Annotated in this window: 48 protein-coding genes and 2 pseudogenes (1 of these 50 running past the window's edge); 32 read left to right on the top strand and 18 right to left on the bottom strand. The window is 59.2% G+C overall.

Annotated elements, in window-relative coordinates:
• The 15 genes from paaH to M5G20_RS04480 form a co-directional block, all read left to right on the top strand.
• Window positions 1–158: the end of a 3-hydroxyacyl-CoA dehydrogenase PaaH gene (gene paaH / locus M5G20_RS04550; RefSeq protein ID WP_273918118.1), read on the top strand. 1,360 nt of this gene lie to the left of the window's left edge; 158 of the gene's 1,518 nt are visible here — the last part of the coding sequence; its start codon lies beyond the left edge, outside the window; the stop codon is at window positions 156–158.
• Window positions 151–600, top strand: coding sequence for a hydroxyphenylacetyl-CoA thioesterase PaaI (gene paaI / locus M5G20_RS04545; RefSeq protein WP_212626960.1), 450 nt, complete (start codon window positions 151–153; stop codon window positions 598–600). The genes paaH and paaI overlap by 8 nt, the downstream gene beginning before the upstream one ends.
• Complete coding sequence (pcaF, locus tag M5G20_RS04540) at window positions 593–1,804, top strand: 3-oxoadipyl-CoA thiolase (RefSeq protein WP_273918117.1); 1,212 nt, start codon at window positions 593–595, stop codon at window positions 1,802–1,804. Before paaI ends, pcaF begins: the two co-directional genes overlap by 8 nt.
• Window positions 1,805–1,903: 99 nt before the next feature.
• The gene (gene paaK / locus M5G20_RS04535; protein WP_273918116.1) at window positions 1,904–3,229 is read left to right on the top strand and encodes a phenylacetate--CoA ligase PaaK; all 1,326 of its coding nucleotides are present in this window, start codon (window positions 1,904–1,906) and stop codon (window positions 3,227–3,229) included.
• A 799-nt stretch (window positions 3,230–4,028) separates the two neighbouring features.
• Window positions 4,029–4,325 (top strand): hypothetical protein, encoded by a 297-nt coding sequence (locus M5G20_RS04530; protein WP_273918115.1) that lies wholly within the window; start codon window positions 4,029–4,031, stop codon window positions 4,323–4,325.
• A gap of 3 nt (window positions 4,326–4,328) precedes the next feature.
• Window positions 4,329–5,318: a 1,2-phenylacetyl-CoA epoxidase subunit PaaA gene (gene paaA / locus M5G20_RS04525; RefSeq protein WP_075948236.1), complete on the top strand. Its 990-nt coding sequence runs from the start codon at window positions 4,329–4,331 to the stop codon at window positions 5,316–5,318.
• Window positions 5,319–5,346: 28 nt separating this feature from the next.
• A complete protein-coding gene (paaB, locus tag M5G20_RS04520; protein ID WP_007943393.1) occupies window positions 5,347–5,628 on the top strand; it encodes a 1,2-phenylacetyl-CoA epoxidase subunit PaaB in 282 nt (93 codons plus the stop codon).
• An 8-nt stretch (window positions 5,629–5,636) separates the two neighbouring features.
• Window positions 5,637–6,398, top strand: a complete 762-nt coding sequence (gene paaC, locus M5G20_RS04515) for a 1,2-phenylacetyl-CoA epoxidase subunit PaaC (protein ID WP_273918114.1) — start codon at window positions 5,637–5,639, stop codon at window positions 6,396–6,398.
• On the top strand, window positions 6,385–6,918 hold the full coding sequence (gene paaD, locus M5G20_RS04510; RefSeq protein WP_273918113.1) for a 1,2-phenylacetyl-CoA epoxidase subunit PaaD: 534 nt from the start codon (window positions 6,385–6,387) through the stop codon (window positions 6,916–6,918). Before paaC ends, paaD begins: the two co-directional genes overlap by 14 nt.
• 34 nt (window positions 6,919–6,952) lie before the next feature.
• A complete protein-coding gene (paaE, locus tag M5G20_RS04505) occupies window positions 6,953–8,029 on the top strand; it encodes a 1,2-phenylacetyl-CoA epoxidase subunit PaaE (RefSeq protein WP_273918112.1) in 1,077 nt (358 codons plus the stop codon).
• Between the two features lie 172 nt (window positions 8,030–8,201).
• Window positions 8,202–8,510: a DUF485 domain-containing protein gene (locus M5G20_RS04500; protein ID WP_075948232.1), complete on the top strand. Its 309-nt coding sequence runs from the start codon at window positions 8,202–8,204 to the stop codon at window positions 8,508–8,510.
• A complete protein-coding gene (locus tag M5G20_RS04495) occupies window positions 8,507–10,153 on the top strand; it encodes a cation acetate symporter (RefSeq protein WP_150735399.1) in 1,647 nt (548 codons plus the stop codon). Before M5G20_RS04500 ends, M5G20_RS04495 begins: the two co-directional genes overlap by 4 nt.
• A 34-nt stretch (window positions 10,154–10,187) precedes the next feature.
• Window positions 10,188–11,441, top strand: coding sequence for an OprD family porin (locus M5G20_RS04490; RefSeq protein ID WP_273918111.1), 1,254 nt, complete (start codon window positions 10,188–10,190; stop codon window positions 11,439–11,441).
• Between the two features lie 58 nt (window positions 11,442–11,499).
• On the top strand, window positions 11,500–13,569 hold the full coding sequence (paaZ, locus tag M5G20_RS04485) for a phenylacetic acid degradation bifunctional protein PaaZ (RefSeq protein ID WP_273918110.1): 2,070 nt from the start codon (window positions 11,500–11,502) through the stop codon (window positions 13,567–13,569).
• 330 nt (window positions 13,570–13,899) lie between these two features.
• Entirely contained in the window at window positions 13,900–14,208 is a 309-nt protein-coding gene (locus M5G20_RS04480) for an addiction module antidote protein (protein WP_273918109.1), read from the top strand.
• Between the two features lie 53 nt (window positions 14,209–14,261).
• On the opposite strand, the gene M5G20_RS04475 is transcribed toward M5G20_RS04480, so the two are convergent.
• Genes M5G20_RS04475 through M5G20_RS04465 form a run of 3 tightly spaced genes read right to left on the bottom strand, consistent with a single transcriptional unit; the run spans window position 14,262 to window position 17,731 of the window.
• On the bottom strand, window positions 14,262–15,170 hold the full coding sequence (locus M5G20_RS04475) for a helix-turn-helix domain-containing protein (protein WP_212626951.1): 909 nt from the start codon (window positions 15,168–15,170) through the stop codon (window positions 14,262–14,264).
• Window positions 15,167–16,585, bottom strand: a complete 1,419-nt coding sequence (locus tag M5G20_RS04470) for an aminotransferase (protein WP_273918108.1) — start codon at window positions 16,583–16,585, stop codon at window positions 15,167–15,169. The genes M5G20_RS04475 and M5G20_RS04470 overlap by 4 nt, the downstream gene beginning before the upstream one ends.
• A gap of 39 nt (window positions 16,586–16,624) precedes the next feature.
• Window positions 16,625–17,731, bottom strand: coding sequence for a polyamine ABC transporter substrate-binding protein (locus tag M5G20_RS04465; protein ID WP_273918107.1), 1,107 nt, complete (start codon window positions 17,729–17,731; stop codon window positions 16,625–16,627).
• 217 nt (window positions 17,732–17,948) lie between these two features.
• Between M5G20_RS04465 and M5G20_RS04460 the strand changes: the two genes are divergently transcribed.
• On the top strand, window positions 17,949–18,731 hold the full coding sequence (locus tag M5G20_RS04460) for an enoyl-CoA hydratase-related protein (protein WP_150735392.1): 783 nt from the start codon (window positions 17,949–17,951) through the stop codon (window positions 18,729–18,731).
• Entirely contained in the window at window positions 18,728–19,909 is a 1,182-nt protein-coding gene (locus tag M5G20_RS04455; protein WP_273918106.1) for an acetyl-CoA C-acyltransferase family protein, read from the top strand. The genes M5G20_RS04460 and M5G20_RS04455 overlap by 4 nt, the downstream gene beginning before the upstream one ends.
• A 121-nt stretch (window positions 19,910–20,030) precedes the next feature.
• On the opposite strand, the gene M5G20_RS04450 is transcribed toward M5G20_RS04455, so the two are convergent.
• Window positions 20,031–20,903, bottom strand: coding sequence for a queuosine precursor transporter (locus M5G20_RS04450; protein WP_273918105.1), 873 nt, complete (start codon window positions 20,901–20,903; stop codon window positions 20,031–20,033).
• Complete coding sequence (locus M5G20_RS04445; protein ID WP_273918104.1) at window positions 20,896–21,492, bottom strand: helix-turn-helix domain-containing protein; 597 nt, start codon at window positions 21,490–21,492, stop codon at window positions 20,896–20,898. Before M5G20_RS04445 ends, M5G20_RS04450 begins: the two co-directional genes overlap by 8 nt.
• Window positions 21,493–21,876: 384 nt before the next feature.
• Between M5G20_RS04445 and M5G20_RS04440 the strand changes: the two genes are divergently transcribed.
• Window positions 21,877–22,239, top strand: a complete 363-nt coding sequence (locus tag M5G20_RS04440) for a DUF6124 family protein (protein ID WP_273918103.1) — start codon at window positions 21,877–21,879, stop codon at window positions 22,237–22,239.
• 37 nt (window positions 22,240–22,276) lie between these two features.
• On the top strand, window positions 22,277–22,531 hold the full coding sequence (locus M5G20_RS04435; RefSeq protein WP_273918102.1) for a hypothetical protein: 255 nt from the start codon (window positions 22,277–22,279) through the stop codon (window positions 22,529–22,531).
• Window positions 22,532–22,697: 166 nt separating this feature from the next.
• Here the strand turns inward: M5G20_RS04435 and M5G20_RS04430 are convergent, their stop codons facing one another.
• On the bottom strand, window positions 22,698–23,549 hold the full coding sequence (locus M5G20_RS04430) for a hypothetical protein (RefSeq protein ID WP_273918101.1): 852 nt from the start codon (window positions 23,547–23,549) through the stop codon (window positions 22,698–22,700).
• Window positions 23,550–23,602: 53 nt separating this feature from the next.
• Window positions 23,603–24,316: a hypothetical protein gene (locus M5G20_RS04425; protein WP_273918100.1), complete on the bottom strand. Its 714-nt coding sequence runs from the start codon at window positions 24,314–24,316 to the stop codon at window positions 23,603–23,605.
• 276 nt (window positions 24,317–24,592) lie between these two features.
• On the opposite strand from M5G20_RS04425, the gene M5G20_RS04420 reads away from it, so the two are divergent.
• Together M5G20_RS04420 and M5G20_RS04415 are read left to right on the top strand one after the other, a co-directional pair.
• Window positions 24,593–25,714, top strand: a complete 1,122-nt coding sequence (locus M5G20_RS04420; RefSeq protein ID WP_273918099.1) for an HlyD family secretion protein — start codon at window positions 24,593–24,595, stop codon at window positions 25,712–25,714.
• On the top strand, window positions 25,711–27,303 hold the full coding sequence (locus M5G20_RS04415; protein ID WP_273918098.1) for a DHA2 family efflux MFS transporter permease subunit: 1,593 nt from the start codon (window positions 25,711–25,713) through the stop codon (window positions 27,301–27,303). The genes M5G20_RS04420 and M5G20_RS04415 overlap by 4 nt, the downstream gene beginning before the upstream one ends.
• 24 nt (window positions 27,304–27,327) lie before the next feature.
• Here M5G20_RS04415 and M5G20_RS04410 read toward each other — a convergent pair whose 3' ends face one another.
• Complete coding sequence (locus M5G20_RS04410) at window positions 27,328–27,768, bottom strand: carboxymuconolactone decarboxylase family protein (RefSeq protein WP_273918097.1); 441 nt, start codon at window positions 27,766–27,768, stop codon at window positions 27,328–27,330.
• A 212-nt stretch (window positions 27,769–27,980) separates the two neighbouring features.
• Here M5G20_RS04410 and M5G20_RS04405 point away from each other — a divergent pair.
• Together M5G20_RS04405 and M5G20_RS04400 are read left to right on the top strand one after the other, a co-directional pair.
• Window positions 27,981–28,190: pseudogene (locus tag M5G20_RS04405) on the top strand (sigma factor); the annotation flags it as partial.
• A 17-nt stretch (window positions 28,191–28,207) separates the two neighbouring features.
• Complete coding sequence (locus M5G20_RS04400; RefSeq protein WP_273918096.1) at window positions 28,208–28,660, top strand: FecR family protein; 453 nt, start codon at window positions 28,208–28,210, stop codon at window positions 28,658–28,660.
• A 63-nt stretch (window positions 28,661–28,723) separates the two neighbouring features.
• Here the strand turns inward: M5G20_RS04400 and M5G20_RS04395 are convergent, their stop codons facing one another.
• The 4 genes and pseudogenes from M5G20_RS04395 to M5G20_RS04380 form a co-directional block, all read right to left on the bottom strand.
• Entirely contained in the window at window positions 28,724–31,333 is a 2,610-nt protein-coding gene (locus M5G20_RS04395; protein WP_273918095.1) for a putative mucin/carbohydrate-binding domain-containing protein, read from the bottom strand.
• 199 nt (window positions 31,334–31,532) lie between these two features.
• Window positions 31,533–32,975: a mechanosensitive ion channel family protein gene (locus M5G20_RS04390; RefSeq protein WP_273918094.1), complete on the bottom strand. Its 1,443-nt coding sequence runs from the start codon at window positions 32,973–32,975 to the stop codon at window positions 31,533–31,535.
• Window positions 32,976–33,166: 191 nt separating this feature from the next.
• Window positions 33,167–33,574, bottom strand: a pseudogene (locus tag M5G20_RS04385) (isochorismatase family protein); the annotation flags it as partial.
• 79 nt (window positions 33,575–33,653) lie between these two features.
• Window positions 33,654–34,520 (bottom strand): pirin family protein, encoded by an 867-nt coding sequence (locus tag M5G20_RS04380; protein WP_150735379.1) that lies wholly within the window; start codon window positions 34,518–34,520, stop codon window positions 33,654–33,656.
• A 104-nt stretch (window positions 34,521–34,624) separates the two neighbouring features.
• On the opposite strand from M5G20_RS04380, the gene M5G20_RS04375 reads away from it, so the two are divergent.
• Window positions 34,625–35,533 (top strand): LysR substrate-binding domain-containing protein, encoded by a 909-nt coding sequence (locus M5G20_RS04375; protein WP_273918093.1) that lies wholly within the window; start codon window positions 34,625–34,627, stop codon window positions 35,531–35,533.
• A 44-nt stretch (window positions 35,534–35,577) separates the two neighbouring features.
• Here M5G20_RS04375 and M5G20_RS04370 read toward each other — a convergent pair whose 3' ends face one another.
• The 5 genes from M5G20_RS04370 to M5G20_RS04350 all read right to left on the bottom strand — a co-directional run bounded on the left by M5G20_RS04370 (window position 35,578) and on the right by M5G20_RS04350 (window position 42,209).
• Window positions 35,578–38,823, bottom strand: coding sequence for a transporter substrate-binding domain-containing protein (locus tag M5G20_RS04370; RefSeq protein ID WP_273918092.1), 3,246 nt, complete (start codon window positions 38,821–38,823; stop codon window positions 35,578–35,580).
• Complete coding sequence (locus M5G20_RS04365) at window positions 38,824–39,450, bottom strand: response regulator transcription factor (protein ID WP_273918091.1); 627 nt, start codon at window positions 39,448–39,450, stop codon at window positions 38,824–38,826.
• Between the two features lie 110 nt (window positions 39,451–39,560).
• The gene (locus M5G20_RS04360) at window positions 39,561–39,974 is read right to left on the bottom strand and encodes a response regulator (RefSeq protein WP_273918090.1); all 414 of its coding nucleotides are present in this window, start codon (window positions 39,972–39,974) and stop codon (window positions 39,561–39,563) included.
• 265 nt (window positions 39,975–40,239) lie between these two features.
• A complete protein-coding gene (locus M5G20_RS04355; protein WP_273918089.1) occupies window positions 40,240–41,577 on the bottom strand; it encodes a lysine N(6)-hydroxylase/L-ornithine N(5)-oxygenase family protein in 1,338 nt (445 codons plus the stop codon).
• A gap of 149 nt (window positions 41,578–41,726) precedes the next feature.
• The gene (locus M5G20_RS04350; protein ID WP_273918088.1) at window positions 41,727–42,209 is read right to left on the bottom strand and encodes a sigma-70 family RNA polymerase sigma factor; all 483 of its coding nucleotides are present in this window, start codon (window positions 42,207–42,209) and stop codon (window positions 41,727–41,729) included.
• A 300-nt stretch (window positions 42,210–42,509) separates the two neighbouring features.
• Between M5G20_RS04350 and M5G20_RS04345 the strand changes: the two genes are divergently transcribed.
• Genes M5G20_RS04345 through M5G20_RS04335 form a run of 3 tightly spaced genes read left to right on the top strand, consistent with a single transcriptional unit; the run spans window position 42,510 to window position 47,058 of the window.
• A complete protein-coding gene (locus M5G20_RS04345; protein ID WP_273918087.1) occupies window positions 42,510–43,682 on the top strand; it encodes an efflux RND transporter periplasmic adaptor subunit in 1,173 nt (390 codons plus the stop codon).
• Window positions 43,683–45,656 carry a MacB family efflux pump subunit gene (locus M5G20_RS04340; protein ID WP_273918086.1) on the top strand — a complete coding sequence of 658 codons (1,974 nt, stop codon included), beginning with the start codon at window positions 43,683–43,685 and terminating at the stop codon, window positions 45,654–45,656. It begins immediately after the preceding gene.
• A gap of 7 nt (window positions 45,657–45,663) precedes the next feature.
• Window positions 45,664–47,058 carry an efflux transporter outer membrane subunit gene (locus M5G20_RS04335; RefSeq protein WP_273918085.1) on the top strand — a complete coding sequence of 465 codons (1,395 nt, stop codon included), beginning with the start codon at window positions 45,664–45,666 and terminating at the stop codon, window positions 47,056–47,058.
• 130 nt (window positions 47,059–47,188) lie between these two features.
• Here M5G20_RS04335 and pvdP read toward each other — a convergent pair whose 3' ends face one another.
• Window positions 47,189–48,808, bottom strand: coding sequence for a pyoverdine maturation tyrosinase PvdP (gene pvdP / locus M5G20_RS04330; RefSeq protein WP_273918084.1), 1,620 nt, complete (start codon window positions 48,806–48,808; stop codon window positions 47,189–47,191).
• Window positions 48,809–49,048: 240 nt separating this feature from the next.
• Between pvdP and pvdM the strand changes: the two genes are divergently transcribed.
• The 5 genes from pvdM (at window position 49,049) to M5G20_RS04305 (ending at window position 57,217) form a co-directional block, all read left to right on the top strand.
• On the top strand, window positions 49,049–50,398 hold the full coding sequence (gene pvdM, locus M5G20_RS04325) for a pyoverdine-tailoring dipeptidase-like protein PvdM (RefSeq protein ID WP_273918083.1): 1,350 nt from the start codon (window positions 49,049–49,051) through the stop codon (window positions 50,396–50,398).
• A gap of 29 nt (window positions 50,399–50,427) precedes the next feature.
• Window positions 50,428–51,708: a pyoverdine-tailoring periplasmic protein PvdN gene (gene pvdN, locus M5G20_RS04320; protein ID WP_273918082.1), complete on the top strand. Its 1,281-nt coding sequence runs from the start codon at window positions 50,428–50,430 to the stop codon at window positions 51,706–51,708.
• Window positions 51,709–51,856: 148 nt separating this feature from the next.
• Window positions 51,857–52,735 (top strand): dihydropyoverdine dehydrogenase, encoded by an 879-nt coding sequence (gene pvdO / locus M5G20_RS04315; protein ID WP_273918081.1) that lies wholly within the window; start codon window positions 51,857–51,859, stop codon window positions 52,733–52,735.
• A gap of 217 nt (window positions 52,736–52,952) precedes the next feature.
• The gene (locus M5G20_RS04310; protein WP_273918080.1) at window positions 52,953–54,602 is read left to right on the top strand and encodes a cyclic peptide export ABC transporter; all 1,650 of its coding nucleotides are present in this window, start codon (window positions 52,953–52,955) and stop codon (window positions 54,600–54,602) included.
• Between the two features lie 134 nt (window positions 54,603–54,736).
• Entirely contained in the window at window positions 54,737–57,217 is a 2,481-nt protein-coding gene (locus M5G20_RS04305) for a TonB-dependent siderophore receptor (RefSeq protein WP_273918079.1), read from the top strand.
• Window positions 57,218–57,671 lie beyond the last annotated feature (454 nt).

Below are 57,671 nucleotides of genomic sequence, written 5' to 3'. Positions count from 1 at the left end.
ATTACCCGCAAGGCCCGTTGGCCTGGGCCGACGCCGTCGGTCTGCCACACATCCTGAACGTGTTGGAAAACCTGCAAGCCAGCTATGGCGAAGAACGCTATCGGCCGTCGCTGTTGCTGCGCCGTCGCGTCGCCGAAGGGAGAACATTCCATGACTAACCACGAAGCCATGACCCTCGCCAGCGAGTGCGCGCAATCGCTGTTCCAGCGCGACGCCGCGAGCCAGGCCATGGGCATGCGCCTGCTCTCGGCCGGCCCCGGTTGCTCCCGCGTCGGCATGACCGTACGCGCCGACATGCTCCAGGGCCACGGCACCTGCCACGGCGGTTACCTGTTCGCCCTCGCCGATTCGGCATTTGCCTTTGCCTGCAACAGCTACAACGAGGCTACCGTGGCCATCGGTTGCAGCATCGACTATATCGCCCCGGCGCGCTTGGGCGACACGCTGAATGCCGACTGCATCGAGCAGAGCCGTTCGGGTCGCACCGGCAACTACGACGTACGCATCGAAAACCAGCAGGGCCAGTTGATCGCCCTGTTCCATGGCAAATCCTACAAAGTGCGCGGCCCGGTGCTGACGCAGGAGAACCCGAATGAATGACGCCCTGATCATCGACGCAGTCCGGACCCCGATTGGCCGTTACGCCGGTGTCCTGAGCAGCGTGCGCGCCGACGACCTTGGCGCGGTGCCGCTGCGTGAACTGCTGCGCCGTCACCCGCAAGTCGACTGGAACAGCGTCGACGACGTGATCTACGGTTGCGCCAACCAGGCTGGCGAAGACAACCGCAACGTCGCGCGCATGTCGGCGCTGCTGGCCGGTTTGCCGGTCAGCGTGCCGGGCACCACCCTCAATCGCCTGTGCGGCTCGGGGCTGGACGCTATCGGTACCGCCGCCCGGGCAATTCGCAGCGGCGAAACCGGGCTGATGCTGGTCGGTGGCGTTGAGTCGATGTCCCGTGCACCGCTGGTGATGGGCAAGGCCGAGCAGGCGTTTTCCCGTGCGGCCGAGATGTTCGACACCACCATCGGCTGGCGCTTCGTCAATCCGCTGATGAAACAGACCTACGGCATCGATTCCATGCCGGAAACGGCAGAGAATGTCGCCGAACAGTTCAACATCTCCCGCGCCGACCAGGACGCCTTCGCCCTGCGCAGCCAGCAACGCGCCGCTGCCGCCCAGGCCAATGGGCGTCTGGCCAAGGAAATCGTTGCGGTCGAAATCCCGCAGCGCAAAGGCCCGGCCAAAGTGGTCGAGCACGATGAACATCCGCGCGGCGATACCACCCTGGAGCAGCTGGCCAAACTCGGCACGCCATTCCGCGAAGGCGGGAGCATCACCGCCGGCAACGCCTCCGGGGTCAACGACGGTGCCTGCGCGCTGCTGCTGGCCAGCCCGGAAGTCGCCAAGCGCCACGGCCTGATTGCACGTGGTCGGGTGGTGGCGATGGCCACCGCTGGCGTCGAGCCACGCATCATGGGCATCGGCCCGGTGCCGGCCACGCGCAAGGTGCTGGAACTGGCCAACCTCAGCCTGGCGGACATGGACGTGATCGAGCTCAACGAAGCTTTCGCCGCACAAGGTCTGGCGGTGCTGCGCGAACTCGGCCTGAGCGACACCGACCCACGGGTCAATCCCAACGGCGGAGCCATCGCCCTCGGCCACCCGTTGGGTATGAGCGGCGCGCGCCTGGTGACCACCGCTCTGCACGAGCTGGAAGAACGTAACGGCCGCTATGCCCTGTGCACCATGTGCATCGGGGTTGGCCAGGGGATCGCGCTGATCATCGAGCGTCTATCCCACTAAAGAATCACGATTCCCGGGGAGCCGAGAGGTATCCTTGGGGCATGCACTCAAAGCCCCTGAACGTAGGGGCTGGAACACAAAAACAATTCGAGTGAACACATGAACATGCCAATTGCCCAAGCCGTGTTGAACCCTGTGCTGGACCCGCTGGAAACCGCCAGCATCGACGAGCTGCGCCAGCATCAGCTGGAGCGCCTGCGCTGGAGCCTGAACCACGCCTATAACAATGTGCCGCTGTACCGTCAGCGTTTCGATGCGCTGGGCGTGCACCCGGACGACATCAAATCCCTCGACGACCTGGCGAAGTTTCCGTTCACCACCAAGTCCGACCTGCGTGACAACTACCCTTACGGCATGTTTGCCGTGCCGATGCACGACATCGTGCGCCTGCACGCCTCCAGCGGCACCACCGGCAAACCGACCGTGGTCGGCTACACCCAGAACGACATCGACACCTGGGCCAACGTGGTCGCCCGTTCGATCCGCGCGGCCGGTGGCCGTCGTGGCGACAAGGTGCATATTTCCTATGGCTACGGCCTGTTTACCGGCGGCCTCGGCGCGCATTACGGCGCTGAACGCCTGGGTTGCACGGTGATCCCGATGTCCGGTGGCCAGACTGAAAAACAAGTACAACTGATCAAGGATTTCCAGCCGGACATCATCATGGTCACACCGTCGTACATGCTCAACATTGCCGACGAAATCGAGCGCCAAGGCATCGACCCGCACAAACTGGCCCTGCGCCTGGGCATCTTCGGCGCCGAACCGTGGACCGCCGAACTGCGCAACGCCATCGAGGCACGCTTGGGGATAACCGCCCTGGACATCTACGGCCTCTCGGAAATCATGGGCCCGGGCGTCGCCATGGAATGCGCCGAAACCAAGGACGGCCCGACGATCTGGGAAGACCACTTCTACCCGGAAATCATCGACCCGGTCACCGGTGAAGTGCTGCCGGACGGGCAGATGGGCGAACTGGTGTTCACCTCCCTGAGCAAAGAAGCCCTGCCGATGATCCGCTACCGCACCCGCGACCTGACGCGCCTGCTGCCGGGCACCGCACGACCGATGCGCCGCATCGACAAAATCACCGGCCGCAGCGATGACATGCTGATCATCCGCGGGGTCAACGTGTTCCCGACGCAGATCGAAGAACAGGTCTTGAAAGTTAAACAACTTGCCGAGTGCTATGAGATCCATCTGTATCGCAATGGCAACCTGGACAGCGTGGACGTGCATGTCGAGTTGAAAGCTGAGCACCAGCACCTGAGCGATGACCAGCAGAAGGCTGTTTGCGCGGAGCTGAGCAAGCACATCAAGACGTATATCGGCATCAGTTCACGGATCGTTTTGCAGCCGTTTCATTCGATCAAGCGGTCGGAAGGCAAGGCTTGCCACGTGCTGGATAAACGTCCTAAAGCATGACTGCTGCACCCTTTTGAGCCCCGCTTTTGCGGGGCTTTTTTTGTGTTTTTTTGATCCGCGCAGTCCCTGTGGGAGCCGGGTTGCCAGCGATGGCGGCCTGACAGCCGACCGTGTCATTGCTGGTGTACATATCCGTTGCTGTGGTCACGGCCACTTAGGGTTCCGCCCTTACGGCGGGTCACTTGGAAAAGCGCCAAGTAACCAAGCGCTTTTGCCCCTTTCGTTCGGTGCCTCGCTGTGGCTCGGCATGCCCTCGCTCCGGTCCTGCTCCGTGGGCCCGCCGCCATCGGCCATCCATGGCCGGGGGCGGCTAACCCGGCATCCATGCCGGGTTGCCCACTGCGCAGAACCTCCACTCGGCCTCTCGAGGGGGCGAATACCGCCACAGCACCGCGAGGCGGCCTACCAGCCGGCCTGTTTATAGGGTTCGTGCGCATCTCCCCCTCTAGGAGCCGGCTTGCTGGCGATGGCGGCCGTTCAGACGACATCGTTGCGCCTGACATTGCGCTATCGCCAGCAGGCTGGCCCCACAGTTGGATTGGGGCATTTGGTAATGATTGGGTGATTGGCAGGGTGCTATCGCCAGCAAGCCGGCTCCTACAGTAGATCTGAGTACACCCGAGCTCTTCACCACTCAACAGGCCGAGCGTTAGCTCGCCTGCAGCTCTTGATCTTGACCTTGATCCACCCGCCCCCTCGGAAGGCTGAGTGGAGGCGTTCATCCGGGGATTGGCGCGCAGCGCCGTTCGACGCAGTCGAACACATTGCATGTAGGTGCAGCGAAGCAAACCGGAGGGCAATGCCCCCGGATGAATGCCGGAGCGAAGGAACGCCGAGCCTTAGCGAGGGGCCGGACGCTCGGGGCGAGCCTTTTTTTGCTTACTTTTTTTTGGCGTTTGAAAAAAAAGTAAGTCGCCGTAAGGGCGAAACCGCCAGTGGCCGTTACCAAAGAAATGGATATGTACGCCGACCTCCCCCCATTCATCCCAAAGCGATACAAAAAACAATTACGACACGTCATTTTATGTTTGATATTAAATTCTGTATCGCTTATAAAGTTCTCCATGCCCCAGAACAGATTCAAGGCGGGAACTGAAAAATGTACGCACAGCTCGTAGAAACCGGCGTCAAGCGCATCAAGGACCTCTCGGAGATGTCCGAACAGGAACGCGCCTTCCAGGAAAAAATCGATTCAGAAATCAAGATCGAAGCCAAGAACTGGATGCCAGATGCCTACCGCCAGACCCTGATCCGGCAGATCTCCCAGCACGCCCACTCCGAAATCGTCGGCATGCTGCCCGAAGGTAACTGGGTCACCCGCGCGCCATCGCTCAAACGCAAACTGCAACTGATGGCCAAGATTCAGGACGAAGCCGGCCACGGCCTGTACCTGTACAGCGCCATGGAAACCCTGGGCGCCGACCGCGACGAAGAAATCGCCAAGCTGCACAGCGGCAAGGCCAAGTACTCGAGCATCTTCAATTACCCGACGCTGAACTGGGCCGACATGGGCGCGGTGGGCTGGCTGGTCGATGGCGCGGCGATCGTCAACCAGGTGGTGTTGCAGCGCACCTCCTACGGCCCGTATTCGCGGGCGATGATCCGTATCTGCAAGGAAGAGAGCTTCCACCAGCGCCAGGGCTACGAAATCCTCCTGACCATGATGCGCCACGGTACTCAGGCGCAAAAAGACATGGTCCAGGACGCGATCAATCGCCTGTGGTGGCCGTCGCTGATGATGTTTGGCCCAAGCGACGAACACTCGCCCAACAGCGCTCAATCCATGGCCTGGAAAATCAAGCGCCAGAGCAACGACGAACTGCGCCAGCGCTTCATCGACCAGACCATCCCGCAACTGGAACTGCTGGGCTGCACCTGCCCCGATCCGGACCTGAAGTGGAATGCCGAACGCGGCCACTACGACTTCGGCGAAATCCAGTGGAGCGAATTCTACGAAGTGCTCAAGGGCAACGGTCCGTGCAACCAGGAACGCGTCGCCACCCGCCGCAAGGCGATTGAAGACGGTGCCTGGGTGCGTGAAGCCGCCGTCGCCCATGCCCGCAAAAAACAAAACAAGAACGCCGCCTGATCCGGCCACCTGATGTGGAGTAACTGATATGTCCGAGTGGACCCTTTTCGAAGTCTTCGTGCGCAGCAAGCACGGCCTCAACCACAAGCACGTCGGCAGCGTGCATGCCGCCGACACCACCATGGCCATCGAGAATGCGCGCGAGCTCTACACCCGTCGCAGCGAAGGCGTGAGCCTGTGGGTGGTGCCTTCGGCACTGATCACCGCTTCGTCGCCGGACGAAAAAGATCCGTTGTTCGATCCGTCGGACGACAAGGTCTACCGCCACGCCAGCTTCTACGAGCTGCCGGCCGAAGTCGGGCACATGTGAGGTCGACCATGAACAACAAGACCGATCTGATCGAATACCTGCTGCGCCTCGGCGACAGCGCCCTGATCCAGGGCCAGCGCCTGTGCCAATGGTGCGGCAAGGCGCCGGCGCTGGAAGAAGAACTGGCGCTGATGAACGTCGGCCTCGACCTGGTGGGCCAGGCGCGTAACTGGCTGGAATACGCCGCCGAATTGCTGGACGACGGCCGCGACGCCGATCATCTGGCCTTCCGTCGTGACGAGCGTGCCTACCGCAACCTGCTGCTGGTGGAGCAACCCAACGGCGATTTCGCGGTGACCATGCTCAAGCAGTTCCTCTATGACGCCTGGCATCTGCCGGTGCTGCAGGGCCTGAGCCAGTCCAGCGACGAGCGTATCGCCGGGATTGCCGCCAAGGCGGTGAAGGAAGTGACCTATCACCTGCGCCGCTCCGGCGAATGGATCGAGCGTATGGGCGACGGCACCGAGGAAAGCAATCGGCGCATGCTCGCCGCGATTCCCGAGGTCTGGCGCTTCACCGTTGAACTGATCGCTGCCGATGACAGCGAACAGCGACTGTGCGCGGCCGGCATCACCCCGGACATCGCCAGCGTCGCCGCCCAGTGGCAAGCCAAAGTCGAGCAGATCTTCAGCAGCGCCACCCTGCCCGTCCCCGCGACGCCAAGCTATTTCTACCTGAATGCACGCACAGGCCTGCACACCGAACACCTGGGCATTCTGCTGGCCGAAATGCAGTTCCTGCCACGAGCGTACCCCGATGCAACCTGGTGAGCTGATCGCCAGCGACCTCGGCGCCCGGCCGGCTCAGCCGACCGACCTGGCTGCCGCGTGGGCGATCCTGTGCGAAGTCATGGACCCGGAAGTGCCGGTGGTCAGTGTCGTCGACCTCGGCATCGTCCGCGATCTGGATTGGCAGGCCGGTCACCTTCACGTGGTGGTAACGCCGACTTACTCCGGTTGCCCGGCCACCGAAGTGATCGAAAGCGACATCCGCGAAGCCCTGGAACTCGCCGGGTTCAAGGCGCCGCAGCTGGAGCGCAAATTGACCCCGGCCTGGACCACCGACTGGATCAGCGACAGCGGTCGCGAACGCCTGCGCGCCTACGGCATCGCCCCGCCCGAGGGCAGCACCAGCAAGCGCAGCCTGCTCGGTGAAAGCCCGCTGGTTTTATGCCCGCAATGCGGCAGCGCCCACACCGAGGTGCTCAGCGAGTTCGGCTCCACCGCGTGCAAGGCCCTGTACCGCTGCGTCGATTGCCGGGAACCGTTCGACTATTTCAAGTGCATCTGAGCGGCGAATCGTCCGTCCCAGCTGGAGAACAACAATGAGCAAATTTCACAGCCTGACCATCAAGGACGTGCGCGCCGAGACCCGTGATGCGGTGTCCATCGCCTTCGAGATTCCGCAGGAACTGCAAGACAGCTTTCACTACACCCAGGGCCAGCACCTGGTGATGCGCACGCACATGGACGGTGAAGAAGTGCGCCGCTCCTATTCGATCTGCACCGGCGTCAACGACGGTGAACTGCGTGTCGCCATCAAACGTGTGGCCGGCGGGCGCTTCTCGGCGTTTGCCAACGAACAGCTGAAAGCCGGGCACACCCTGGAAGTGATGCCGCCGGCCGGGCATTTCTGCGTCGAACTCGACCCGGCGCGCCATGGCAACTACCTGGCGGTGGCGGCCGGCAGCGGCATCACGCCGATCCTGTCGATCATCAAGACCACCCTGGAAACCGAACCCCACAGCCGCGTCACCCTGCTGTACGGCAACCGCTCAAGCTCCGGCGCGCTGTTTCGCGAACAGCTCGAAGACCTGAAAAACCGCTACCTGCAACGCCTGAACCTGATCTTCGTGTTCAGCCGCGAACAGCAGGACGTCGACCTGTACAACGGCCGGATCAACGCCGAGAAATGCGAGCAACTGTTCAGCCGCTGGCTCGACGTCAAAGCCCTCGACGCCGCCTTCATTTGCGGCCCGCAGGAAATGACCGAAACCGTGCGCGACAGTCTCAAGGCCAAGGGCATGCAGCCCGGGCGTATCCATTTCGAACTGTTCGCCGCCGCTGGCAGCCAGCAAAAACGCGAAGCCCGTGAGGCGGCGCGCCAGGTGGATTCAGCGATCAGCCAGATCACCGTGATCAGCGACGGCCGCGCCCTGGCGTTCGATCTGCCGCGCAACAGCCAGAGCATTCTCGATGCGGGCAATGCCCAAGGCGCCGAACTGCCCTACTCGTGCAAGGCCGGCGTGTGCTCGACCTGCAAGTGCAAGGTCATCGAAGGCGAAGTGGAAATGGACAGCAACCACGCCCTGGAAGACTACGAAGTGGCTGCCGGTTACGTGCTGTCGTGCCAGGCCTTCCCGATCAGCGAGAAGGTCGTGCTGGATTTCGATCAGCTCTGATATCCGAGACAAATCCTGTGGGAGCGAGCCTGCTCGCGAAGAGGCCATCAGATCCGGCACTGGTGGTGCCTGATACGCAGTCTTCGCGAGCAGGCTCGCTCCCACAGGGGTCCAGCGATCGACCCGAATACACCGTTTCACCCAAAACAAAAACAACAAAGGAGCGCGCGTCATGACACCCCAGGAAATAGAACTCATCCGCCAGCACCCGGATTTCATCCAGCTGGTTCGTCGCAAACAGAAGCTGTACTGGTCATTGAGCCTGGCCATGCTGGTGATCTATTACGGCTTCGTGCTGCTGGTGGCTTTCTCCCCTTCTACCCTCGGCCAATCCCTGAGCGGCGGCGTGACCACCGTGGGCATGCTGGTGGGCGTGGTGATCGTGCTACTGGCCTTTGCCCTGACCGGTTTCTATGTCTATCGCGCCAACAACGTGATCGACCCGCTGAATGAAAAACTCAAGCAGGAGTGCGCCCGATGAGCCGTCTTCTCGCGTTGTTCCTGCTGCCGCTGGCGGCAGTCACTGATCTGGCGGTGGCCGCCGACGGCGCGTCCCGCCCGCTGAACTGGAACGCCATCGGCATGTTCCTGGTGTTCGTGCTGTTCACCCTCGGCGTGACGCGCTGGGCGGCACTGCGCACCCGCTCCGCCAGCGACTTCTATACCGCTGGCGGCGGCATGAGCGGTTTTCAGAACGGTCTGGCGATTGCCGGCGACATGATCTCGGCGGCCTCGTTCCTCGGTATTTCCGCGATGATGTTCCTCAACGGCTACGACGGCCTGCTCTACGCATTGGGCGTATTGGCCGGCTGGCCGATCATCCTGTTCCTGATTGCCGAACGCCTGCGCAATCTCGGTAAATACACCTTCGCCGATGTGGTTTCCTATCGCCTGGAACAAACCCCGGTGCGCCTGACTTCGGCGTTCGGCACCCTGACCGTGGCACTGATGTACCTGGTGGCGCAGATGGTCGGTGCCGGCAAGCTGATCGAATTGCTGTTCGGCATCGACTACCTCTACGCCGTGATGCTGGTCGGCGTATTGATGGTCTTCTACGTCACCTTCGGCGGCATGCTCGCCACCACTTGGGTGCAGATCATCAAGGCCGTGATGCTGCTGTTCGGCACCAGTTTCATGGCGTTCATGGTGCTCAAGCACTTCGGTTTCAGCACCGAAGCGATGTTTGCCGGTGCCACTGCCGTGCACGCCAAGGGCGGCGCGATCATGGCCCCCGGCGGCTTGCTGTCCAACCCGATCGACGCGATTTCCCTGGGCCTGGGCATGATGTTCGGCACCGCCGGTTTGCCGCACATCCTGATGCGCTTTTTCACCGTCAGCGATGCCAAGGAAGCGCGTAAAAGCGTGTTCTACGCCACCGGTTTCATCGGTTACTTCTATCTGCTGCTGATCATCGTCGGCTTCGGCGCCATCGTCATGGTTGGCACCGACCCGGCATTCCGTGACGCCAGCGGCGCGATCATCGGCGGTGGCAACATGATCGCCGTGCACCTGGCCCAGGCCGTGGGCGGCAACCTGTTCCTCGGTTTCATCTCGGCGGTGGCCTTCGCCACCATTCTGGCGGTGGTGGCCGGGCTGGCGCTGTCCGGCGCCTCGGCAGTGTCCCACGACCTGTATGCCTGCGTGATGCGCAAGGGCCAGGCCAGCGAACAACAAGAGATGCGCGTGTCGCGTATCGCCACCCTGTGCATCGGCGTGTTGGCAATCATCCTCGGCCTGCTGTTCGAGTCGCAGAACATCGCCTTCCTCTCGGGCCTGGTACTCGCCATCGCCGCCTCGGTGAATTTCCCGGTGCTGTTCCTTTCGATGTACTGGAAAGGCCTGACCACCCGTGGTGCGGTCGTTGGCAGCCTGTCCGGACTGGTCTCGGCGATTGTCCTGCTGGTGCTGAGTCCGGCGGTTTGGGTCAACGTGATGCATCACGACAAGGCATTGTTCCCGTACGCCAACCCGGCGCTGTTTTCCATGAGCCTGGCGTTCTTTAGTGCATGGCTGTTTTCCGTCACCGACGCCTCGCCCCGTGCCGCCCTGGAGCGCGGCCGTTATCTGGCGCAGTTCATTCGCTCGATGACCGGCATCGGTGCCTCCGGCGCCAGCAAACACTAAACGACGATCGATCCGTTGGCAGGGAATAAAAACAATGAAACCCGCACGTACCGCACCTTACGAATCACTGTTTTCGCTGGCCGCCGCATTGAGTCTGCCCATGATCGCGCCCAGCGCCATGGCCGACTTCGTTGGCGACAGCAAGGCCCGTATCGAAATGCGTAATCACTACATCAACCGCGATTTCCGTCAGGACAACGCACCACAATCGAAGGCCGAAGAATGGGCCCAGGGGTTCACTGCGCGGGTCGAATCCGGGTTCACCGACGGCACCTTCGGTTTCGATCTCGACGCACTGGGTGAGCTGGGGCTCAAGCTCGACTCCAGCGCGGATCGCCGTGGCACCGGGCTGCTGCCGTTTGGCCCGCAGAGCCACGAGCCCGACGGCGATTACAGCGAACTGGGCCTGACCGGCAAGCTGCGGGTATCCAAAAGCGTATTGAAACTCGGCACCCTGCAGCCCTTGTTGCCCGTGGCGACTTACAACGACACGCGCCTGCTGGGTTCGACCTTCAAAGGTGGCTTGCTGACCAGCCAGGAGATCAACGGCCTGACGGTGAATGCCGGACGCCTGACCAAGGCCAACCTGCGCGATTCTTCCAGCAACGATGACATCGGCTACGGCGCCGCCAGCAGCGATCACTTCGACTTCGGTGGCGGCAGCTACGCGTTCAGTCCGCAACTGAACGTGAGCTACTACTACGGCAAGCTCGAACAGATTTACCGCCAGCAATTCGTCGGACTGATTCACACGCAACCGCTGGGCAACGGCTTCAACCTGCGCAGCGATGTGCGCTATTTCGACAGCCGTGGCGACGGCGCCGAGCGGGCCGGGCGCATCGACAACCGCAACTTCAACAGCATGTTCACGGTGTCCCACGGTGCCCACAAGGTCAGCGCCAGCTACCAGCAACTGTCTGGCGACAGCGCCTTTCCGTTCCTCAATGGCGGTGACCCGTACGTGGTCAACCTGGTGACCTACAACACCTACACCCGCGCCGACGAGGACTCCTGGCAGCTGCGTTACGACTATGACTTCGCGGCGCAAGGCATTCCCGGCCTGACCTTCATGACCCGCTACACCGACGGTCGCCACGTCAAGGCCGGCACCGTCGACAACGGGCGCGAATGGGAGCGCGACACCGATATCAGCTACGTCATCCAGAGCGGTGTGTTCAAGAACGTCAGCCTGCGCTGGCGCAACGTGACCTTCCGCTCCGGCAATGGCTTGACGACCGCCCTCGATGAAAACCGCCTGATCGTCGGTTACACCGTGGCGCTTTGGTAATTCCGAACTGGCGCGGTCGAGGCCGCGCCACAATCCTTCCTGACCAGGAGCAATCGTGATGTCCTCTTCACCTGCACTGCATGCCCCCATCCTGCAAAGTTTCATCGCCGGTCGCTGGATCGGCCAACACGGCGCGCAGGTCCTGCGCAGTGCCATCGACGGCCATGAAATCGCCCGCACCCATGAGGAGCGCCCGGACTTCGCCGAGGCCATCGAGCACGGTCGTCGCCAGGGCATCAGCGGTTTGATGGCACTGGATTTCCAGCAACGCGCCCAACGCCTGAAGGCGCTAGCCCTGTACCTGAGCGAGCGCAAGGAACAGCTCTACGCGATTTCCCACCACAGCGGCGCCACCCGCGCCGACAGCTGGATCGACATCGAGGGCGGCAACAGCACGCTGTTCACCTACGCCAGCCTCGGCTCCCGAGAACTGCCGTCGGGCAACGTCGTCCACGAAGGCCCGGCCATGCAGCTGAGCAAAATGGGCACGTTCGCCGGTACCCACATCCTGGTGCCTCGCGGTGGCCTGGCGGTGCACATCAACGCGTTCAACTTCCCGATCTGGGGCATGCTGGAAAAGTTCGCCCCGAGTTTCCTCGCCGGCATGCCGTGCATCGTCAAACCGGCCAGCGCCACCAGCTACCTGACGGAAGCCGTAGTGCGCCTGATGGACGAATCCGGCCTGTTGCCAGCGGGCAGCCTGCAACTGATCATCGGCGGCACCGGCGACCTGCTCGACCGCCTGCAAGGCCAGGACGTGGTGACCTTCACCGGCTCCGCCGACACCGCGGCCAAGCTGCGGGTCAACCCGAACCTGATTCGCAACTCGGTGCCGTTCAATGCCGAAGCCGACTCGCTGAACTGCGCGATCCTCGCCCCGGACGTGACCCCGGATGACGAAGAGTTCGAGCTGTTCATCAAGGAAGTCGCCCGGGAAATGACCACCAAGGCCGGGCAGAAATGCACCGCCATCCGCCGCGCCATCGTCCCGGCCAAACACATCGATGCCGTGGCTACGCGCCTGCGTGATCGCCTGGCAAAAGTGGTGGTTGGCGACCCGTCGGTGGACGGTGTGCGCATGGGTGCACTGGCTTCCCATGATCAGCAGAAGGACGTGGCCGAGCGGCTGCAAACGCTGTTGCAGAGCAGCGACATGCTGTTTGGCGCACGCGACGGTTTCGAACCGCGTGGTGAAAATGTCGACAAAGGCGCGTTCTTCGCCCCGACCCTGTTGCAGGCCCGCGACCCGCACGCCGAAGGTGGCGCCCACGATATCGAAGCGTTCGGTCCGGTCAGCACGCTGATGGCCTACGACGACCTCGACGAAGCACTGGCCCTGGCCGCGCGCGGCAAAGGCAGCCTGGTGGCCAGTTTGATCACCAAAGATCCGCAAATCGCCGCCAAAGCGATTCCGGTGGCGGCGGCGTTGCACGGTCGTTTGTTGGTGCTGGATCGTGAATCCGCCGGCGAATCCACCGGCCACGGCTCGCCACTGCCGCAACTCAAGCACGGCGGCCCGGGGCGTGCCGGTGGCGGTGAAGAGCTCGGTGGCCTGCGTGCGGTGAAACACTACCTGCAACGCGCGGCGGTGCAAGGTTCACCGACCATGCTGGCGGCGGTGACCGGTGAGTACGTGCGCGGTGCCAAGGTCATCGAGACTGAAGTGCATCCGTTCCGTCGCTACTTCCAGGACCTGCAGATTGGCGAATCGCTGCTGACTCACCGCCGCACGGTGACCGAGGCCGATCTGGTGAACTTCGGCTGCCTGTCGGGCGACCACTTCTACATGCACTTTGACGACATTGCGGCCAAGGAATCGCAATTCGGCAAGCGCATCGCCCATGGTTATTTCGTGCTGTCGGCAGCGGCCGGGCTGTTCGTGTCCCCCGGCGTCGGCCCGGTGCTGGCCAACTACGGCCTGGACACCTTGCGCTTCATCAATCCAGTGGGCATCGGCGACACCATCCAGGCGCGCCTGACCTGCAAACGCAAAATCGACCAGGGCAAGAAGAGCCCACAAGGCATCCCGCAAGGGGTGGTGGCGTGGGATGTGGAAGTGACCAATCAGCTCGGTGAGCTGGTGGCGAGTTATGACATTCTCACCTTGGTCGTAAAACGCGAGGATTGATCTGGCTATCTGTTGACCGCAGATCTTGCGGTCAACCACAGATCAAAATGTGAGCGGGCTGGTTGCCACAAAACTTCCTCGCTGTACCGCACAGCCCCACTCATTTCGCGGAAAAATCAACGGTAATCGAAGAAATGTCTGACTGTTCGGCCGTATCCATTTGGATACAGTCGCGCAATGAATTATCTTGTCCAGCAAACAGCGATCTTCCGCGAATGGCACACCTCAATCCGTGATTTGCGGGCAAGGATTGCCATAGCTCGTCGCAAACAAATCATCACAAAACGCTGATATCAAACGTGCAAAAAAAATGGCAAAGGAGGTTTAACCATGAGCCAGACTTTGACGACTTTCGACATGGCGTCTCTGCTCGACAGCGATGAGGCCATCAGCGAATACCTGTCCCAAGTGCTAGCGGATGGTGAGAATGAGGAATTTCTTCGTGCCGTCGGGTACGTGGTAAAGGCCCGAGGCATGACACAGGTAGCCAAAGATTCCGGAATGGGCCGCGAAAGCCTGTACAAAGCCTTCGCTCCAGGCGCAAAACCACGCTTCCATACGGTTTTGAAAGTGATTCACGCACTGGGTATCGATCTATATGCGCAGCCGGGTCATGTCATCAATCACTCGAACCCTTGAATGAATCACCAGGTTTGATGTGGTTCGGGCGTGTTCCGGCGAGCTTTTGACTTTCAATGTTTGCGCAACCACTCGATGAACAGCGCAAACAACTCCGACTGCGACCCCACTTCCAGCTTCAGATACAGGTTCTTGCGGTGCATGCGCACGGTTTCCGGGGAGATACTCATCTGGCTGGCCGTGGATTTCACCGAATGCCCGCGCAGGACCATGTGCGCCACTTGCCGCTCGCGCTCGGTCAACAGATCGCTGCCGAATTGCTCGAAAGCCGACTGCACCCGATGCTTGAGATCATCGCGCCTGCCCTGATCCTGATCGCACTGAATCTCGCTGATGCGCAGCATCCCGCGTTGACTGAACTCACTGATGAATTCCCGCACCAGTGGCTCCACGGCGCGCAGCAGATTCAACTGCTCGGCGCACAGGCATTCGCCTCCGAACCCTTGAAACAGGCTGAGCGAAATCTTCGTGTCATTGCCGGTATCGACGATGTAGTAGCTGTCTTCCGAACAGCCCGCCTTCAGGTAATAGGATTTGTAGTAGTCGCTGTCGAAAAAGTTGTCCGGTGCGATTTCCTCCAGGTGATAAAACCCTTGCGCCAACCCCTGCTCCACCGCCAGGCAGAACGGGTCGAGCAAATAGCCCCCGGCAAAATAGCGCTCAAGAATCGACACTTGATACTGCTGCCCGATCCCGCGCTGATGCAGCAACTGCGGCGCGCGGTCCTTACGCTCCAGGCTGATCATCATCGACTCGACGCACGCCAGTTGCGCCAAAGCTGACGCCAGGTATTGCAGGGCGTCAGGCTCATCGATATGGGCGAATGCCTCGCGCATTCCCCCATGCCATTTGTGCAAGGCCCCGAAGGGCATTGCGATCAGCGTATCGTCGTCTGGTTTGCTCATGCCCCGCAGTCTAGCGGCTGAGCAAGCCCTTGGTAACAGCCTGACTGACGAATTCATTGGCCCGCGTACTGTCCGCTCGCTTCAAGCTCGGTCGCCACCTCCAGGATGCACACCCGCAGGATCTCGACGATCTCATCGACCTGGGCGTAGGTGAGGATCAACGGCGGCGACATCACGTTGAGGTGCATGATCGGCCGTACCAACAACCCCCGCGCCTGTGCTCGCAGGTGAATTTTCTCGCCAATGTTGATCTCCTCGGCAAACAGCGCCTTGGTGCGTTTGTCCGCAACGAACTCCACGCACGCCATCAGTTTCAGGCAACGCACATCGCCTACCAACGGCAAGTCCCGCAGCGTGGCCAGGCGCTGTTCCAGATAGCCGCCGACATCATCGACATGGGCCAGCAGGTTTTCCCGCTCGATGATTTCGATGTTCTTCAGCGCCGCCGTGCAGCACACCGGATGCCCGCTGTAGGTGAAACCGTGGGTGAAGCAGCGGCCCTTGCCGGGCTCGGCAATGACGTTCCAGATACGGTCGGAAAAAATGCACGCGCCCAGCGGCAGGTAAGCCGAGGTCAGGCCCTTGGCCGTGGTGATGATGTCGGGCTGCACGTCGAACACGTCGAGGGAGGCAAAGAACTTGCCCAGGCGCCCGAACGACGTCACCACTTCATCGGCGACGAACAGGATGTCGTAGCGCTGGCAGACTTCCCACATGCGTTTGAGGTAACCCTTGGGCGGAATGATCACCCCACCAGAACCCATCACCGGCTCGGCAAAAAAGCCGGCGACCTTGTCCGCGCCAATCGACTGGATCTTGTCTTCGAACTCCTTGACCAGAAATTCGAGGAACTGCGCCTCGTCCATGCCGTCCGGTGCGCGGTACGGGTTGGGGTTGGAGACGTGGTGAATCAGCGGATTGCCGTAATCGAACTCCGGCACCCGGTCGGCAGCCTTGTTGCCGATCGACATGGTCAGCGTGGTAGAGCCGTGATACGCGTTGAAGCGGGCAATGATGTGCTTCTTTTCCTGCTTGCCACGGCAGTTCTGGTAGTACTGGATCAGTCGGTAAGCGGTGTCCACGGCGGTGGAGCCGCCGGTGGTCAGGAACACATGATCGAGATCGCCCGGTGCCAGGCTGGCGAGCTTCTCGCAGAGCTGGATCGCCACGTTGTTGGACATGTCGGAAAACGGATTCGAGTAAGCCAGTTGCCGCACTTGATCGGCGATAGCCTCGGCCATTTCCTCACGGCCAAGCCCGATGTTGGTGCACCACATCCCGCCCACGGCATCGAGGAAACGGTTGCCCTGGGTGTCGTAGATGTAGGCGCCGTCGCCTGCGACGATGTTCAGCGAGCCGTGTTCGGCGTGCTCGTCGAACACGTGATAGCCGTGCATATGGTGGGCCTTGTCGGCCTTGACCAGCCGGGACTCGTCCGCTGGGGAAAAAACGGTGCGTGTTGGCGTCGCCATAAATAAACCTCTAACCGAATTGACTAACGTTCGAACAAATCAGATGCCGCTCTTGACGGTGCTCCAGACCCGGGTCATGGCCCGCATGTCCTTGGCGTCCTGGGTCTTCTGCGGAAACAGGCGTTCGCGGGTTTCGGCATCGGGATAGATCGCCGGGTTGTTGCGCACGTCGGCATTCAACAAGGGCGTGGCCGCCGCGTTGCTGTTGGCGTAATGGATGTAGTCGGTGACGTCCGCCATCACCTGCGGCTGCATCAGGTATTCAAGAAACGTGTGGGCGTTGGCGACGTGGGGCGCATCGGCCGGGATGTACATATTGTCGAACCAGATCAACGAGCCTTCCTTGGGAATGAAGTACGACAGGTTGATGTTCAACTTGGCCTCTTCGGCGCGGGCCATGGCCGTGGCGTAATCGCCGGACCAGGTCATGGCCATGCACACATCGCCGTTGGGCAGGCTGGTCAGGTAATTGACCGAATCGAATTTGCGAATGTAGGGCCGCACCGACAACAGCAGCTCCTGCGCGGCTTTCAGATCATCCGGCCTGGCGCTGCGAGGATCGCGGCCCAGGTACTTGAGCGCCAGCGGAATCACTTCGGTCGGCGCATCGACCAGGGTCACGCCGCAGTCGGCGAAGCGCGACACGATCTTCGGATCGAAAATCATTGCCAGCGAACCGATCGGCGCATCCGGCATGCGCTCCTTGATCTTGTCGACGTTGTAGGTGATGCCGTTGCTGCCCCAGGTGTAGGGCGCGGAGTAGGCGGTGCCGGGATCGAAACCTTGCAGGTCCTGGAGGATTTTCGGATCAAGGTTGGTCCAGCTTGGCAGCAGTTTCTTGTCCAGCGGCTGGAACACTTTGGCCTGGATCAGCGGCGGTGCGAGGGAAGCATTGAGCACGATCAGGTCGTAGCCGGAGTGCCCGGTGAGCAATTTAGCCTGCACGGTTTCATACGCATCAAAGGTGTCGTAGATGACTTTGATGCCGGTGGCCTTTTCGAAATCGGCGAGGGTTTTCTCGCCGATGTAATCCGCCCAGTTATAAAGCCGCAACGTGTTGCTGTCGTTTACCTCAGCGGCGTAGGCGTTCAGGGTCAGCGGTACAACAAACAGACTGGAAATCACCTTAAGCAGTGTCTTGCCCATAGCAAATGCACCTTATCAAGCGAGTTCGGCTCTGGATGAGCGGATGTATCTACTATTGGTGGATTCAAGGGTCGGCACCATACCCCGAATGGGTGTGAGCGCCCGAATGGCCGGCGACATGGCAAAAAGCATCAGCCCGGTTGACCCGTTTTGGCATAGCGGCGGGGTTTGCCTGACGCTTAAAGTGCTCGTTGAACCGATTCGGCAAGAGCGCGCCATGACTGACCTGATCAAACAAGAACACCGCGATGGCGTGCTGACGCTGACCATCGACCGCCCGGACAAGCTCAATGCGCTGACCAACAGCATGTACACGCGGCTGGCCGACCTGGTGTTTGCCGCCGGGGAAGACGACGCCGTGCGGGTGATCATCGTGACCGGTGGCCCGACCTGCTTTACCAGTGGCAACGACCTGGTGGACTTTCTGCAAGCGCCACCGACGCACCTGGACAGCCCGGCCTTCCGCCTGATGCGCGCCGTGACGCACCTGCAAAAGCCGTTGATTGCAGCGGTTTGCGGAGCGGCCATCGGCATCGGCACCACCCTGCTGTTGCATTGCGATCAGGTGCTGGTTACCCGCAACGCCAAGCTGCGCACGCCGTTCGTCAATCTGGGCCTGTGTCCCGAGTTTGGCGCCAGTCTGCTGCTGCCTCGCCTGCTGGGTCAGGCCCGTGCGGCACGCTTGCTGCTGTTGGGTGACAGCCTCGATGGCAGCGAGGCGGTGGCTTGGGGCCTGGCCAATGAAGCCTTCGATGACGGCGAACAATGCCTGGCCGCGGCCGCCAAAATCGCCCAGCGCTTTGCGGCGATGCCCCAACAAGCCTTGCGCCAATCCCGACAATTGATGAAGCAATCGGGCATGGAAGAGCTGCAAGCCACCCTGCGCGAAGAAAACACGCTGTTCATCCAGCGCCTCAACAGCGATGAGGCTAAAACAGCCTTGAACGCCCTGCTCAATCGCAGTACAGATAAGAATCCACCGAAAGGAGCCCAGTCATGAACACCCCGGAAATCTACGTAGTCAGCGCCGCCCGTACCGCCATCGGCACCTTCGGCGGTTCGCTCAAGGACGTGCCGTTGGCCGACCTGGCGACCACCGCCGTGAAAGCCGCTCTGGAGCGGGCCGTCGTGGACCCGGCGCTCGTCGGCCATCTGGTGATGGGCAACGTGATCCCGACTGAAACCCGTGATGCCTACATTTCCCGGGTTGCCGCGATGAACGCCGGCATCCCCAAGGAAACCCCGGCCTACAACGTCAACCGCCTGTGCGGTTCGGGCCTGCAAGCGATCATCAATGCTGCGCAGACCTTGCTGCTGGGCGACGCCGATATCGTCGTCGGTGCCGGTGCCGAATCCATGAGCCGCGGCCCGTACCTGATGCCAGCCGCCCGCTGGGGTTCGCGCATGGGCAACGCCCAAGTGATCGACTACATGCTCGGCATCCTGCATGACCCGTTCCATGGCATCCACATGGGCATCACCGCCGAGAACGTCGCCGCGCGCAACGGCATCACCCGTGAAATGCAAGACGCACTGGCCTTTGAAGACCAGAAACGCGCCGCCCATGCGATCGCCAACGGCTACTTCAGCGAACAAATCGCAACCGTGGAAATCCAGGATCGCAAGGGCACCAAACTGTTCAACGTCGACGAGCATCCGCGCGCCACGTCCCTGGAACAACTGGCCGGCATGAAGCCTGCGTTCAAGAAAGACGGTTCGGTCACCGCCGGCAACGCCTCGGGCCTGAACGACGGTGCCGCCGCACTGGTCATGGCCACCGGCACCGCGGTCCAGGTCAACAACCTGAAACCACTCGCCCGCCTGGTCAGTTACGCCCACGCTGGCGTCGAGCCGGAACTGATGGGCCTCGGTCCGATCCCGGCCACGCGCCTGGCACTCAAGCGCGCCGGCCTGACCGTCGCCGACCTGGACGTGATCGAAGCCAACATCGCCTTCGCCGCCCAGGCCTGCGCCGTCAGCCAGGAACTGGACCTCGACCCGGCCAAGGTCAACCCGAACGGCTCGGGCATCGCCCTGGGTCACCCGGTCGGCGCCACCGGCGCAATCATCGCCACCAAAGCCATCCACGAACTGCACCGCACCGGCGGCCGTTACGCGCTGGTGACCATGTGCATCGGTGGTGGTCAGGGGATTGCGGCGATTTTTGAACGGGTTTAAAGGAAATGAACAGGGTCGCTGATCGAGCAGATCAGCGGTCCCCTTTTTTCTGAATGAAAACGGCCAAATACGGCTTTTTGCAAATGACTGCGTTGCACTTGTCAACTCAACTCAAAAGAACCTATGCCAGCGGTTGCCCAACCACATACTTCTTATATAACGATCTCGCCCCGTACGCGGGCAATACATTAAAAACGGCAAAACACATTTTTATAGCTATCTGGACATAGACTATATTCAGTATATCTCTCGCGTCCATTGTGCCGTAGAACGCAACAAAGCAAAAAATAAAACTATCAATTATCACTGCGAAGAGGGTACTAAAAAATACTCGAAGAAATAGAAATCTCGAGTTTGTAAGCTCTTTTATCTTGCATAAAATATAAGAATTTATATTTTCAGAACAAAGAAAAGAAATAGACGATACTATCAACACCGACGAAACATGGCTAACCACCTCACCATAATAAAAACCCAACTCCCACCCAGGCATTCCTGGGAGATAATTACTCGAACCCAGTAAAAAAATTATCATTCCATTGCCAACAAAAGAAAACAAGATAGCTTTCCTCGCCAGCCCAAGCCCATAAAATTCATTTAACATATCTACAATCAAAAACGTTAGAGGATAAAGAAACACTCCTGGAGTAACAACCACATCAAGCCACGCTACATAAACCAGCTTTGCAGCGGAGAAATTTGCAAAAGTATAAAGAGCAAAAAGTAGCAAATTGAGTACAACGTAGATTATCCAAGCTCCCTCGTTACGATCAGATAGCTCGTACGCTGTCACCGCTGTTCCGCGAGAGTAAAACTTTCTGTAAACATCTTTTATTTCCGGCTTAGTTAAATCATCCAGCATTTCGCTTTTTAATAGCTCATCCAGCCTCACCTTAACAACTTTTCCGGTAGAAATAATCATGACCACCGCAAGACCTTTACCACTTTCAAACCCCAACAACTTGTATTTATTGTTTTCGGCGCCACTAACCATTAAACCTTTCCTCAATCACTTCTCCTACAACAAAGATTAGATCCGGGTGTGAATATTCCTCATCAGCCACAAACAATCTCTTTGTTTTCTTATCGTATATCAGCTTCTCTCTACCGATATTCGATAATCCCTTTCTCACTATCAGCAAATCACCTGATTCATAGGCACCCGCAATTTCGTTTTCCAAAAGCACACCAACCAAGTTGCAAGCCGTCCCAAAGCAATAAGTTAAAGGAAAAATAGTTGACAACTCGCCAATTCGCTTTTCAAAATTTTGAACCAACAGACTTTCTTTAATGATAGGAACAGCTGCAGGATTCATATTTCCCAGCAAAGAAATGCTACTCTCTATTAGTTCTTTCTCCTCAAAGTCAACACTCTCCAACTCTTTATACGAAACCCCGAAAAAATCGGAAATCTTTCGAACCGTAGACTGCTGGACATTCACAACCCTACCTTCAAGAATGTTATATATCGTAGTTCTAGTCAAACCACTCGCATTGCAAACAGACAGCTGAGTCTCCCCGCGACTCTTTATCAAATATTTAATATTACCTTTCAGAATTTCTGCTTTCTCTTTTTTATACATTATTTATTTACCGAATTTTAGATCCCCAAACACACTTAAGCTCGACATCACACTTCAAAAGCACCTTTTATTTATAACCATCATTCACTCCAACCATGCTGCAAAATAAGCAAAAAATAGTTAAGCCATGTTTCAAACTCCACATTTTCGGAATTTTCTTACAGAAACAAGGAAAATTAAACCGTCTATCCTTCCAAGCTTTGAACATCTAAAAAACACGACCCCACCTCAAATTAATCATTTAATTACTCAAATGTTCAATAGTTTGATCAACAACACAAAAACTTCCAACTAACTCTTTACCACTCCAACAACTTCAGTAAAGTAAACAGCAAGTCCCACCCGGAGGGACTGACACTTCTTAAATTCGCAAGGAGCTCCGACATGAAAAATACCGCCCCCAAAGCTGCCTTAGAGGCCATTGATCGTTCCAGACTCTCCGGCCTCACCTCCCCTCTCGTCAAAGCACGCGTGAACAGTCCAACCCGAGCCAATCCTGAAAGCCATGTCTTTACAGTTGTTTCGGATATCGACACGGAGTGCTTGCTCTGTCACGCCTGCGAAACTCTCGCTTCAATCAATGTCCTCACCACCGATCTCGCGTGCAAAATGGAGGGCTCGCGCCAGAATGTAGTTTTGGCCGTTCAGCAGCTGGCCGTGCTCGGCGAACTGTTGGTCAACCGCGCACTGGATAACATAGCGCCGCTTGTAGACATGCCCGAGGCAGCATCAACTGCCCAATCCTGAGCAATCGTGTTCTGTTTCCCAAAGGAGGTTTTCTGTCATGGATCGATACATGGCTGTTACTGGAATCGACTGCACTATCGCGTCGTTGCTGATCGACACTGAAGCACCGCTGGACGTACTGCACGAAACTGCGGCTTACCGAATCCGCACCGCGACCCAACTGCTGGAGAGTTTTGCATCCAATGAAGGCGTTCACAGCGAATTGGCACGGGTGCTGGTAACGTCCCTCCGCGATGGTTGCGATTTGATGGACGTTGTTGGACGGCGGTTGCAGGCGCAGCTTTCGGCTTAAAGCGCACCCAAAAAGAAGGGCGCCGTGAGGCGCCCACTCTGATCAAATATCAAAAGATCGCCGCCTGCGGCAGCTCCCCGGCCAGGTAGACGTTGAATTTGCAGCGCACGCTATACCTGAGCTGCCAATGGCTGCGATCAAAGGTTTCGCCTGCACAGTGGCATTGTCACAAGGCTCTGAGCATATGCTGGATAGCTTTGTGGCCGGACTTTGGCGCATCGTTAAAAAAGTCCGCGATTCGCGCCGCAAACTTTTGTGCATCCTGGAAGGATTCATTCATGGTTAAAGCAGTGTCATTGATCGACAACATGACAAACGCTCGTTGACCACTTCCCACAAAACCGATGGATGCATGATCATCACCGTGATTCAAAACAACTAAAAATGAATCCCTGTTGATGGGACATTTTTCAACTTCCCACTCCGGTGGGTCTTCTCCGTGGAAAGCCTGAGCAAGCCTGGATACAAACGAAGCCCTGCGTGAGGCTTCACCCTGCAATTGCTGCTTAGCCAGCGACAGCACATGAGTCCAGGCATCAACGTCAAACGTAGAATGACTTTTACACTGGTAACACTCACGGGCAGAATCATTGAGGACATATTGCGCGTCGGCGGTCATGCAAGTGCCAAAAGATCCGGAAGAGTTCATCTCCTCTTTATATTTGCTCAGGAACCTCTTGACCGTAGCGCCCGCAGGACCGCTTACCAAACAAGCCTCATCGGCCCCCGTAGGTAAATCAAAACAAAGGTCATCCAGGACTGCTGGCGCTGCGGCTCGGTCAAATGCGGAACCGTCATTCACCCAGGTGTTGGATGCACGCTCTGAATGCGGATCTTCAAACTGCTCCAGCAAAAAAACGAGGCGGTCTCGCTGAATCGGATCGGCCATGATTTCTTCAATCAACAAGACTGATGCGTCGTAACCGCTTTGAGAATCCAGATCAGCACTGAACCCCTTCAGCTCGCGAAGCGCATGGGCAAGTTCTGCCATTGAAAGTCGAGGTCTGGCGTCAGTCATAAAACTCACTCTACCTTTCGATATTCAGTAGCGCAAAGCATAGCCATGCCCGTCTACCTTCGAGGGTCATAGAGAGCAGAAAAAGCCTGTGCCTGCGCTCCATTGAAATGAAAATACTCATCGGTTCGCCCCCGGCGCCACACGGTGGTGATGCTCCCGTTGCGGGGTGACAGCCGGTTCATCTTGCAGCTGGACTCGTAGAAATTGATCAGTTTTCTTCCTCCTCTTGGATCCGCATGCAACAACAACTCCCCGTCATCACCTTCATCCAAAGCCGCCTGAATCGTGCAATCAATCAGAGCCTTTGCAACCCCACGTACAGCGGGCTGCCCCAAAAGCTGCTCATAAGCTTCCGACGGTGCGTCAGAAAGGTACCAAGTGAACGCACGTTGTCGTTCAACGCCCTGAATGTTGCAATGCAATTTTGGAACGATCGAGAGCATCCCAATAGGAAATTTTTGCTGCCCCTTGGAAACTACCACACACAATGCCTTGCCTTTCTCAGAGGCGTTACCTGGCATACGAGTGAGGTAATTATGGATGGCCACAAGTTTGAGATACGTGGGCCAGCGCCATCCGACATCCGCTCTGACTTTCCTGTTCGTTGCGCCTTCATGTGAGTAGTGGCTGTTGACGATGGGTTGGACGTTTGCGTGCCATTGCTCTGCCAATGCTTTCGTCATCGGCACCACGGAGACTTTCACCTGAAAAAGGTTACCGTTCGCGTCGCAGGCAGGTAATGAAGAAATGGGCCGCTGTAGCGGCATAAGCGAGCTTCCTTGCATATTTTGATTACGAGGTTTGGTAGCCGTGACCAGCTGTTTCTCAAGCTAGCATAGGGGCCGGTGCATCGCGCCCGGCTGCTTCTTTCATAATGTTTCTGGTGTTTTGGGGGTCGTAGCCGACCACAGGCGGCTCCTCGCATCACCCTCCCTCCCCCCGGAACCACCCGACCGTCGGCAGCGAAAAGCAATTGCAACGATATATTACCTACGTCATATTATATCCATCATAAACACAACCGCTCCGACAGGTAGTCCTCAATGACCAGCATGCCCACGATTGAATCCGACCTGGCTGCTCCGGTGTCCACCACCCAACCACCTCGGCTCAAACGCGTACTGCTGCTGACAGCAGGCTTCGCGGCATTGGTGCTGGCCGGTGTTTACGTCGCGCATTGGTGGACGGCTGGTCGGTTTATCGAGGAAACCGACGATGCCTACATCGGTGGCGACGTTACGGTGATCGGGTCGAAGGTTGCCGGTTACATCGATGAAGTTCTGGTGACTGACAATCAGAAGGTCAAGGCTGGCGATGTGTTGATCCGCCTCGACGCCCGTGACTACCGCGCCAACCTGGCCAAGGCCGAAGGCGCGGTAGCCGCCGAAGAAGCGCTGCTTGCCAACCTCGACGCCACTGAACAACTGCAACAGGCTGTCATTGGCCAGGCCCGTGCCGGCATTGATGCTGCCGGCGCCGAAACCTCCCGCTCACGCGATGACGACGCGCGCTACAAAAAACTGGTCAGCTCCAATGCCGTCTCGGTGGAAAGCGCGCAACGGGCCAACGCCACGTTCAAGACCGCCCAGGCGCAGAGCAATCGCGCCCAGGCTGAGTTGCTGGCGGCGCAACGGCAATTGAACGTCATTGCCACTCAAAAACAACAAGCCCGCGCCGCATTGATTCAAGCGAAGGCCGAGCGTGACCTGGCACAGTTGAACGTCGGCTACACCGAACTGCGCGCCCCGGTGGATGGCGTGATCGGCAACCGTCGCGCGCGGGTTGGCGCCTACGCCCAGGCCGGTTCGCAATTGCTGTCGGTGGTGCCCTCCAGGGGGTTGTGGGTCGATGCCAACTTCAAGGAAGACCAACTGGCGCGCATGGTGCCGGGTCAGCGCGTGGTCATTCACGCCGACGTGTTATCAGGCCAGGAATTCCACGGTCATCTGGACAGCCTCGCGCCGGCCAGCGGTTCGCAGTTCAGCGTGCTGCCACCGGAGAACGCCACCGGCAACTTCACCAAAATCGTCCAGCGGGTGCCGGTGCGGATTCACCTTGATCCGGCCGACAGCGTCCTCGGCCATCTGCGTCCCGGGCTCTCGGTGACCGCCGAAGTGGACACGCGCAAGGCGCCTGAAGCACCCGCCGTAGCCAGCACACCATGAGCCGCACCCTCGCCGCCCCGGCGCAACCGTTCGATGCCGCCAACATGGCGACGGCCACCAAAGTCTTCGCTTTCGCCAGCATGTGCATCGGCATGTTCATTGCGCTGCTGGACATCCAGATTGTTTCGGCATCGCTGCGTGACATTGGCGGCGGGCTGTCCGCCGGCACCGACGAAACCGCCTGGGTGCAGACCAGTTACCTGATCGCTGAAATCATCGTGATCCCGCTGTCCGGCTGGCTCTCGCGAGTGTTCTCCACACGCTGGCTGTTCTGCGCTTCCGCCGTGGGTTTTACCCTGACCAGCCTGCTCTGCGGCGCGGCCTGGAACATCCAGAGCATGATCGCCTTCCGCGCGCTGCAAGGGTTTCTCGGCGGTTCGATGATCCCGCTAGTGTTCACCACGGCGTTCGTGTTTTTCACCGGCAAGCAGCGGGTAATCGCCGCCGCGACCATCGGCGCCGTGGCTTCGCTGGCACCGACGCTGGGGCCGGTGATTGGTGGCTGGATCACCGACATCTCGTCCTGGCACTGGCTGTTCTACATCAACCTCGTCCCCGGTATTTTCGTCGCGGTCGCCGTGCCGATGCTGGTGAAGATCGATCAACCGGAACTCTCGCTACTCAAAGGCGCCGACTATATAAGCATGGTGTTTCTGGCGCTGTTTCTCGGCTGTCTGGAATACACCCTCGAAGAAGGCCCGCGCTGGAATTGGTTCAGCGACAGCACAATCCTCACCACGGCGTGGATCAGCGGCCTGTCGGGGCTGGCGTTTATCGGCCGGACGCTGCACGTGGCCAATCCGATTGTCGATCTGCGCGCCCTGAAGGATCGCAACTTCGCCCTCGGCTGTTTCTTTTCGTTCGTCACCGGCATCGGCCTGTTCGCCACGATTTACCTGACACCGTTGTTTCTTGGTCGGGTACGCGGCTATGGCGCGCTGGACATTGGCCTGGCGGTTTTCTCCACAGGTGTGTTCCAGATCATGGCGATTCCGCTGTACGCCTTTCTGGCCAACCGCGTCGATCTGCGCTGGATCATGATGACCGGCCTTGGCCTGTTCGCGTTATCGATGTGGGATTTCAGCCCGATCACCCATGACTGGGGGGCCAAGGAACTGATGCTGCCGCAAGCCTTGCGCGGGATTGCCCAACAACTGGCGGTGCCACCCGCGGTGACGTTGACCCTGGGTGGGTTGGCGCCGGCGCGTCTCAAACATGCGTCGGGATTGTTCAACCTGATGCGCAACCTCGGTGGTGCGATTGGCATCGCCGCGTGCGCGACCATTCTCAATGACCGCACCAACCTGCACTTCACGAGGTTGGCGGAAAACCTCAACAGCACCAACGAAGCGCTGAACCAGTGGCTGTCCCAGGTCGGTAACAACTTCGCCGTCCTGGGTCAAAGCGGCGATGTCGGGGTGACGGCCAGCCTGCATCAACTGTGGCTGCTGACCTACCGCGAAGCGCAGACGCAAACCTATGGCGACGCATTTCTGATGATCATGGTCTGCTTCATCATCGCCACGGCCATGGTGCCCTTGATGCGCAAGGTGCAACCACCGGCCGCGCCGAGTGCCGATGCGCATTGAGGCATCGGCACTGTCCGTGAAGAATCAGGCCTGAGGGGTTTTGCGGAAACCTACCGCCAGACGATTCCAGCTGTTGATGGCGTTGATGGCAACCGTCAGGTCGACCATTTCCTTGGGGCTGAACTGAGCTGCAACCACGTCGTAGTCTTCGTCCGGGGCGTGGGTCAGGCTGAGCTGGGTCAGGGATTCGGTCCACAGTAAAGCGGCGCGCTCGCGCTCGGTGAAGAATGGCGCTTCACGCCAGGCCGTCACGGCAAACAGGCGGCGCGGGGTTTCGCCGCCCTTGATCGCGTCAGCGGTGTGCATGTCGATGCAGAAGGCACAGCCGTTGATTTGCGAGGCGCGTAGCTTGACCAGTTCGATCAGGTGCTTTTCCAGCGGCAGCTTGGAGACAGCAGTCTCCAGGGCGATCATGGCTTTGAGGGCGTCAGGGCTGGCGGTGTAGAAATCGATACGCGGTTGCATGGCGTGTTCCAGGGCAAGTGGGTGTGGAACTACGTTAGTACCGGGAAAGATTTGTACAAATAGCCAATATTCGAGAAGTCGAGGAGGCCACTGGTGCAAGCCCTGCATGACAGGGCGAAATGTGAATTGTCATCACTCAGTCCGCGCCACTAGAATGCGATAAATTCTTAATTGCACACTCGCAGGACGCCCGAGTTGAGTATCTGCCCGTCATGTCGTCCGCCGATCAGCCTCTGAATCAGCAAGTCCACAACCTCTACAGCGAACATCACGGTTGGCTGCAAGGTTGGTTGCACCGCAAATTGGGCAACAGTTGTGATGCGGCCGATCTGGCCCACGGCACGTTCCTGCGTTTGTTGACGCGTCAGGTGGTGAAACCGCTGGGCAGCGAACCGCGGGCATTGCTCACGCACATTGCGAAGACTTCGGTGTCCGGCCCTTGATCGTTGAAACCCCGCAAGGGACGGCCCGTGCGCTGGGCACTCGGTTTTGCGTGCGCACCAACAAATCCACCAGCCAGGCGTCCGTTTTCGAAGGGCAAGTGGTGGTCACGCCGCAATTGCTGCACCAAAGCGCCACCCTCAATGCCGGCGAGCGTCAGAGATTCAGGCTCAACCGTCTGGACGCCACACAGCGTTTTGACGTCGAAACTCTGTCCTGGGACAAAGGCATGCTGCTGGCCAACAACATGCGCCTGGATGAACTGCTCGGCGAACTGAACCGCTACCGGCCGGGCGTGTTGCGCTACCATCCGGATATCACGGGATTGCGGATTTCAGGGGCGTTTTCCCTGCGTAATCCAGACGCCAGCTTGCGCCTGCTCAGCGATACCCTGCCGCTGCACATCAGCCGTATGACACAGTATTGGTTGTCGGTTGAGCCGAGAATCTGAAGTCTTGTTCCCATCGATTCTCGGCCCAAGATCACAACGTCAGGGGAAATCGCACCCTCTGAATCAGGACTCCGGATCTGCCGCAGCCGCCGGCCAATAGCTGGCCAGGCTCAACCTGCGTGGTTCATTGTGGGTCGCATGCTGTACAAGTCCCGTTTGAAGCCATCGACCGTTGGCGTCCACTTCCATAACACTGCGCGAAGGCTCCCTGTGCATGACACTGACGGTATCGCCAACATTCAACGGCAACAGTATCGACTCCAACTCCGCCAGAACATCGCCACGAAGCTCTCGCAGATAGCGAATTTCACCACTGGCCGAGGTCAATACGACAGACAAATATACCGATGCAAAATATGAGTGAGGGATGACCTGAAAAACTTCGAATTTAACTGTGCGATCATTAAAATCAAATTTCACGTAACCGATCAATTGATCTGAAATACCCTTTAGCATCCAGGTAACTCTCGAACCACCGACACCATCGTTAACGGCCGGACGAGAAAACTCAACTTTCTTATAGCGTTCAAATAGCTCCCCTCGTACAGGTTCAGCAAAGATATTGATCGCCCTCTTCAAATCTTCCTTCAATGGAAAACTATCATGAAGAACAAAATGAGGAGAACGCTCAAACTTTGCGGCAAGGCGCGCAATTTCAACTTTCAGGTTCTCACCAGCATCGGTAGCTATAGCAGCATTGACCAGCCCCCGCTCAGTAACCCTGAGAATATTATTCATAGCGCTAACATCAAACACCGCCGAGGCCAAACTATTTGAAACATCAACCCCCATTTCCCTGTGCATTATTTCGATAGAAAAACCCGGAGAAATCGCCAGTTCACGATGTAGTAACTCGGTATCATCACCTTTCATCTGTAAATCGAAAACCACGTTACCCTGCGCATTTTTAATAGTCAGTGAAGCATAGACCACACCAGAAAAATAAGCATGTGGCTGCTTGCTGACAACGTCAATTATCAGTCGACCCACGGATACATTTACTTGAACAGTACAGAAAACGTTACTCAACCCCCTAAAATATAAACTCTGATCAACGAGCTCGCTCCCAAGCGTTTCAACATAAGTACATTCTACGTATTTCCTGCCCTGCGAGACCACCACATAGGAAAGTGCTGGTTGATATTTTCCTTCCTCGACAAATGGTAGATGCAACCTGTAAATACCGATTGGTAAATCCTGGAGAAAAATCTCTCTCGCACCAATTCTTACCATCCGAGCAACATCACTCCCCGAACTTAGAACAAAATACTTACCGAAAACCTTATCAAAAATATCTGGACTAAACTTAAAAATCACTCCCCCTTTCATTCCAGAAACCAATAATTGCCTTGTACTGACCAAATGCAACGGACTCCTGACTGCAAGCAATTCCTGCAGTGACTTCACTTCCTCTGGGGCGATCAAATAGAGCGGGTAAACTGGTTCAGATCCACTGTATGCATTCTCTGCAAATTGTCGCCTGGAAAGGGGAGCCTTAACGTAATCCATAAAGTGAGAGATATCGGAGTTTCCGACGTCGACCACCACACTACTCAGCACGTCCATAGTCGGGTAGTCTCTAGATTCAAAACCTGCTGTATTGCTGAGTTTACGATAGCGCTTATAAAACTCTGCAACACCATGCTCGCCAACTTTCCAAACGATTAGAAGATAAAAAAACACTATTAAACGCCCGGAATTTTCAACCGAACCAAGATCAAGTCCTTGAGCGAATACGCGCTTGGCATCCTCGTAGACTTCTTCCTCATTAACCAGACCAAGGGCAAACAGCCACCCCTCGCGATAAACATTTTCTCCCATAGTTTTTTCTTGATATAAATGAGACAGAACATTGTTCCAGATCTCACCCATCGGTACTGAACTATGCGCGAAAAATTTGCCTTGGTAGCCATGCGTTACTTCATGTAGACATCCCCAATTTGTAGGCTCAGGATCAAGCCAGAAACCCGCTACGGACCTCGAGGACTCTGCGGTCCAACTTTCACCATAATAAGCGGCTCCCGGGCCTACTTTATCGGCTTTCATAAAATAGCGATTGGGGATATTTTTATTCTCAGGCACTGCCGACTCGAAGAAAATACCTACCAACTCATTAAAATATTCAAACACGCTTTCATAGTAATCAGTCAAGCTCTGCAAGCCACGCTTGACTTGCAAAGCCCTTACAACCTCCTTATCGAACTTCGGAATCAAAATATTCGCATACTTGCAATTAAACAATGCATATTCAGCGTCTAACGTATCCCAAATCGCAATAAACTCGGAATCCTGCATCCCCTGCGTATATATGGGAAGAAACTTCCATCCCCCTTTTACTTCAATTTCCACCTCAGTCATATCACCCGCAACATCGGTATAACGTGTACTCACAAAGGGGACCGACGGTACGCTTGAAACCAACTCGCGCCACTGATCGTTTATTGCTGCTTGCAGTTCAGTTCCGTTGTCATTATTGAGCAACATCAACACATGACCAGGGCCGTCGCCCGGGGTTTTCTGACGAAACCGAATCGTCGCCCCGGGCGCCATTATAATATTCAACGTTTTTCGATCGTGGCGACGCCCCTTATCCAGACCCGCATTAATCAGCCAGTCAGGACGTTCAAGACTGTAGTATTGCGATGTAACTGAGAAAGCACTTTGGTCAAACATAGCAATTACCCCATTAGAAAAACATATCTGGGGAAATCTACGCACGACCAGTAGCTCCGCCTACTGACAGAAATGACAGTTTTTAGATTAAAAATTTAAATTTCTTATAACAAAATGCACACGCCGCTATATGGGCAATACCTGCCACTTCACCGAGATGTGCTTGTTCGCAATCCAGGAAGTTATTGGTCGTGTTTTCTCACGCCCGCTTGAGCAACCACTGCAAAAACCCTTTCTTGCGCACCACCACCGGTTCTTCCTGAATCAGCGACTGCACTTTGTGCAAGCGGAAATCCAGCAGGGTTTTCATCGCATCGTTGATGTCCTGACGGGCAGCCAGGCACGGTTTGAGGTAGTCCTTTTCAATGCGGTAAAGCGCACAAAAGGTTTTTGCGGCAAATTCGGCGGCCGACGAACTGTCGGTGAGGATGCCCGCCTCGCCGATCACTTCCCCAGGTCCCATGCGCCCGGTCTCGATGAGCGTGCCGTGGACGTTCAACGTCACCGACACCACGCCGGATTCGATGATGAACAAATGATCACTGACCTCCCCCGCCGCCAGGATGGTTTCGCCGGCGCGGAAGGTTTGCAGGGCCATGTTCTGGCTGAAGGTTTCTTTCTCTTCCTCGCGCAAGGTGGAGAAAATCGGCGAACTGTCGAGCAACGCCCGTGGCCGTGGAGAATCGCTTCCCAGATTGGGCTCAACGCTCGACAGCAAATTGATCCCCGACGCCTGCAAGTGCCGATACGCCAGGTCGAACAGCTGATTACGCACCGTGCGCTTCTCGCTCATCGAGGCGACGAAGCCGCTGATTTCATAGTCCGCGCCAGCAGCGCTGGAGCTTTTGAGCGCCACTTTCGGCCCGGGCGCACTCAACAGAATGCGGCAGCCTTGCATGGCCCGCTCAAGGGCGTCTATTACGATTTGCGGACGAATATGGGGGCTGATCTGCAGACTGATGGAAACGCCGAACATGTCGCTGGGCCGACTGAAATTGGTGATTTTGGCCTTGGCCGCCAGCGAGTTGGGAATCACGATCATGCTGCCCTGGGACGTCTGCAGTCGCGTGGCGCGCCAATCGATATCGATCACCCGGCCTTCGGTGCCGTCGATGGCGATCCAGTCATCCAGTTGGTAGGGTTTGGTGGTGTTGAGCACGATCCCGGAAAACACGTCGCTGAGGGTGCTTTGCAAGGCCAGGCCGACAATGATCGCCAAGGCGCCTGATGTGGCCAGCACGCCTTTGACGGGCAGGTCGAGGACGTAGGCCAGCGCGGCAATCACCGCGATCAGGAAAATCAGCGCACCGAGCAGGTCCTGGAGCAAGCGCCCGGTGTGCCCGACCCGCTGCATCATCACCGCGCCGATCAGCACCGTCAGCGTGCGCGCGGCAAACAACCACCAGGCGATCTGCAAACCGGTGGCCGCCAGGTGCAGCGGTACGTTGTCCACCCACGGCGCCGGCACCATCGGGTTCAGGCCTTCGTTGAACAGCAGTACGCTGTACAGCGAAAAAATCACCACCCGCAGCATCAGTTTCCAGCTGTAGTGGTTGGCGTCGATCAAACGCCACATGACCAAGTCGATCAGGATCAGGGCCAAGGCGCAGATCAGCGGGTGTTCGGCGATCAACGACAGCATCAAGCAACTCCAGAGAGGACAATGAACGAACGATCTCACACATTGGCCACAGTGTAGGAGCAATTGATGTCGTCAGAGCAACACAAAACACGGCGGGAGCGAGTCTGCTCGCAATGACGACAGAACAGACACCTTTGCAGTGACTGTCCGGCCGCCATCGCGAGCAGGCTCGCTCCCACTTTTGATCGGTGTTACTTGCTGGTCAGCGTGCTGTAGCTGGTCATCAAGTTGCGGTAATCCGGGATGTGGTTGGAGAACAGCGTGCCCAACCCTTCCACATCATTGCGCCAGTCGCGGTGCAGTTCGCAGGCCAGACCGAACCAGGTCATCAATTGTGCACCCGCGGCGGACATGCGATTCCACGCCGACTCGCGGGTCAGTTCATTGAAGGTGCCGGATGCGTCGGTGACCACGAACACATCAAAACCTTCGGCCAGGGCCGACAGTGCCGGGAACGCCACGCAGACTTCAGTCACCACGCCGGCAATGATCAGTTGTTTCTTGCCGGTGGCCTTGATCGCCTTGACGAAATCCTCGTTGTCCCAGGCGTTGATCTGGCCTGGACGGGCGATGTACGGCGCGTCCGGAAACTGCGCCTTCTATTGGACAACAGCCATCCCTGGCCTGAAAACCGGCCTACTCATCCTGGGTAGAGTCGGGTTGTAGAAGTGCTGCGGATTAACCGTGCATCTGGCCGAAGCGGCCGGACTGGAAGTCGGCGAACGCCTGGTGGATTTCCTGCTCGGTGTTCATCACGAACGGGCCGTGACCAACGATGGGTTCGTCGATTGGCTCACCACTGAGCAACAGCACCACCGCGTCGCTATTGGCCTCAAGGCTCAACTGATCGCCATTGCGTTCGAACAGCGCCAGTTGCCCTTCACGCACCAGCTCCAGTCCATTGACCTGAACGGTGCCGCGCAGCACCACCAATGCCGTGTTGCGACCTTCGTGCAAGTCCAGGGTCAACAACTTGCCACCGTTGAGGCGCAGGTCCCAGACGTCGATGGGGGTGAAGGTGCGCGACGGACCGGTGTGGCCGTCAAACTCCCCGGCGATCAAACGCAGGCTGCCGGCGTTGTCCTTCAGGGCGATGCTCGGGATATCGCCATCAAGGATGGTCTGGTAACCGGGCGCGGCCATTTTGTCTTTGGCTGGCAGGTTGACCCACAATTGCACCATCTCGAGGGAGCCGCCGGTTTTGGCGAAATCACTGGAGTGGAACTCTTCATGCAGGATCCCGGAAGCGGCGGTCATCCATTGCACGTCGCCGGGGCCGATCTTGCCGCCGCTGCCGGTGGAGTCGCGGTGTTCCACCTCACCTTTGTAAACGATAGTCACGGTTTCGAAACCGCGATGCGGATGCTGACCAACGCCACGCCGCTCGGTGGTCGGGGTGAATTCAGCGGGACCGGCGTGATCGAGCAACAGAAACGGGCTGATGTGTTTGCCCAGGTTGTCGTAGGAAAACAGCGTGCGGACCGGAAAACCGTCGCCGACCCAATGGGCCCGTGGGCTGGTGTAGATACCGATGATGTTTTTCATGGTGTCTCCTGATGAGGTGAGTGAAGCCATGGACAAAGCTTAAATCCGTGACCTTTGCTGCGCTAGACTGCAAAAATCAGTCTTAGCGTTCCATCTGGAGAACGATGATGGAAGACCTCAACACCCTCTACTACTTCACCCAAGTGGTGGAGCACCACGGTTTCGCAGCGGCCGGACGGGCATTGGACATGCCCAAGTCCAAGCTCAGCCGCCGCATCGCCGAGCTCGAAGAGCGCCTTGGCGTGCGCCTGCTGCACCGCACCAGCCGCCATTGTTCGTTGACCGAAATCGGCCAGGCCTATTACCAGCGCTGCCTGGCCATGCGCGTCGAAGCGGAAAGCGCCGCCGAACTGATCGAGCGCAACCGTTCCGAGCCCCAGGGACTGGTGCGCGTCAGTTGCCCTACGGCGCTGCTCAACTCGTGGGTCGGGCCGATGCTCACCCGCTATCTGCTCAAGTACCCGTTGGTCGAGTTGTTCATCGAGAGCACCAACCGCCGGGTCGACCTGATCCACGAAGGTTTTGATATCGCCCTGAGGGTGCGTTTTCCGCCGCTGGAAAACACCGACATGGTGATGAAGGTACTGGGCAACAGTACCCAGAGCGTGGTCGGCAGTCCGGCGTTCGCCGAGCGCCTGTCGACCCCGCCGTCACCGGCCGATCTCAGCGGCTTGCCGAGCCTGCACTGGGGCGCGGCGCAACGTGAATATCAGTGGGAACTGTTTGGCGCCGATGGCAACAGCGCAATGATCCGGCACGCCCCGAGGATGGTCACCGATGATCTGTTGGCCCTGCGCCACGCGGCGGTCGCTGGCATCGGCATCGTGCACCTGCCCAGTGTGGTGGTGCGGGATGAAATCGCCGCCGGCCAGCTAGTTGAACTGGTACCGGGTTGGGCACCGAAAAGCGGTGTCATCCATGCAATTTTCCCTTCGCGTCGGGGACTGCTGCCGTCGGTACGCACACTGATTGATTTTCTTGGAGAGGAATTCAGCCGCAGCGACATCGCCTGAGGCAGGAGACACGCGGGGTCAGGGGGCATCGCACCGAATCGGGATCAATCGCGCCGCCCCTCGAGGCTCTGGTCCAGCCGCGTCATGGCCTGTTGCAACTGATCGACGGCAACGTCGATCAACGATGCGCGGCCCTCGGCGCAAGCACCCTCCAGTTGTTCACAACACGCCACCAACGCCTGCGCGCGGACCATCTGCGCACCGCCCTTGATGCGGTGCGCGAGGTCTTTCAGGACAGGATAGTTGTGAGTGACGTGTGCCTGCAGCAAGCGCGCGCGGTCATCACGGTTGGTCGCCACCACGTCGCGCAGCAGCTCGGCGATCAGTTCGTTGTCCGCTCCGACATAGCTCGCCAACCCGCTCACGTCGAACTCGCTACTCGTAAGTTGTTCCACCGCGCTGGCCGCTGGGTGTCCAAACCGTTCAGCCAACCATCTGCTCAGGTCAGCCAACCGGATTGGCTTGAACAGACAGTCGTCCATACCCGCCTCGATACAACGAAGCTTTTCCTCCGGCTGTGCATTGGCGGTAAACCCCAGAATCAAGGCTGGCGGTCCGCCCTGGAAGCGTTCTTCATCGCGGATCGCACCCGCCAGTTCATAACCGCTGGCAACCGGCATGTTGCAATCGGTGATGACGAGGTCCAGTTCGTGCTCAAGCCACAGTTTAAAACCTTGCTGGCCATCTTCTGCCTCCAGCACCTGATGCCCCAGATAGCTCAACTGCCGCGAGAGCAGCAAGCGATTGGCCGGGTAATCGTCGACCACCAGAATCAACAACGCCCGGCCAGGTGACTGATCGTCATGCTTGTGCACTGCAATGGCGGGCAACGGTTGCAATGGGGGCAGCTCAAGGCTGATGTCCACTCGCGTACCGCGCCCGAGAACGCTGTCGAGTTGCAATTGCCCACCCATCATTTCGCACAATGTACGGCTGATCACCAACCCAAGACCGGAGCCCTGGCGACCTGACTGCTGACTGTTGCCGGCCTGCGCGAACGGGCTGAACAACCGTTGCTGGTCCACTCTGCTGATCCCGATCCCGCTGTCTTCTATACGCAGGCTGACCGCCAGGCGTTGAGACGATGTCGAGTCCACTTGCAGCCTCAGGCTGACCTCGCCCACCGGCGTGAACTTGATCGCATTGCTCAGCAGGTTGGACAACACTTGCTTGAAACGCGTGGGGTCAATCAGCACATCGCGGTCGCTGTGTTCGTCGAGTTCGACCCGCCAGCGCAAGTTCTTTTGCTGCGCCAGGCCTTCAAACACCCGACACACCGTGACCACCAGCTCCCGCAAATTGGCCCGCTCCGGTGTCAGCGACAAATGCCCGGACTCAATGCGCGCGATGTCCAGAATGTCTCCGATCAACCCCAGCAGTTGTTGCCCGGCATCCGACGCCACCTCGATGGCCGCGCGGTCGGTGACGCCTTCGTCTGCCCGCTTCAACGCCAGCTCCAGCATGCCCAGCAAGGCATTCATGGGCGTGCGGATTTCATGGCTCATGGTCGCCAGGAACGTGGTCTTGGCCCGGTTGGCCTCATCGGCGGCGTCCTTGGCGTCCTGCAATTGGGCCAACAATTGCTGACGCTGACGGATCTGCCGACGCTGCCAGGCGATCCACGCCACCGCGAGCAAAAGCAAGGCGCCAGCGACCGCGAACGCCTGGAAAATGCTCTGGCGATGACGCAGCCAATAGCTCTGTTCCACCATCAAATCATTGCGCCAGGGGAGTATCAGTTCGTCGATTTCTTCCGGCGGAATACTCAGCAATGCCTTGTCCAGAATCGAATGCAATTGAGTGGCATCACGACTGGTCGCCAGCGTGCTGCGCGCAGGGTCGGTGCCCACCGTGCTGATGACCTGAAGGCGATCACGGTATTGCCGGGAAATCAGGTAACGGGCGCTGATCAAGGAGTTGATGCCGGCTTGTGCCTTGCCTTGGGCGACCATTTCCATGGCATCGGCCGTAAAAGGCGCATCGATGCACCTGATCAGCGGAAAGTATTGACGGATGAAATCGCCGACAATGTTGCCCTGGGTCAGCGCCAGGGTTTTTCCGGCCAGATCATCCAGCGTCCGCGGGCTGTCCGGCGCCACGCGTGTGACCAGCACCGATGGACTGGTCAGAAACGCCCGCGTAAACATCAAGTCCTCTTCACGCCTGGAACTGAGGCCTATGCCAGCGAGCACGTCGACCTCACCGCGTTTGATCGCCGTCATCATCTGCGCCACTGACTGCATGGGCCGGATGTCGAATTGCAAGCCGGTGCGCAGACTGATCTTCGCCAGTACATCAACACCGATACCGCGATACTTGCCCTCACTGTCGACGAACGTGATGGGCGGAATATTCTCGTTGATGGCCACACTGACGCGCGGGTGCCGGTCGAGCCAGCGTTGTTCGGCCGCGCTCAGTTGCAGCGATTGCGTGCCCGGCATGGACACCCCGCTCGCGCCCCAGCGGCGCAGGATGTTCATCTGCTCATTGGCCGTTATCGCCGACAGTGCCTGGTTGACGATGCGCAGCAATGTCGGGTTGTCGCGGGGGATGGCAAAGGCGAAGCGACCGGATTCCAAAGGCGAAAAATCCGCCAGTTGCACGTTGTTCAGGTAGTTTTTGCTGATCAGGTAATGGGCGCTGATCGCATCCCCCAGATAGACATCGGCCTGACCGAAAGCCACCGCCCCCACGGCCCCCAAAGTCGAAGGGAACAGTTCGACCTGCGCCTGGGGATAAGCCTGTTGTACATCGTGTTCAGGCAGGTAGTGATACAACATCGCCAGGCGCTTGCCGGCCAGCTGCGGGTCCAGCGCTTGCGCCGAGTCCGTGCGGGTCACCAGTACCGGCTGATCTACCGCATAGGCGCTGGACATCAGTAGCTGCCGATCTTGCGCCTCATAGCTGTTGGCTGTGCCCAGCATATCGGCGGCGCCTTGCATGAGCGCCCGGACCGCTTCGTCTCGCGAGGCATAACGCTGAACCTCGACCTCCACCTGCAACAATTGTTTGAGCAGCCCGGCGTAGTCCGCCGTCACGCCTTCAAGCGCATGACCTGTCGCGGTGATGTCGAAGGGTGGATAGTCCGGGGCGGAAACTGCCAGCACCAACCGGCCCTTTTGCTGCAACCAGCGTGAATCGGCTGCCGTCAGTCCGGCGGTCGCCCCTTCCATATAGGAACGGCCCAGCAGTGTCAGGGTTTGGGGCTCGGCACCGACCACACTCACCCACAGGACGAGCCCCAGCAACAGCAGGCTTTTGAGGCAGTTCCGACACCGTAAAGTATTCATTCAGATCAAGTGATTGCGCCGGGCAAGATCCCTCAGGTGCACAGACGAATCCACGTTGAGCTTTTCAATCAAACGGGTTTTGTAGGTGCTGACGGTCTTGTGGCTCAGGTGCATGATTTCGCCGATGGTCTTGTTGCTCATACCGCGGGCCAGGTGCTGGAAAATCGTCAATTCCCGATCTGACAGCTTGTTGATCATCTGTCTTTCGCTGCGCTGCAACGTGCTCATCGACACTGAACTGTTTGGGAGTTGCGAGAAGTAGGTGTATCCACCCATCACCGCGTGCACGGCCTTGTGCAAGTGCTCGAGGTCATTGGTCTTGGCGACGTAGGCAGCGGCACCGGCGCGCATGCAGCGATCCTGGTAAAACACCGGTTCCTGGGAGGTGAAGACCACCACGCGACAATTCACCTCGCCAGCCTTGATGCGTGCCAGCACATCCAGCCCGTCGAGAAACGGCAAGTTCAGATCGAGTATCACCAGTTGCGGTTTGTGCTCACGGATCATCGGCAAGACTTCACTGCCGCTGCAAGCCTCGTGGATGAGTTTGTACCCCTCCAGCTTGAGTACGATTTTGACTGCGCCACGAATCACCGGATGATCGTCCACAATCAGCACTGACTTCATGGCAACTCCCTGGGTAAAAACACGGCAAACGAGCGTCGTCAGCCCTCGAGCAAACCCCGAATCGGACGCAGCAGCTGCGCATAGACTGTTGCATGGAATGCGCGACCGGACTACCTGACAGAAATGACAGTGCCGACAGACGGTCGCAGCGGATCCACGAGCGCCATCAGGCGCTGGATTGAGGGGAGATCCGGCAACAAGGCATGACTCACTTGAACCTTATGCTGCCCGCTGGCCGGGATCGCAGGCAGTTGCGCCCGCTGGCCGTCGTAAATCATCACGCGATCGAGCTGGCGGCTATCGAGGCAGAAATCCAGCAAGTTGAGTTGTCCGTGTCCCAGGGCGGCGTTGATGATCAACAGATCGAAGGGCTCGCTCCCGTACTCCACCAGAGTCAGCATCTCTTCCAGGTCTGGCACCGGTGCCACCCGGTAGTATCCGAGCTGATTGAGCCAGCGCTCGATTCTCAGCCGATTAAAGTGTTGTTCGTCAGCGATCAGGATACGTGTGGACTTGTTGGACAACGTGGCCCCCCGGGTCAGATTGATGAGGCCGCAAGACTACGGAAGACCTACCGCCCTTTCTGTAGGATTTTTCCTAAATACCAACGCGCTTGTTCTATGGAGGGGGTGTTGCGGGGATCTTCAGGCAGGGGTCAGAACTCAGGATGTGCGGCGTTGTTGAGGGCCCCCTCGCCAGGCCAGCTCCTGCACGGGATATTTGTCGTGTCGATATCCCGTGCAGGAGCGGACTTGCTGGCGAGGGCAACCTCAGAGCCGCCCCACGCCTTTAGCTGGCAGTGGCCAACAACAAATCCACCACCGAACGACTGTGCCCGCGATGTTTGCCGTGGTCATACAGCGACCCGGCAATTTCATCGGCGCGGATCGGCAGGATCGACAGCAGCGTATCGCTCAAGCCATGGCTGGCCTGGCAGAAGCCCTGCATATAAATGCCGGCCGTGCAGCGCTCGTCGGTGATCAGCTTGTAGTTGCGATCCACCTCGAAATCACCCAGGTACTCTTCCAGCGGCGCCAGCAATTTACGGTGCATCTGCCGCTCGTAACCGGTGGCCAGCACCACCGCGTCGTAGTGGCGAACCGTGACTTCGCCGGTAGCGTTGTTGCGCACCGCCAGTTCGATGCCGCGCTCGGTGGCGGTGGCTTTTTCGATCGTGGTCAGGGTGCGGAACGCGTGTCGGGCAATACCCGAGACTTTCTGCCGGTAGAAGATCCCGTAGATGCGTTCGATCAAATCGATGTCGACCACCGAGTAGTTGGTGTTGTGGTACTCGTTGACCAGGCGCTCACGCTCGCTGCTCTCCTGCTGGAACACCAGATCGGTGAATTCCGGCGAGAACACTTCGTTGACGAACGGGCTGTCGTCCGCCGGTTTCAGCGCCGAGCCGCGCAGGATCATGTCGACCTGCACTGAAGGGAAGCTGTCGTTGAGGTCGATGAACGCTTCCGCCGCACTCTGCCCGCCGCCGATGATCGCAATGCTCATTGGCTGATTGTTCACGCACGGCTGCCTGGCCATCTGCGCCAGGTACTGCGAATGGTGGAACACACGGCCGTCATCTTTGAGCGCCTTGAACGCTTCGGGAATACGCGGCGTGCCGCCGGCGCTGACCACCACCGAACGCGCGGTACGCACATGCTGATGCCCGGTCGAATCACGGGAAATCACCCGCAGCGCTTCGACCTGCTGGTTGTGCAGCACCGGCTCGATGGTCAGCACTTCTTCGCCGTAGCGGCTCTGGTTTTCGAACTGAGCGGCGACCCAGCGCAGGTAGTCGTTGTACTCCATGCGGCACGGATAGAAGGTGCCCAGGTTGATGAAATCCACCAGACGCCCGTGGGCCTTGAGGTAATTGACGAACGAATACGGGCTGGTCGGGTTGCGCAGGGTCACCAGGTCTTTGAGGAAGGAAATCTGCAACTCGCTCTGGGTCGACAGTGTGTTGCCGTGCCAGCTGTAGTTGGCCTGCTTGTCGAGAAACAGCACATCCAGCTCGCCCTGGATCGGCCCGCGCTCTTGCAGAGCGATGGCCAGCGCCAGGTTCGAAGGGCCGAAACCGACGCCAATCAGGTCGTGAACGATGGGCGATGCAATTGCCTGTGTCATTTCCAGTGTCCTCTGGATGAACCCCGGGGCGGTGGGGCAAGGAGAGCCTAAGTGACCTGACCGGCCTGGAGCAGGACAGTCGGTCGTCTGTTGATTAGGAACGAGAACAGTGAAATAAAATTTAACAAGAAGGCGTCAAAGGACGCAGATCAATGCGCATCCCATTGCAGCATGCGCACTCGGCAATGTTTCATCGCATTAACGATGTGTTTCTCGACCATGGCCTTGGAAATACCCAGCTGGTCGGCGATCTCCGGATGCGACAAACCTTCGATCTTGCGCAGCAGAAAGCTCTCGCGGCACAGCGCTGGCAACTCCGCCAAGGCGCGCTGGAGCATGTCCAGGCGCTGGCCATGATCGAGGCTGCTGAGGGGCGACGGGGTGAAATAGCGCTCTTCGTTGTCTAGCACATCCAGCGATTCGACCTGGCGCAGGGCATTGCGTCGATGGTCGTCGATCACCAGGTTCAGCGCAGTCCGATAGAGGAATGCCCGTGGCTGCTCGATCGGCGTGTCGCTGGAGCGCTCCAGGACCCGCAGATAAGCGTCATGCACCACATCTTCGGCAACCTGACGGTTGCCGAGCTTGGCGTTCAGGAAACACACCAGCTCTCGATAGTAGTTTTCCAACATGACTCCGGCACGGGGCGGTCTTGAGCCACCTCATCGACCGGAAAAACAGGCAATGGCACGATAGTGGCAATTTGAGCTGCGTAATTTATAGTAATTCTCATATAGATTTAAAGTATTGCTTTGTATTGCCCGACAAATAGGCACATTTGAGTCACTTGATCGCTCGCGAGTTACATGTGTTACGCCATATATCGGGGACTAAATTCCCCGGTTCTCTCATCGTTTACAGGACAGCTACCCGTCACTGCCCGAACCACCCGCGCTGAATGACGGGCCGAAATCCTTTGGCCGGAACCCTGCATGAAACGTCCCCGTCACACCCGACGCGCCCTGCTTGTCGCACTCTGCCTGATCCCCGTTATCGCCGTCGCGGCCTGGCAGATCATTCCGCCCGGGCGCGATCAGTTCGCCACCGTGCAGGTCACCCGCGCCGACATCGAAAGCAGTGTCACGGCGTTGGGCACCCTGCAACCTCGGCGTTATGTCGACGTCGGTGCCCAGGCGTCGGGGCAAATCCACAAGATCCATGTGGAAGTCGGTGACGTGGTCAAGGAAGGCCAGTTGCTGGTGGAAATCGATCCGTCCACACAACAGGCCAAACTCGACGCGGGTCGCTTCGCCATCGAAAACCTCAAGGCGCAGCTTGAAGAGCAACGGGCGCTGCACGAACTCGCCCGACAGAAATTCCAGCGCCAGCAGAACCTCAAGGCCGGCGGTGCCACCCGCGAAGAAGATGTGCAGACTGCCCAGGCCGAACGGCGCGCCACCCAGGCGCGTATCGACATGTTCCAGGCGCAGATCCGCCAGGCCCAGGCGAGCCTGCGCAGCGATCAGGCCGAACTCGGTTACACGCGAATTTACGCGCCAATGTCCGGCACCGTGGTCGCCCTCGACGCCCGCGAAGGCCAGACCCTCAACGCCCAGCAGCAAACCCCGTTGATTCTGCGCATCGCCAAACTGTCACCGATGACCGTCTGGGCCGAAGTCTCGGAGGCCGATATCGGCCATGTCAAACCCGGCATGACGGCCTGGTTCACCACCCTCAGCGGTGGCACCCGACGCTGGAAAAGCACCGTGCGGCAGATTTTGCCGGTGCCGCCAAAGCCCCTGGATCAAACCAGTCAGGGCGGTGGCAGCCCCGCCAGTTCCAGCAAAAGCGGCAGCGCGCGCGTAGTGCTGTACACCGTGCTGCTCGACGTCGATAACGCCGACAACGCGTTGATGGCGGAAATGACCACCCAGGTATTTTTCGTCGCCGATCAGGCGCAAAACGTACTCACCGCGCCGATCGCCGCGCTGCAAGCCGGCGCACAGGCCGATCGCCAGACCGCGCAAGTGGTGGCCAGGAACGGCAGCATCGAACAGCGCAACGTCCGCACCGGCATCAGCGACCGGTTGCGGGTGCAGATCCTCGACGGCCTGCAGGAAGGCGATCACCTGTTGATCGGCCCGGCCGACGGGAGTGGCGGTTGAATGCAAACGCCCCTGATCGAACTGCAGGACATCCGCAAGGCCTACGGCGGTGGCGACGCCCCTGAAGTTCACGTGTTGCGCGGCATCGACCTGTCGATCCATGCCGGGGAATTCGTGGCGATTGTCGGTGCTTCCGGCTCCGGCAAGTCGACCCTGATGAATATCCTCGGCTGTCTCGACCGCCCGACCTCGGGCGAGTACCGCTTCGCCGGGCAAAACGTCGCGGCGCTCGACAGTGACGAACTGGCCTGGTTGCGCCGCGAAGCGTTCGGTTTCGTGTTCCAGGGTTACCATCTGATTCCCTCCGGCTCGGCCCAGGAAAACGTCGAGATGCCGGCGATCTACGCAGGCTTGCCGGCCGCCGAGCGCCACGCCCGCGCCGCCGCCCTGCTCGACCGGCTCGGCCTGGCCACGCGCACCGGCAACCGCCCGCACCAACTGTCCGGTGGGCAACAGCAACGGGTATCGATTGCCCGCGCCTTGATGAACGGCGGCCATATCATCCTCGCCGACGAACCCACCGGCGCCCTCGACAGCCACAGCGGCAAGGAAGTCATGGCGCTGCTCGACGAACTGGCGAGCCAGGGTCACGTGGTCATCCTGATCACCCACGACCGCGAAGTGGCGGCCCGGGCCAAGCGCATCATCGAGATTCGCGACGGCCTGATCATCAGCGACAGCGCCCAAGACAACCCCGCGGCGCAAAACCCGGCCAACCCCGGCGCCCTTCAAGCCGTCGATCTACGCAAACGCCTGAGTGAAGGCGCCGAAGCAACAGGCGCCTGGAAAGGCGAACTGGTCGACGCCGTGCAAGCCGCCTGGCGGGTGATGTGGATCAACAAATTCCGCACCGCGCTGACCCTGCTCGGGATCATCATCGGCGTCGCTTCGGTGGTGGTGATGCTGGCCGTTGGCGAAGGCAGCAAGCGCCAGGTCATGGCGCAGATGGGCGCATTCGGTTCCAACATCATTTACCTCAGCGGCTCGTCGCCCAACCCGCGAACACCGCTGGGCATCGTCACCCTCGACGAAGTCAAAGCCGTGGCGAGCCTGCCGCAAGTGATGCGCATCATGCCGGTCAACGGTCAGGAGGCCGGGGTGCGCTTCGGCAACCTCGACCACTTGAGCTACGTCGGCGGCAACGACACCAACTTCCCGGCGATCTTCAACTGGCCGGTGGTCGAAGGCAGTTACTTCACCGCGGCCGATGAACAGAACGCCGCAGCGGTGGCGGTGATCGGTCATAAGGTGCGCACCAAACTGCTCAAGGACGTGGCCAACCCCATCGGCCAATACATCCTGATCGAGAACGTGCCGTTCCAGGTGGTCGGCGTGCTGGCGGAAAAAGGCGCCAGCTCGGGCGACTCCGACAGCGACGACCGCATCGCCATCCCCTACTCCGCCGCCAGCGTGCGCTTGTTCGGCACGTACAACCCGGAATACATCGCCATTGCCGCCGCCGATGCACGCAAGGTCAAGGAGACGGAACACGCCATCGAGCAACTGATGCTGCGCCTGCACAACGGCAAGAAGGATTTCGAGCTGACCAACAACGCGGCGATGATCCAGGCCGAAGCGCGCACGCAAAATACCCTGTCGCTGATGCTCGGCTCGATCGCGGCGATTTCGTTGCTGGTGGGCGGCATCGGTGTGATGAACATCATGCTCATGACCGTGCGCGAGCGCACCCGCGAGATCGGCATTCGCATGGCCACCGGCGCCCGGCAACGGGACATCCTGCGTCAGTTTCTGACTGAAGCGGTGATGCTGTCGGTGGTCGGCGGGATTGCCGGGATCGCCCTGGCGTTGATCGTCGGCGGCGTGCTGATCCTCAGCGAAGTCGCCGTGGCGTTCTCCCTGATAGCGGTGCTGGGCGCCTTCGGCTGCGCCCTGGTCACCGGTGTTGTCTTCGGCTTCATGCCGGCCCGCAAAGCTGCCCGACTCGACCCGGTCACGGCCCTAACCAGTGAATAATCGATTGATGAAGCCGCCACTCAGCCTGTTGACCATGTGCCTGTTGCTCAGCGCCTGCGGCAGCCCTGCCCAGCGCCCGGACAGCGGCATTACGCCGCCCGCCGCCTGGCAATCGCCGCACATCGCCGGCGCCACCCGCGACAACCAGCAATGGTGGAACCGCTTCGGCAGCCCGCAACTGGGACGCCTGATCGAACAGGCCCGCGACGGCAGCTACGACCTGGCCGCCGCCATCGCCCGGGTGCGCCAGGCACAGGCTGAAACGGTGGTCGCCGGGGGTTCGCAGTTGCCGGAGGTCAAGGCCGGGCTCAACGCCAACCGGCAGAAGCTGCTGCGCGGAGACGGTTACAGCCAACTGGATGCCGACAGCAGCAATAAGGCTGTGGACTACTTTGACGCCAACCTCACAGCCAGCTACGAAATCGACTTCTGGGGTGGCCAGCGCGCCTCCCGCGACAGTGCGCAATTTGCCCTGCGCGCCAGCGAGTTTGATCAGGCCACGGTAGAGCTGACGCTGTTGAGTGGTGTGGCCAGCGGCTATGTACAAACATTGTCACTGCAAGAGCAAAGCCGCATTGCCGAACTGAATCTGGCCAACGCGCAGAATGTGTTGAGGCTGGTGCAGACCCGTTTTGACGCGGGCTCGGCGACGGCGCTGGAACTGGCGCAGCAGAAAAGCCTGGTGGCGGCGCAGCAACGGCAATTGCCGCAGGTGCAGCAACAGGCCAGGGACGCGCAGATCAGCCTCGCCACCCTGCTCGGTCGCCCGGTGCAGGAATTGGCACTCGGTCAGGAACGCTTTGATCAGTTGTCATGGCCAGCCATCGATGCCGGCGTGCCCAGCCAATTGCTCAGCCGCCGCCCGGACATCGCCCGCGCCGAAGCGCAATTGGCCGCGGCCCAGGCCGACGTCACCGTCGCCCGCGCCGCCATGTTGCCGACCGTCACCCTGAGCGCGGAAATCGGCTCCGGCGCCGACCGTGCGGGCGACATTCTGCGCAGCCCCTTCTACAACCTCACGGCCGGGTTGCTCGCGCCGGTATTCAACAACGGACGCCTGGGCGCCGAGCGCGACAAGGCCACGGCCCGCCAGGAAGAACTGCTGGAAACCTATCGTGGCGCGATCATCAACGGTTTCGCCGACGTGGAAAAAGCGCTCAACAGCATTCGCGGACTTGACGAGCAGCGGCAGTGGCAAAGCGAAGAACTGAACCAGGCACAAACCGCGTTCAACATTGCCCAGAGTCGCTATGAGGCGGGTGCAGAGGATTGGCTGACGGTGCTGGAGACCCAACGCACGCTGTATGCAGCGCAAGACCTGAATGTGCAGCTGCGGTTATCGCGAATGCAGGCGAGCATTGCGTTGTACAAGGCGCTTGGGGGTGGCTGGCAGGTTTTGTAGTTGCGGTGCTGGTCCGGTCGCCATCGCTGGCAAGCCAGCTCCTACAGGGGTTCAATTTTGCCGGACGACTTGAGCACGACGGATAACCTGTGGGAGCTGGCAAGCCAGCGATCGAACGATAACGCGGTGTTCAGGCCTGACTTTGCCTGGCCTTCAAATGCCGCGCATACCACGGCCGTTGTGGCACCTTGCGGAACAGGTCGGCGAGTTTCTTTTCATCCTCGCCAAAGGTAATCCGCAGCGCCAGCTTCATGGTTTCCGGGTCCATTTCCACGGATTTGCCGGCCTGCAACCCCGGCGTGGTGCTGCAACCGTGGGTGCTCGGGCCGAGCCACGGGTCGTCGATCTCGACCCAGCGCCCCGGTGCAAACCACGGCACGCCATTGACCTCAAGCCGACTGACCTCCCCCGGATGAAAACGCTCATGGGCGCGGAACCAGTCTTCCAGGCGATCATCGATCCAGCCATGAAAATGCCAGAACACCGGGTTCACATGGGACGAAAACGGATCACCCAGAAAGTCGTTTTCCGGCGCATACCAACGCGCGGAAAAATCCGCCGGATCCCGGGCGAACGGCACCGGCTGGCCATTGGACGGATCACGCGGCACCGAGGCCCAGCGCATGTGCAGCCAGTCGTGCAAGCCCAACTCCACCTCGGAGCCAAACTGCCCGAGCGTCAGCTTCGACAAATAACGCGGATCGCGATACTGCGATTCCCAAACCTGGAAATTGCTGTGGTAGGTCTCGGCGGTCTTGATGTCGCTAACCCATTGCGAGTACTCGTCATCGTCCTCGGCCAGCCAGGTCGGCGGCAGCGCCGTGCCGTCATGGTTGTCGAAGTAGTTGGCGAAACCGATGCGGTCCCGGGCCAGTTCAGGTTGCGGCAGCGGGAAATGCGTCCACGACGGCAAATCCTGCAGTGAGCGCGCGGTACCGAGCATGTGCCTGTGCATGAAGAAAAAATCCACGCCCGAGCCATTGCGATCCTTGCGTTTGCCACGAGCATCACGCTCCTGGTCCCGGGGGCCAGGCTGCCAGCCGATACCGCGCAAGGCATTGCGCTTGTCTTCGGGCAAGCTGTGCCACTTGTCCCGTGACGCATGCCAGAGTTGGTGAAACAGGCGATGTTCCTGAGACGTCAGCCACGCCAACAGCGGTGGATTCAGACCGGTGCGCTCGCGGGCTTCGGGGAAGACTTTTTTCACGGCGACAAAACGGTTGTCCTGCGCCGTCAGCATCAAGGGCCGATCCAGATCCAGCACGCGACCGCTGAGAGATCCGCTGCCGGCATTGCCGAACCCGGCCCAGACTTCGTCCAGCGCCATGCTGAATTCGTAATCACAGCTGCCATTGGCACTGACCAGGCGCCAGCTCAACTGCGCTGGTTTAACCCCGGCCAGATCGCCGAGCACCCGGTAGCGAGGTTGTTCGCTGGAACGCAAACGTTCGGCCGTGTCGAGAAAACCGATCAGCCCACGACCTTTGTGACCGATGTCGAGAAACACTTCCAGCCCGTCCCGCGGCAAGCCTTCAAGCCCGGCGTCACGGCCCTCGAAGCGAATCTGCCAGACACCGCGCAGCGTATCCGCCAAGCGCTGGCCGGCGACATCCGCCACATCGAATGAAGCCTCACCCGGCGTGATCGTCGGGTCCGGTTTGGTCCATTCGCGATGCCCATAAAAAGCCGCAGGCACGGCAGCGCTGGTCAGCGCCAGACCCGCCATGAACCCTCGTCGAGAAATCGTCATTGCCCTACCTGTGTCAGCCATGAAGCAGGCTTTATCCAAGCTAGAACGTTTGTTGCCCCAACAAATTTAAAAGCTTCGCGAGCAGGCTCGCCCCCACAGGGATTTCTGCAAATACCGAAGATTAAATGTGGGAGCGAGCCTGCTCGCGAAGAGGCCAGCACAGACACTTAAATTTCCGGCTCCGCCGCTCGTTCCTCCCAGATAGCAAAGCCCCCCGCGGCCAACCTGACTGAGACGGCAATGACAAAACCACGTTCGAAAAAGGCTCTTTACATCGGCCTGCCATTGGCCCTGGCCATCAGCGCAGGTGCCGGCTTCGCGGCCTGGGATTACTGGTTCAAGGACAACCCCGGTTACCCGGTCAAGGTGATGAAACAGGCCGATGAACTGCAAGAACGCCTTCTCTCGTTCGACAGCCACATCACCGTGCCGATGGACTTCGGCACCGCCGGCAACGAAGCCGACAAGGACGGCAGCGGCCAGTTTGACCTGGTCAAAGCCGCTCGCGGGCGCCTGTCGGGTGCGGCGCTGACCATCTTCGGCTGGCCGGAAATCTGGAACGGCCCCAACGCGCCGCACCGCCCCACCGCCGGCTTCATCGAAGAAGCGCGCTTCGAGCAGGAAACCCGCTACAAAATCATCACCACACTGGTGCGTGACTTCCCCAATCAGGTGGCCATCGCCTACACCCCCGACGATTTCCGCCGCCTGCATGGCGAAGGCAAGTTCGCGATTTTCATGAGCATGCTCAACGCCTATCCCCTGGGCAACGACCTCAACGCCCTGGACAAATGGGCCGCACGGGGCATGCGCATGTTCGGCTTCAGTTATGTGGGCAACAACGCCTGGGCCGACTCGTCGCGGCCACTGCCGTTCTTCAATGATTCGCGGGACGCCCTCGGCGGGCTCTCGGACATCGGCAAACAAGCGGTGCACCGCCTCAATGATTTGGGGGTGATCATCGATGTGTCGCAGATGTCGACCAAGGCCCTGGAGCAAGTCGCACGTTTGAGCCGCACGCCGATGGTCGCCTCGCATTCGGCGCCGCGCGGGCTGGTGGATATTCCGCGCAACCTCAGCGACCACGAAATGCAGCTGATCAAGGACAGTGGCGGTGTGGTGCAGATTGTCGGTTTCCCGACCTACATCCGTCCCCTGAGCCAGGCCACCCAGGACAAACTCAACGCCCTGCGTGCGCGTTTCGATCTGCAACCGTTGCAAGGTCTTGAAATGGCGCTGATGCCGGGTGACCCGATCATCACCGTCTGGTCCGAGCAACGCTTCGGCGAATACGCCAGCCAGCTCTACGCCATCGTCGACGAAGAACCCAAGGCCACCCTCAAGGATTACGGCGACGCGATTGACTATGCGGTAAAGAAAATCGGTATCGATCACGTCGGCATCAGCTCCGACTTCAACGATGGCGGTGGCATCGATGGCTGGAAGGATGTCAGCGAAGTACGCAACGTCACCGCCGAGCTCATCAGCCGCGGCTACAGCGAGGCCGACATCGCCAAGCTCTGGGGCGGCAACTTCCTGCGGGTCTGGGACCAGGTCGAGAAATCGTCCAGACCGGTCGCCAAAAACTGATGCCACTTTTGCCAAGCGAAGTCGAAACCATGACCAACCGTCGTTCATTCCTCAAGCAGGCCGGCATTCTCGCCGCCGGCCTTCCGCTGGCTGCCGGCGTGAATCTACCGGCAATGGCCAGCAATCTTCATCCGTCGCCCAAAGGCAAATGGGCGCAACTGCGCCAGCTGTTCAATCAGGACCCGGACTACCTGCATTTCGCCAATTTCCTGGTGACCTCGCACCCGACACCGGTGCGCAACGCGATCGACATGCACCGCGCCAACATCGACCGCAACCCCGGCCGCGCCATGGATTGGGACCTGCAGGAAACCGAGAAACGCGAGCACAACGTGCGGGTCTGGGCCGGGCGTTATCTCAACGCCAAGCCTGAGCAGATCGCGCTGACCGGCAGCACCACCGAAGGCCTGGCGATGATCTACGGCGGCATTCATGTGCGCCCGGAGCAGGAAATCCTGGTCAGCGAGCACGAACACTACTCCACCCACTACACCCTGGAATTCCGGCAGCAACGCCAGGGCACGAAGGTGCGCAAGCTCAAGTTGTTCGAAAACAGCCGCGACATTTCCGTGGATGAAGTACTCGACTCGATCACCAAGGGCATTCGTCCGGAAACCCGCGTACTGGGCATGACTTGGGTGCAATCGGGCAGCGGCGTGAAACTGCCGGTCGGTGAAATCGGCAAATTGGTCGAAGCGCTGAACCGTCAGCGCGACGAGAAGGATCGCATCCTGTATGTGGTCGACGGCGTGCACGGCTTTGGCGTCGAGAACACGGACTTCCCCGAGATGCATTGCGATTTCTTCATCGCCGGCACCCACAAATGGATGTTCGGTCCCCGTGGCACCGGGATCATTTGCGCGCGTTCGGCCGAGGTCAGGGACGTCACGCCGATCATTCCGACCTTCAGCGAAGCCACCGATTTCGCCACCCTCATGACCCCCGGCGGTTATCACAGTTTCGAACATCGCTGGGCGGTGGACGAAGCGTTCAAGCTGCACCTGGAACTGGGCAAGGCCGACGTTCAGACGCGCATCCATGAACTCAACACCTATGCCAAGAATCGCCTGTTGGAACAGCCACGAATCGAACTGGTCACTCCGCACAGTCCGCAGCTGTCGGCCGGTTTCACGTTCTTCCGGATCAAGGATAGGGACTGCGAAAAAGTCGCCGCAGGGCTGATGCAGAACCGCGTGGTCTGCGACTCGGTCGACCGTGACGTCGGCCCGGTGATCCGCATCGCCCCCGGCCTGCTCAACAACGAACACGAAATCGACCGCTTCATGGCGCTGCTGAATAAAACAGTATGACGGCATGACGCTGAACCCTGTGTGAGCGAGCCTGCTCGCGATGGGGCCGCCACATCCAACATCGACGCTGACTGATCTACCGCTAACGCCAGCAAGCCGGCTCCTACAGGTTCGCTTTTCAACCGTTTTTCTTTGATCGAGATGACTCATGAACACTGATCTGCTGACCCTGCCGCTCAAGGCCATCGCCTTGTCCGCCCTCATGGCCGGCCTGCTCCCCATTGCCGCCAGCGCCGCCACGGCCCCGCCACCGGGCAAGGTATTCAAGGACTGCAAGAACTGCCCGGAAATGGTCGTTCTGCCGGCCGGCACCTTCACCATGGGCACGCCCGATGACGAAGTCGGCCGCGAGCCCGATGAAGGGCCGAGGCATGATGTGACCTTCGCCAAGCCCTTCGCCATGAGCCGTTTCCAGATCACCGCCGGCGAGTGGGACAGCTACGTGAAGGAAAGCGGCGTGACCATCGCCAACGGCGATACCCGCCCCGGTCGTGAGTGCATCGCCAGCAAGCCGCGTTATCCACAGAGCCCGCGCCAGCCGGCGGTGTGCATGAACTTCGATGACGTCAAAAACTACGTCACCTGGCTGTCGAAAAAGACCGGGCAGAACTACAGCATGGTCAGCGAAGCCCAACGCGAATACGCCGCACGCGGCGGCACCAAGGGCCCGTTCCCCTTCCCGTTCGATGAAGGCAAGGAATACAGCATCGCCAGGCACGCCAACACCTACGGCCCGGCGGACGGCTACAGCTACTCCTCGCCGGTGGGCAGCTACCCGCCCAATGCCTTTGGCATGTACGACATGCACGGCAACGTCTACGAATGGGTCGAAGATTGCGAACACCCGAACTACGTCGGCGCCCCCACCGACGGCAGCGCCTGGCTGGAACCGAACTGCGAAGCGGTGCGCATCCGCGGCAACGACTGGGGTGAAGCACCGGTGTTCTCCCGCTCGGGCAACCGCAACAGCCAGTACCCGCAAGAGCGTGGAGACTGGATGGGCTTTCGTGTAGTGCGCCACTTCTAAGGCGCACCACTTTCCCCCTGTGGGAGCCAGCCTGCTGGCGATGACTGACTTCCAGTCGATTAAAATATCGCCTGACAGTCCGCTATCGCCAGCAGGCTGGCTCCCACAGGGTTCAGCAGTGTGAGCATCCTCACCGCCAGTCGCCAACCTTCTAAATTAACCCCTCGACCACACGTTCTACTGGGTATCTGCCTTACGACCCAAGGAACTGTCTTCCATGACCCAGCCCACACGCGGCGCCATCGGCGAATTGTTCGCCCTGCTCAAACCCTTTCGACTGATCGTCGCCGCGTCCATCTTCCTGGGCATGGTCGGCGGCCTGAGCGTCACGGTGTTGCTGGCGACCATCAACAACGCGTTGCATTCCGACAGCGGCCTGACCCAGGGCGTGGTGGCGCTCTTCGCCGGCCTGTGTCTGTTGGCGCTGGCCAGTTCGATCTGCTCCGACATCGGCACCAACTATGTCGGCCAGCACATCATCGCCAAGCTGCGTAAACAGTTGGGTGAAAAAGTCCTGTCGGCGCCGATCGAACAGATCGAGCGCTACCGCAGCCATCGTCTGATCCCGGTGCTGACCCACGACGTCGACACCATCAGCGACTTCGCCTTCGCCTTCGCGCCGCTGGCGATTTCCGTGACTGTGACCCTGGGTTGCATGGGCTACCTGGCGATCCTGTCGTGGCCGATGTTTCTGATCATGGTCGCGGCGATCCTGATCGGCACGGCGATCCAGGCCTACGCCCAAAGCAAAGGCGTGCAGGGTTTCATGGCCGCCCGTGAGGCCGAAGACGAGTTGCAGAAGCACTACAACGCAATCGCCGAAGGCGCCAAGGAACTGCGCATTCACCGGCCACGCCGCCAGCGCATGTTCACTTCGGGCATCAAGGGCACCGCCGAATTCATCTGCGACACCCAGGTCCGTTCGATCAACACGTTCGTCATCGCCAAAACCTTCGGCTCGATGCTGTTCTTCGTGGTCATCGGCCTGGCGCTGGCCTTGCAAACCTTCTGGCCGAGCGCCGACAAGACCGTCATGAGCGGTTTCGTGCTGGTGCTGCTGTACATGAAAGGCCCGCTGGAGCACTTGATCAGTACCCTGCCAATCGTCAGTCGCGCGCAGATTGCCTTTCGCCGCATCGCCGAATTGTCCGAGCAGTTTTCCACCCCTGAGCCGCACCTGCTGCTCAGCGATCAAGGCCACGTCAAACCCGCCGTGCACGCGCTGCAACTGGCGGACGTGCGCTACGCCTTCCCGTCGGTGGACGGTGCCGCGCCGTTCCAGTTGGGGCCGGTCAACCTGACGATCAAACAGGGCGACATCACCTTCATCGTCGGCGAAAACGGTTGCGGCAAGACCACGCTGATCAAGTTGCTGCTGGGCCTGTACACCCCGCAGCAGGGGCAGATCCGCGTCAACGGCGAGGCCATCGACGCACAGAATCGCGACGACTATCGTCAGCTGTTCACCACCATTTTCGCCGACTACTACCTGTTCGACGACGTGGTCCAGGGCGACACGCACATCCCGGAAGATGCCAACAAATACCTGGAGCGCCTGGAGATCGCGCACAAGGTCAGCGTCAAGGACGGCAATTTCACCACCACTGATCTTTCCACCGGCCAGCGCAAACGCCTGGCACTGGTCAATGCCTGGCTGGAAGAACGCCCGGTGCTGGTGTTCGACGAATGGGCCGCCGACCAGGACCCGACCTTCCGCCGGATTTTCTACACCGAGCTGCTGCCGGACCTCAAACGGCTGGGCAAGACCATCATCGTGATCTCCCACGATGACCGTTACTTCGATGTCGCCGACCAACTGGTGCGCATGGACAGCGGTCGGGTGATCACCGAACTGACGCCCGCCTGAACCCGCGCCAGGTTTTCAAGCCGTTTTTCGACGTTCTGAAATTTCTTTTCCGGTTTCGCATTCGCGCTTCGTCTTAATAATCATTCCTATTAACAATAATGCTGCATGACACTTTTCAGGAGCACAGGTAAGTAATGCGATCTCTTCCACGCCGCACACCTCTCGCGCTGGCCGTACAGCGCCCGACTTTGCATAAAACCTTGCTGACCAGCGTACTGCTGACCGCCACCTTGCTGGGGAGCTCGATGGCCAATGCTGCACCTGTAAAAGTCAGTATCCCGGTTCAGCCGCTGTCCAGCGCGCTGACCCAATTGGGCATGCAGACCAACCTGCAAATCCTGTACAGCCCGGACCAGGTGGCCGGCCTGAAATCCCGTGCGGTCTCCGGTTCGCTGGAGCCTTCCGAGGCGCTGGCCGAGTTGCTTAAAGGCACCGGTATTTCGTTCCAGATCAACGGCAACAGCGTGACGCTGATGTCGGGCGGCTCTTCCAGCCTGCAACTGGGCGCGACGACCATCTCCGGCCAGGCCCTGGGCCTGACCACCGAAGACACCGGTTCCTACACCACCGGCGCCACCACCACCGCCACCAAGCTGCCGCTGACCATTCGCGAAACGCCGCAATCGGTGACCGTGGTTACCCGCCAGCAGATGGATGACCAAGGCTCAAAGAGCGTGGGTGATGTTCTACGCAACACGCCTGGCGTCACCATGCAAAAATACGACAGCGACCGTACCGAGTTTTCCACCCGTGGCTTTGCCATCACCAATTTTCAGTACGACGGCGTCAACATTCCTTACGACGGTGTCTACGGTGAAAACCCGAACAACAGCGACGACTCCGCCAGCCTCGACCGCATCGAAGTCATCAAGGGCTCGACCGGGCTGATGACCGGCGCCGGCGACCCGGCCGCGACCGTCAACCTGGTGCGCAAGAAACCAACCAAGGAGTTCAAGGCGTCGGTCAGCGGCACCGTCGGTTCGTGGGACAACTACCGCACCGAAGGCGACATCTCCGGCCCGCTCAACGACTCCGGCACCGTGCGCGGCCGCTTTGTCGGCGCCCTGCAGGACAAAGATTCGTACATCGACCACTACAGCCAGAAGAAAGACCTGTATTACGGCATCCTCGAAGCCGACCTGACCGACGATACCTTGCTGACCGTGGGTGTCGACAAATCCAGCGCCACCCCGCGCGGCAGTTCCTGGACCGGTAACTCGCCGTTCTTCAGCGACGGTGGCCGTACCGATTTCTCGCGCAGTTTCAACCCGGGTTCCGACTGGAGCCGTCGTGATTTTGAAAGCACCACCTACTTCGCATCCCTGGAACAAGCACTGGCCAACGACTGGAAGCTCAAGGCCACCCTTGACCAGAAAACCACCGATCACGATACCCAACTAGCCTCTGCCAGCGGCGGTAACCCGGATCGCGCCACCGGCGAAGGCATGTTCTTCTACTGGGGGCGCTGGGAAGGCCACCGCGTACAGAACACCGCTGACATCAACCTCTCCGGTCCGTTTTCCCTCGGCGGCCGTGAGCATGAACTGGTCGCAGGTTTCATGACGTCGCACTCGCGTCAGACCGGTGCCACCTACGACACCAGCGCCTTCGAACTGGTGCCGGGCAACATCTTTGACTGGGAAGGCCACATCGCGAAACAGGAGTTTCCGAAGAACGGCAAATACGAGCGTACCCAAAGCCAGAACGGTGCTTACCTGGCTACGCGCCTGCGTCCGACCGATGATCTGTCGTTCATCCTTGGTGGCCGCGTAAGCACCTTCAAGTACAACGAGGATTACACCTACTACCCAGGTGCCAACCTGGCCGACACCCATGCCAGCTACAAGGAACACGGTGTTGTTACGCCTTATGCCGGCGTGGTTTACGACCTTGACGATACGTACTCGGTGTATGCCAGCTACACCAGCATCTACCAGCCGCAAATCTACAAGGACGCCAGCGGCAAGACCCTGGAACCGGTGGAAGGCGACAGCTACGAGACCGGTCTGAAAGCCGCCTACTTCGAAGGCAAGTTGAACGCCAGTCTGGCCTTCTTCCGCATCGAGCAGGACAACGTCGCCCAGTACGTCGCCACCGACACCAACACCGGTCAAGACGTCTACAAACCAACTTCCGGCGCCACCACCAAAGGTGTGGAACTGGAACTTGCCGGTGAACTGGCCGAAGGCTGGAACCTGTCCGCCGGCTACACCTACGCCCGCTCCCGTGACAAGGACGAGCAACGCATCTTCGGCTTCCCGTTGGCCACCACCAAACCGGAACACGTCGTGCGTACGTTCACCACCTACCGTCTGCCTGGCGCACTTGACCAGGTCACCGTCGGTGGCGGTGTGAGCTGGCAGAGCGCGTTCTACGGTCAGACGTTCAACCCGAGCGTGAATGGCAGCGGCCAAGGCGAAACCGTCAATATCAAACAAGGCGGCTACACCCTCGTGGACCTGATGACCCGCTATCAGTACGACGAACACCTGAGCTTCACCGCCAACGCCTACAACGTCTTCGACAAGAAGTACCTGACAGGCCTGGGTAACTTCGGCACCACCTTCTACGGCGAGCCGCGCAACTTCCAACTCACGGCGAAGTACGATTTCTGAACCGTTGAGCTGACCTGAAAAATGCCCGTGTCGTGAGATGCGGGCATTTTTTTTGCCCGCGATATCCCGATCAAGCACCTGCATATTCGTTGATGCGTTCCCAACCACGCTCCCTTGTAGAAGCCGCCTGTTTAATCGTTCGCACGCATTCCCCTGTAGGAGCCGGCTTGCTGGCGATGGTGGTGTGTGAGTCTCGGTATTTTTTGAGCGTGTACATATCCATTGCTGCGGTAACGGCCACCTAGGGTTCCGCTCTTACAGCGGGTCACTTTGGAAAAGCCCCAAAGTAACCAAAGGGCTCTTGCCCCTTTCGTTCGGTGCCTCGCCGAGGCTCGGCATGCCCTCGCTCCGGTCCTGCTCCGTGGGCCCGCCGCCATCGGCCATCCATGGCCGGGGGCGGCTAACCCGGCATCCATGCCGGGTTGCCCACTACACAGAACCTCCACTCGGCCTC

Origin of the sequence: Pseudomonas sp. TNT2022 ID1044 (assembly GCF_028656895.1) — a bacterium.
Classification (GTDB): Bacteria; Pseudomonadota; Gammaproteobacteria; order Pseudomonadales; family Pseudomonadaceae; genus Aquipseudomonas; species Aquipseudomonas reinekei.
The sequence above is the reverse complement of the archived record's forward strand: the minus strand, read 5'-3'. Positions and strand labels throughout refer to the sequence as shown.

What these genes read in the sequence shown, in the direction of transcription:
- M5G20_RS04415 (WP_273918098.1), top strand. Translation starts at nt 25,711, where the DNA reads ATGAGCCGCACCCTCGCCGCCCCGGCGCAACCGTTCGATGCCGCCAAC.
- M5G20_RS04305 (WP_273918079.1), top strand. Translation starts at nt 54,737, where the DNA reads ATGCGATCTCTTCCACGCCGCACACCTCTCGCGCTGGCCGTACAGCGC.
- M5G20_RS04420 (WP_273918099.1), top strand. Translation starts at nt 24,593, where the DNA reads ATGACCAGCATGCCCACGATTGAATCCGACCTGGCTGCTCCGGTGTCC.
- M5G20_RS04410 (WP_273918097.1), bottom strand. Translation starts at nt 27,768, where the DNA reads ATGCAACCGCGTATCGATTTCTACACCGCCAGCCCTGACGCCCTCAAA.
- paaE (WP_273918112.1), top strand. Translation starts at nt 6,953, where the DNA reads ATGAGCAAATTTCACAGCCTGACCATCAAGGACGTGCGCGCCGAGACC.
- M5G20_RS04365 (WP_273918091.1), bottom strand. Translation starts at nt 39,450, where the DNA reads ATGAAGTCAGTGCTGATTGTGGACGATCATCCGGTGATTCGTGGCGCA.
- M5G20_RS04335 (WP_273918085.1), top strand. Translation starts at nt 45,664, where the DNA reads ATGAAGCCGCCACTCAGCCTGTTGACCATGTGCCTGTTGCTCAGCGCC.
- M5G20_RS04445 (WP_273918104.1), bottom strand. Translation starts at nt 21,492, where the DNA reads ATGTATAAAAAAGAGAAAGCAGAAATTCTGAAAGGTAATATTAAATAT.
- M5G20_RS04475 (WP_212626951.1), bottom strand. Translation starts at nt 15,170, where the DNA reads ATGAATTCGTCAGTCAGGCTGTTACCAAGGGCTTGCTCAGCCGCTAGA.
- M5G20_RS04435 (WP_273918102.1), top strand. Translation starts at nt 22,277, where the DNA reads ATGGATCGATACATGGCTGTTACTGGAATCGACTGCACTATCGCGTCG.
- M5G20_RS04395 (WP_273918095.1), bottom strand. Translation starts at nt 31,333, where the DNA reads ATGTTTGACCAAAGTGCTTTCTCAGTTACATCGCAATACTACAGTCTT.
- M5G20_RS04450 (WP_273918105.1), bottom strand. Translation starts at nt 20,903, where the DNA reads ATGGTTAGTGGCGCCGAAAACAATAAATACAAGTTGTTGGGGTTTGAA.
- M5G20_RS04375 (WP_273918093.1), top strand. Translation starts at nt 34,625, where the DNA reads ATGATGGAAGACCTCAACACCCTCTACTACTTCACCCAAGTGGTGGAG.
- pvdM (WP_273918083.1), top strand. Translation starts at nt 49,049, where the DNA reads ATGACAAAACCACGTTCGAAAAAGGCTCTTTACATCGGCCTGCCATTG.
- paaC (WP_273918114.1), top strand. Translation starts at nt 5,637, where the DNA reads ATGAACAACAAGACCGATCTGATCGAATACCTGCTGCGCCTCGGCGAC.
- pvdN (WP_273918082.1), top strand. Translation starts at nt 50,428, where the DNA reads ATGACCAACCGTCGTTCATTCCTCAAGCAGGCCGGCATTCTCGCCGCC.
- pvdO (WP_273918081.1), top strand. Translation starts at nt 51,857, where the DNA reads ATGAACACTGATCTGCTGACCCTGCCGCTCAAGGCCATCGCCTTGTCC.
- paaZ (WP_273918110.1), top strand. Translation starts at nt 11,500, where the DNA reads ATGTCCTCTTCACCTGCACTGCATGCCCCCATCCTGCAAAGTTTCATC.
- M5G20_RS04490 (WP_273918111.1), top strand. Translation starts at nt 10,188, where the DNA reads ATGAAACCCGCACGTACCGCACCTTACGAATCACTGTTTTCGCTGGCC.
- paaI (WP_212626960.1), top strand. Translation starts at nt 151, where the DNA reads ATGACTAACCACGAAGCCATGACCCTCGCCAGCGAGTGCGCGCAATCG.
- M5G20_RS04455 (WP_273918106.1), top strand. Translation starts at nt 18,728, where the DNA reads ATGAACACCCCGGAAATCTACGTAGTCAGCGCCGCCCGTACCGCCATC.
- paaB (WP_007943393.1), top strand. Translation starts at nt 5,347, where the DNA reads ATGTCCGAGTGGACCCTTTTCGAAGTCTTCGTGCGCAGCAAGCACGGC.
- M5G20_RS04380 (WP_150735379.1), bottom strand. Translation starts at nt 34,520, where the DNA reads ATGAAAAACATCATCGGTATCTACACCAGCCCACGGGCCCATTGGGTC.
- M5G20_RS04355 (WP_273918089.1), bottom strand. Translation starts at nt 41,577, where the DNA reads ATGACACAGGCAATTGCATCGCCCATCGTTCACGACCTGATTGGCGTC.
- M5G20_RS04370 (WP_273918092.1), bottom strand. Translation starts at nt 38,823, where the DNA reads ATGAATACTTTACGGTGTCGGAACTGCCTCAAAAGCCTGCTGTTGCTG.
- M5G20_RS04495 (WP_150735399.1), top strand. Translation starts at nt 8,507, where the DNA reads ATGAGCCGTCTTCTCGCGTTGTTCCTGCTGCCGCTGGCGGCAGTCACT.
- M5G20_RS04530 (WP_273918115.1), top strand. Translation starts at nt 4,029, where the DNA reads ATGCCCCCGGATGAATGCCGGAGCGAAGGAACGCCGAGCCTTAGCGAG.
- M5G20_RS04465 (WP_273918107.1), bottom strand. Translation starts at nt 17,731, where the DNA reads ATGGGCAAGACACTGCTTAAGGTGATTTCCAGTCTGTTTGTTGTACCG.
- M5G20_RS04340 (WP_273918086.1), top strand. Translation starts at nt 43,683, where the DNA reads ATGCAAACGCCCCTGATCGAACTGCAGGACATCCGCAAGGCCTACGGC.
- pcaF (WP_273918117.1), top strand. Translation starts at nt 593, where the DNA reads ATGAATGACGCCCTGATCATCGACGCAGTCCGGACCCCGATTGGCCGT.
- M5G20_RS04425 (WP_273918100.1), bottom strand. Translation starts at nt 24,316, where the DNA reads ATGCCGCTACAGCGGCCCATTTCTTCATTACCTGCCTGCGACGCGAAC.
- paaD (WP_273918113.1), top strand. Translation starts at nt 6,385, where the DNA reads ATGCAACCTGGTGAGCTGATCGCCAGCGACCTCGGCGCCCGGCCGGCT.
- M5G20_RS04470 (WP_273918108.1), bottom strand. Translation starts at nt 16,585, where the DNA reads ATGGCGACGCCAACACGCACCGTTTTTTCCCCAGCGGACGAGTCCCGG.
- M5G20_RS04500 (WP_075948232.1), top strand. Translation starts at nt 8,202, where the DNA reads ATGACACCCCAGGAAATAGAACTCATCCGCCAGCACCCGGATTTCATC.
- M5G20_RS04430 (WP_273918101.1), bottom strand. Translation starts at nt 23,549, where the DNA reads ATGACTGACGCCAGACCTCGACTTTCAATGGCAGAACTTGCCCATGCG.
- M5G20_RS04345 (WP_273918087.1), top strand. Translation starts at nt 42,510, where the DNA reads ATGAAACGTCCCCGTCACACCCGACGCGCCCTGCTTGTCGCACTCTGC.
- M5G20_RS04440 (WP_273918103.1), top strand. Translation starts at nt 21,877, where the DNA reads ATGAAAAATACCGCCCCCAAAGCTGCCTTAGAGGCCATTGATCGTTCC.
- paaA (WP_075948236.1), top strand. Translation starts at nt 4,329, where the DNA reads ATGTACGCACAGCTCGTAGAAACCGGCGTCAAGCGCATCAAGGACCTC.
- pvdP (WP_273918084.1), bottom strand. Translation starts at nt 48,808, where the DNA reads ATGACGATTTCTCGACGAGGGTTCATGGCGGGTCTGGCGCTGACCAGC.
- M5G20_RS04480 (WP_273918109.1), top strand. Translation starts at nt 13,900, where the DNA reads ATGAGCCAGACTTTGACGACTTTCGACATGGCGTCTCTGCTCGACAGC.
- M5G20_RS04460 (WP_150735392.1), top strand. Translation starts at nt 17,949, where the DNA reads ATGACTGACCTGATCAAACAAGAACACCGCGATGGCGTGCTGACGCTG.
- paaK (WP_273918116.1), top strand. Translation starts at nt 1,904, where the DNA reads ATGAACATGCCAATTGCCCAAGCCGTGTTGAACCCTGTGCTGGACCCG.
- M5G20_RS04390 (WP_273918094.1), bottom strand. Translation starts at nt 32,975, where the DNA reads ATGCTGTCGTTGATCGCCGAACACCCGCTGATCTGCGCCTTGGCCCTG.
- M5G20_RS04310 (WP_273918080.1), top strand. Translation starts at nt 52,953, where the DNA reads ATGACCCAGCCCACACGCGGCGCCATCGGCGAATTGTTCGCCCTGCTC.
- M5G20_RS04350 (WP_273918088.1), bottom strand. Translation starts at nt 42,209, where the DNA reads ATGTTGGAAAACTACTATCGAGAGCTGGTGTGTTTCCTGAACGCCAAG.